The organism is Kribbella alba, from assembly GCF_039529635.1.
Taxonomy (GTDB): domain Bacteria; phylum Actinomycetota; class Actinomycetes; order Propionibacteriales; family Kribbellaceae; genus Kribbella; species Kribbella alba.
Map to the genome: position 1 here is coordinate 112,028 of NZ_BAAANE010000011.1, position 50,014 is coordinate 162,041.

A 50,014-nucleotide genomic window follows, 5' to 3' on the forward strand; every position below is an offset into this window, starting at 1 on the left:
CCTCGGCGCTGCCACGAGCGGACCGGGGACCGCACGGATGTCGCGGCGGCCGATCTCGGTGTCCCGCAGGGCAGGTTCGACGATGCGCTGCTCGACGAAGGTCGGATCCACCGCGGGACCGAGCCGCCCCTCGACCACGAGGGTGGTCGGGTTGGTCAGGGTGCCACCGGTGACCGCGGCGTCCAAGGTGGTGGTGTCGGCGACGACGGTGCCGGCGAACTTGAGCGAGACCACGTCACCGGCGCGGATGTCCGGCGTCACCTGCAGGCCGCCGCCCGCGCCCCAGCAGATACCGCCCGGGTGGTTGACCTCGATCGCCGGGTTGCCCGCCGCGATCGAGGCGGCCGAGGCGGTCGTACCGATGGCCGAACCGACCAGGCCGACGGCCGGACGCCGGACCTCGATGGTGATCTGTTCACCGGCGTGCTCGGCGAAGCCGTCGATCGAGATGAAGTCGCGGTCGGGAAAGATGGTGATGTTGTCCGGAAACGCCGGTACGGCGGCGTTGGCGACCTCGGCTGTGAATGGCCCGATCAATGCGATGCCGGCAACCAGCATGCCGGCGACGACGACCCGCCCCCTCCGCCCGGTGATTCCGAGCGCGGTCTTCCTCATGTCGTTCCCCCCTGATGAATGCCCCGCCGGCAGACGACGAGCAGCCGGCAAGGAAAGGTGTCTCAAGGGTGGCGGGACCGCGCGGCCATCGGCAGCCGCGCCTTGCGTGCACGCCCCGCACCCAATTTGTGGGGATTCACCTGTTTGAAGCGTGCTGACTGTGGGCGAGGTGACCCCAGGCCGACCAGATCGCCGGATCCTGGAACGTCCGCGCCAGCGGCCGCATCGTGCCCGGTACGTCGGACCGCAACCCCTCGCTCAGTGGCGTGTTGGCGACCAACTCCTTGACGGCGGCGAAGCTCGTAGACGGCGGCAAAGCTCGTAAGGTCGGAGTTGTCATCGACCCGATGGATTCGAGGAGTGCTGTCATGGATGGGATCGACCCCAGCGCGGTACCCAGCGGACCGGGTTGCGCCGACTGCGAGTCAGCCAACCCGCCCGGCTGGTGGTTCCACCTCCGCCGCTGCGCCCAATGCGGCCACATCGGCTGCTGCGACTCCTCCCCGGAACAGCACGCCTCCGCTCACGCGGCCACCTTCGGCCACCCCATCATCCGCAGCTATGAGCCGGGCGAAGAATGGTTCTGGAGCTACCCCGAAGAGGCGATGTACGACGGCGGCCCGCCCCTCGCCGATCCCCAGCACCACCCCCTGGAGCAGCCCGTCCCCGGCCCCGACGGCCGAGTCCCACCCGACTGGCCCGACCACCTCAACCGCTGAGCCGGCGAAGGCCGTCCCAGCGCTCATCACGCCAGGCGGAAATCCCGCTGGTGTCTAATGACCGACGTGACAGTGCGGCAGAGACGGCTTGGCGGCATCGGGCGGATCGTCCGCGTTGCGGTGGCGCTGGCCGGCCTCGCGTTGCTGGTGAACGGGTCGGTGCGGGCCACCGATGACGTCTGGCCGTTCGGCCCGATGTCGCAGTACGCCGGCTCGGTGGCCGCCGACGCCTCGATCACCTCCATCCGGATCAGCGCGCGAACCGACGCCGGCACCACTGTCGACGTACCGCTCGAGATCGGGGGCGCCGGCATCGCCCGGGCCGAGATCGAGGCGCGGACCGGGGAGATCGCCGCGGATCCGTCCAAGCTGCAGGCGGTTGCGGACGGCTGGGCGAAGAAGCACCCGGACAAGCCGCAGTACCTGAAGCTGGAACTGATCCGCGACACCACCAAGCTCGTCCGTGGGCGCGTTCACGGCCCGCCGACGTCCGAGGTACTGGCGACCTGGCAGGTCCGCCGATGAGCCGCGCGCAGGGCCTCGCTGTTCGGGCGGCCGGCTGGTTCACTCCGCCGATCGCGCTGGCCCGGATCGCCTGGCTCCGCACGATCCTCTACCTGTTCGTCATCCTCGACATGCACGCCTTCGTGCGCGACACCCGCCTGAAGGGTGAGCACCCCGGGCTGTACCAACCGCTGTTCCTCGCCCGCCTCTTCGACCTGCCGAAGCCGTCGGTGGCGAACACGACAGCCTTGTACTTCGTACTGATCGTGGCCTGTCTGGTGGCTGCCTCCAACAGGTTGCCGCGGATCGCCGGTTGGGTGGTCGCTCCGGCGTTCACCTGGTGGGTGTTGATCGGGATGAGCGACGGCAAGGTGGACCACGACCACCTTGCTCTCGTCGTCGCGCTCTGGGTCCTTCCGACGGTCGCGCCCAACAAGGCCCGCGTGCGCTCGCCGTACGCGGACCAGACGCAGTCGGAGGCGGCCGGCTGGGCGATCCGGTGTATCCAGATCGCGGTGATCGCGACGTACTTCCTCTCGGCGATCGCCAAGCTGCGAGGTGCGGGCTGGACCCTGGCTTGGCCGAACAGCGCGATCCTGACCTGGGCGATCGTGCGGCGGCCGAACCCGGTCGGGCTGTGGCTGCTGGAGCACCCGTGGATGCTGCACGTCATGCAGTGGGTCGGGATCATCGGGGAGTTCCTCTCGCCGGCGGTCCTGTGGTTGCGCGGTCGCTGGCAGTTGCTCGGGGCGCTTTTCTTCCTCGGGTTCCACTTGGCGAACACGGTGATCCTGGGCATCCACTTCCTGCCGACGGTGATCTGCTGGCTCGCCTTCGCCCCGCTGGAGCGGATCGTTCCCTGGTGGCGGGAGCGGCGGGTTCGACAGTCAGGCGATTCGAACCGGCTGTCGCGCGTCCGCGACGGGTGAGGCAGGCCGCGCCGCGGTAGGCCAGACGCTCACGACGAGTGGTAAGGCGACCGCGAGAGCTATGCCCGGGATGATGATGCCGGAGTCGTTGACCACAAGTCCGACGACCGCGGTCAGCAGGCAGGCTGCGAGGCAGGATCGCAAGACCGGCTCCGCGGCGTAGGCGGTGATGAGCCCGGTGACACCCAGCCGCTGCGGCCAGGCGACGGCGACTGTCGTGGCGATGAGCAGTCCAAGCACCAGCAGACCAAGCGCTGGGCGTTGGGCGAAGACCTGCAGGTTGGCGTCGAGCTTGCGGCGAAGGATGGTGCCGATGCCCCCGTCGAGCGCCTGCTGGACGAACCTGCCGAGATGTGAACGGCTCGCGGGTGGCCGGGCCCAGTCAAGACCGGCGATCGTGCCGCCGGCAGCGAGCGCCGCGACGGCCACCAGCACGGCCCTGCGCAGTGTCACCCGGAGGCCCCCGACACCGGCGGTCAGCAAGGCGAAGCCTGGGATCAGGGCGAGTACTCCGCCGAAGTCGGCCCCGAAGGACGGCCAGCCGTCGACCGCGACTGCTACGACGCCGATCATCGCAACAGTCACAGCGGCGGCGCGGCGACGGCCCTGCCTGATCAGAGTGGTTGCCGCCCAGGCTGCGGCGACCAGGGCAGTCACTGCGAAGGCGGCGAACGCCACGTTGCCGAGTCCGTAGAAGCGGCCGGCATCCAGTGGCGACAGGCCCCACAGACTGGACAGCTGCAGCCGTGACCCGGTGACCACGTCCACCGCGAGCACCGACGCTGTTATCGCGGCAAGGAACCCGACAGGCCCGAACGTCTGCCGCCGCCATGGCCCGGTGACAGCCAGCCCGCCGATGAGAACCGCCCAGCCAAGCAACGCGGCCCACAGCACGCCGCCGGGGTGCTGCGAGCGCCACCAGGGCACGACGTTGGCCAGGAACGAGGAGACCGGTAGTGCCGCGAAGAACAAGACGAGCCACTTCGCCGCACTGGTCACCCTGATCCATCGCCGATGGCGTTGCGTCGAGCGGCGAGCGAGAATGAGCAGCCCGCAGGCGATCACCTCGCCGAGCGCCAGGAGCCAGTAGAACTGGGTGACATTGGCATCGATCGTCTGCGCAGCGATGTCGTAGTCGCGCAGTCGCCGCACGGCCTCAGCTTTGTCTGCCGGGCGGCCGGGAACGCTTCGCAGTACGGAGCCCACCGCCCGGGGCGGCGCGTTGCTGCCGAGCGCAGCGAGGATGGTCGGAGTCAGGTCGGTGAGCTGGACCAGGCCGTCGTGACGTGTGGAGCTCGCCGTGAGCCAACCGCCGCGGTAGCTGTCACCGCGAGCCAGCACCATCCGGAGTTGCGGGACGGCCGAACTGTCGGAGAGCCCGGCGACCAGCAGTTGCGCCTGGGGCGCCGCCGTCTCCACCCGGCCGATCGCGGCATCGGCCTGGCGTACCGCGTTCGAACGATCGGCACCGAACTGCGGGGGCAGGGAGCCGAGGTCGATCACGGTGAGGGGACACGCGGCGAGGTCTGCCCCTGCCAGCGTCGCGGCGTAGCGCTGAACATGGCCGCCCTGATCGGCCAGGGCGATGGCGCCGCCCGGACCGACCGCGCTCGTGCAACCGCGTTGGGCCGCGGCGCCTGCCAACAGACCGAGCTGCGGATCGTAGGAAAACTGCGCGTTGTAGGCGCCGAGCCCGTTCCAGCCGGGCACGTCAGCGCCGCCGCCGGCCCGTTGTGGCTTGGGGATAGGTGCGCACCCGCCCGATCCGGGCCGGGGCAACGTGGCCCGGACGCCCGTGTTGACCGTCAGCCAGCCATCGGCCGGACAGGTGGACAGCTGCACGGTACGGACTGACAGAGCCGCGGCCGAGGCATGGTCAAACAGCCGCCACAGGTTCGGCGTCGCGCTCGCCGAGAGATCCGCCCAGGACAGTCCCCCGACCCCAGCGACGACCACCTGTCCACCCGCGGTCGCCGCCGCGTGCTCGAACCCGGGCGGCGGGCCGCTGGGTGCGGCATTCGCGGGCGACGCCACCGCGAACACACCGATCAGCGTGCCGAGCCCCAGCGCCACGACCCGCGTCCAGTGGCGCGCGCGAGAAGACATACCTATGCACGGCACTTACTGATGGTGGCACCGAAGCCAAGCAACACCCGCATCACTCTCAGCACTCTCTAAGCCGACGGGGAGGACCCGCCCTAGTCCCGCCTAGTCCAGGGAGACGGTGGACCACGCGGGGCCTAGGGCGGCTGAGTTTGCGGGGAGCTCATGCATTGCCAGTACGAGCACTGCGTCGGGCAGCCGACGGCGTACGGCGACCAGTACGTCGCTCGCAGTGCTGGTGTCGAGGCCCGTCGTCGGTTCGTCGATGAGCAGCACGTCGGGTCGTGTGGCGAGGGCGCGGGCGATGTGGAGACGGCGCTGCTCGCCGCCCGACAGAGCACGTCCATCGACACCGACCTTGGTGTTCGGCTCGATTCCGCTGCGGTCCAGCAACATGCTGGTCAGCAGCTCTTCGATCTCGTCGTCGCTTGCCGTGGCGTTGGCCAGACGAACGTTGGAGCCGACTGTTCCGGTGAACAGGTAGTCATCCGCCAGTACGGCGGTCACCACCCGCGGTCTGGGCTGGATCGCAGGCCGCCGGAGCTCTGTCGCGAGTGCGTCGAGGAGCGTGGTCTTGCCGCTCCCGGAGGCGCCGGTCACGATCAGCGTCCGGCCCGCCGCGACGGCGAAAGCGAGCCGGCGTGCGTTCCGCGTTGGCGCGTCGGGCAGCCAGTAGGACGGCACGGTCAGCAGGTTGCCGTCATAGCTCGCCCGCAGGACGGGGGCGCGGCTGGGTCGGCGGTCCTCGTCACCGGCGACGGAAGTCAGACGTTCACCAGCCTGATCGGCAAGGGCCCACGCTTCGGCGGCGGCGCCGAGGCGTTCGGCGTTGATCATCACGCCGGCCACGAGCAGAGCGAGGAGGACGAGCGTCGAGACTGGTGCGCCCCGTGCCCCGACCAGTACGACCGTGATCAGCAAGGCGACGCCAGTCATGGCGCGGGCGGCGCCCTGCGTGCGGGCACTCGTCAGCGCGTGTTCGAAGCGGTGACCTTCAAAGGTGGCAAGGCGTCGGAGCGTGCGATGCGCGAGTTGGTCTGCGGCGCCCAGTGACGCCAGCTCGGGCCAGGCCTCGACTGCGGTGACGAGCTCGGTGCGCAGGAAGCTGCGGGTACGACTCCCGTCGTCCACGCTGTGCGCCGTGAAGATCGCCAGCGCGGCACAGACAACGGCGGCAACCGCCAGGACCATCGCCACCAAGGGATAGCCCACGAGCACGATCGCCACGCAACCGCCTGCGGTCATCGCCACGGCCACGATCGTGGGTGCTGTAGCGCGGATGAGCGACATGCCTGAGGTGTCGGCGTCGGCCATCACGCGATCCAAGGACTGACCGGACCAGGTCCCGTGATGACTGGGGTCGGCAGCGGCGCGATCGTAGAACCTAAGTCGAGCAGCGCTGATCCGCTGCAGGGCTGCCGAGTGCAGGGCCACCCGGTTGGCGTAGTTCGTCGCGATCCTGCCCACTGCGAAGGCTCGCACGCCGCCGCTGGGCGCGAGGTAGGAGAAGACGCTGTACGCGCTGGCTCCCGCGATAGCCGAGCTGGCGATGAACCATGCCGAGAGCCCAACGAGCCCGACCGAGCAGCTCTCGGCAAGGACCGCAAGGATCAGCCCGGTGACCGACACGAGGGTGTTGCCCTGTCCGCTCCGGGTCTCCTGCCTCGCGATCGGATTCATGCCGGGATCGCTCTCCGGGTGGCCCGGATGGTCCCGCCGGCGATGTTGAGCACGGTATCGGCCGAGCGGGCGAGCGCCGCCGAGTGAGTCGCCACGACGACCGTCCGGCCTTGCGTGGCCTGGTGGAGCGCGTCGATCACCCGCGCCTCGGCGTCGGGATCGAGGTGGGCGGTCGGCTCATCGAGAACCCAGAGCTCGGTATCGCTCAGGAAGGCACGGGCGATGGCGATGCGACGACCCTCACCCGTCGACAGACCGGTGCCGCCTTCACCCAGTTGTGTGTCCAGTCCTTCGGGCAGGCGTGCTACGACATCGGCCAGCCCTGCCGCGGCGACCGCGCGCTCGACCTCGGCCTGGCCGGCAGTCGGTCGTCCGATGCGAATGTTGTCGCTGATGGACGCGGGCAGAAGCACCGTCTGCTGGCCGATCCAGCTACAACCACCGAGGTGCGGCGGTGTCCGCCCCGTGGCGGTGATCCACTGCACGGTTCCCTTGGTCGGTTCACGCGCGCCGGCGATCAGCGACAGCAGGGTCGTCTTGCCTACGCCGGATGGCCCCGCGATCGCTGTCCAGCTGCCGGGCTCGATCGTCATGGCGATGCCGTTGACTACCGGTTCCTCCGAGTCGCGGAAGCAGTAGGTCACGTCCTCGAGGACAACCGCCACAGGTCCGGCAAGCTGCGGCGCTGAGCGTTCGCCGACGCCCTGCGCCGCCTCAGCCTCGGAGAGGAGCGCGACGATCGTCGGCACGGCCGCCAGCGCTCGCTCCCTCGTGTGATACGCCGCCGCCATCGCGCGAAAAGGCTGGAAGTACATGGGACACAGCAGGAGCGCCAGCAGCCCGCTGGACAGCGTCATAGCCGGCGCGGCGCCCAGCCGGACATACCCGAGGAGCGACAGGCCGATGTAGGTGGCGTTGACCGCGATCGAGAAGGTGATGACGACGTCCATCACGGAACCGGACAGGAACGCTCGCCGTACGGTCGCCATGGTGGTCGCGTTCAGCCGGCCCGCCGCGCCGGCGAGCTCGTCGCGGCGGGGCTCCAGGGCGCCGATGCTCTGCAGCGTGCGCAGCCCGCGGAAGCTGTCGAGCACAACAGCTCCGAGCCGGTTGCTGGTGGCCAGCCCTTCGTCAGCACCTTCCTTGGCGAGCACTCCGGCGAGGCGCAGGTTCAGGGGGATCAGCAAGCTCGAGACAAGCAGGATCACCGCGGCCGGCCACTGCACCGCCGCGGTGACGAGGAAGATCACGACCATCGACACAGGAGCGGACAGACGCTGAGGAACCGCCTGGGCGTGGTGGTCGGCAATGTCGTCGGTCAACTCGATGGTCGCCAGTGCCGCCTGTGCGGCGTCTAGTTCACCGCGCCGCTCACGCGAGGGCAGTAGCCCGGCCACCAGGCGGTGCCGGATGGCGCGGGCGATCCGTTGCCGGCCGATCGCCTGAAATCGTGCTGCGCCCCACGTCGCCATGCCTGCGAGGAAACCGCCGCCGAACAGGACACCCAGCTCGACCAGGGTGGGTTGCGCCCGGCGTACCAGCACACCTTGAGCGATCCACGCCAGCGCTGACCACTGGACCACGGTGAACATCGTCTCGAACACCTGGCAGGTGGCGGCGATCCGCAGCGGCGTACGCCCAGGCACAGCCGCAGTCGCGAGCCAGCTGCGGCGATGCTCGGACAGCGTCGCGGCGTCACCCTGCTCAGCCATCGGCGTCGTCTCTGCGTTCGTCGATGAACCAGGCAACGGCGCCGGTCGTGGCGATGAGAATCACGCCGATGATGGTCAGCAGATAGGTGTGATACTTCGGGTAGCCGGCGAACACGCCCTGCGAGACGAAGAAGCAGATCGCGCCGCCGATGACACCCAGAAGGATCTGCACCACTCGGGTGATGAGTCGGCGGGCTACGACGAGGGGCCGCCGTACGAGCTGGGGTTCGGTACTCATGGTTGGCTCCCTGGCAAGGCGTCGGACACGTCAAGGTCGTGGGGGGCGATGGACAGCTTGCCCTTGAAGGTGTGGTGGGCGAACCAGTTGTAATAGAGGACCAACGGCATGTTCAGGCCGATCCCGACCGCCAGAAACACCAGCGTGCTTTCCGGAGCCGCTGTGTCGGCGAGCGTCAGCGCGGGCGGAGCCAGCACGGGGTAACGAGCCACGACCAGCGCGATGACCAGCGCCACCGTGGTGGTCACCAGCCCGGCGATCGGCAGAGCGTCGTACCGAGGAGAGTCGGAGCGGAACGCCGCCAGGGTCACCACCGCGCCGGCTGCCGCGAAGATCAGCAACCCGGCAAAGGCGATCGCGCGTCCAGGGCTATGAAGGTTCAGGGGCGCTGCGGTGCCGTTGACGGCGGCGAGACACGCCACGGCGAGGATCGATGCGAGTACTGCGCTGACCGTGCCGCGGCGGCCCGCGCTCGCCCGCAGTTCCCCGGTCGCCTTCCACTTGGTGTACGCGTAACCCAGCGCCAGATAGCCGCACGTGATCGCCGCGGCGGTCAGTACGGCGTACCAGCTGAGGGCTCCGAACGGCGAACCGGAGAACGCGCGGTTGACGACGGTGAGCTTCTCCGTGAGGGTGCCGACGACAACGCCTTGTGCCAGCGCGGCCGCCAGCGAGGCGATGCCGAACAGTCGCTCCCAGTGGGATTCGGTCTCTGCCTGGGATGCCATCTCGACGCTGACCCCGCGGACGATCAACGAGAACAGCATGATGATCAATGGGAGGTAAGCCTGGGGAAGCATGGTGCCGAAGGCCAACGGAAAGCCGGCCCAGAGACTCACCGCCAGCAGGACCAGCCAGGTCTCGTTGCCGTCCCACGCCACGGCCACCAGCTCGAGCAGCTCGCGTCGAGACCTTGCGTCACGCTCGAACAGGGTGGCGATGCCGATGCCCAGGTCATAGCCGTCGAGCACGACGTACATCACCAGGCAAAGCACAGCAAGGAGGAACCAGACGGTCGACATCAGCTCACCGCCGTCTCGGCGAGCAGGACGCGATCGCGCTCGGCGGCCAGGGGGCGATCGCGCTCGGGCCCGATCCGTACAGCACGAACGATGTAGGCGATATAGGCGACGAACATCGACAGGTACAGCAGCGAGAAGCCCAGCACGGAGAACAAGATCTCGCCAGGCGCCAGCTGCGAGACCGCGGCAGAGGTCCGGAGCAGACCGAAGACGACCCAAGGCTGGCGGCCACTCTCCGCGAGGACCCATCCGCCCAGAATGGCGATGATGCCCGCCGGTGTCGTCCACAGCAGGTACCGATGGAATCGTCTCGAGGTCCAGAGCTTGCGCCGGAAGCGCAGGATCGTCGCGTAGAAGACCGTCCCGAACATCCACAGTGCCGCGAAGAACATGGCCCGGAATCCCCAGAAGACCGGTGCCATCGGTGGCTGGTCCGCTGTGGGCGTCAGGTCCAGCGGGGGGTTGGCCGTCTTGCAGCTCAGGTCCCCGTAGAACGCGCTGCCCACGCACGGGATGGACAGCTCCGCGATGTTGCGCTTCGCCTGCTGGTCGGGGATCGCGAAGACCACCCAGCCTGTGTTCGGCTTGCTCCAGTTGCCCTCGGCCGCCTCCGCCTTGGACAGCTGCGACCCGAACAGGTGTTCGGCGACTTGGTCGCCCATGAAGACCTGGAGCGGGAGCAGGATCGCCGCGACGCCCAGCGCGATGGACACCGATCGACGAGCGAACGCCAACTCTCTTCGCTTGACCAGGTAGTAGGCCCCGATGCCGGCGACGAAGAAGCTGGCGGAGATCAAGACCCCGAGCACCATGTGCGGCCACCGCCACACGAACGACGGGTTGAAGATGACGTCGACCCAGTTCGCCGGCGCGAACTGCCCGCCACGCATCGCGTAGCCGGCCGGCGTCTGCATCCACGAGTTGGCGGCGATGATCCAGGTCGAGGACAGGATCGTCCCGATCGAGACCATCACCGTCGCGGCGAACATGGTGCCTTGCCTGACCCGGCCATCACCGTAGAGCAGGACGCCGATGAACCCTGCCTCCACCGAGAAGGCGGTGACGACCTCCATCCCGATGATCGGGGCGATGATAGGGCCGGTCTGCGCCGCGTAGACACCCCAGTTGAGCCCCATCTCGAAGGTGATCACGATGCCCGCGACCACCCCGATCGCGAACCCGACCGCGAAGATCCGGCGCCAGAACCGGAACATCTGCAGATAGACCGGCTTTCCTGTCTTCCAGTGCAGGCCGTAGAGGACGCAGAGGAAGATCGACAGCCCGACGGTGATCGACGGGAACGTCATGTGGAACATGATCGTGATGGCGAACTGCCACCTCGACAGATCAAGCAGGCTCACGGCGCCTCCCTCCCCTTCTCGCATCCGTTGTCGAACAACGATCTCGGGCGGGGGCAGTCGTGTCGTCACGGCCAGCGGCCACATCACCTACCGGCTAGCGGGCATTGCGCAACGATGACCGGTAACCTGTCGGTCGCTTACCGGTCAACAGCGGAGGATGAAAGATTCCTCCAGCTCGACCAGGGTGAGGGCATGACTCTTTCCGCTCGCCCATCCCGGGGCACCGCCGTCGCCGCCACTGTGCTGGCCGCCGTGGCGACCCTGAGCATCCTTCCGACCGGAAGCGCGCTGGCCGACGGCGCCGGGCTTCCGCTCGGCGACCAGAACCTCGCCGAGACACGCAGTACCCAGACTCTTGCCAAGGGCGTCACCCTGACGCACATCGTCCGCGGCACCGACCCGGCGCCGGCGGACCAGATCAACACCACGACCCGTGGGCCCTGGAGCGTCAACGTGCTGACGATCGACCCGGCCAAGTCCAAGGGGCGCCTCGAGGCGACCTACGGGGCCGATCTCGCCAAGGTCGAGAAGACCAGTGATCTCGTCCGGACCTCGGGCGCCCTGGCCGGCGTCAACGCGTCCTTCTTCACCTTCACAGCCAGCGCCCAGTACCCCGGCGACGCGGTGGGCCTGGGCATCTTCGACGGCAAACTGCTGAGCGAGCCGCTGACCGACCCGGCCGAGGCGAACCTCGTGGTCGATGCCAACAGCAACAAGGTCGCGATGGGCCACCTGAGCTGGTCCGGCAGCGTCCAGAACCGGCGGACCGGCGCCGAACTGCCGCTCGAGTTCATCAACCACCCGCCGGTGATCCCGGCCTCCTGCGCCACCCTCACCGACCAGACCACCTGCACCGAATCTGGTGACGTCGTCCTCTTCAGCCCCGAGTTCGCGGCCGCCACACCTTCCGGTCCTGGTGCCGAAGCCGTGCTCGACCGGCACGGCTGCGTCGTACGGACCTCAACGACCCGGGGCACGAGCCTCACCACCGGCCAGACCTCGCTGCAGGCCACCGGCAAGGAAACGGTGGCACTGCTGAACGTGGCCGCTCATGGCTGCCTGAAGCGCGACACAACCCTGTCGAACGGGGACGGCGCCAAGGTTCCGCTGCGCCCGGGCCTCTTCGGTGTGACCGGCCGCTACCGGCTCACCGCGGGCGGAAAGGTCGTCGTCCCGGCCGGCACCGGCAGCTTCTTCGACCGCAACCCCCGCACGATCGCCGGCACGACCCGTGACGGCAAGATCGTGCTCGCGACCATCGACGGCCGCCAGACCACCAGCGTCGGCACGACGATGAACGAAACCGCCGCAGTCGCCAACGCCCTCGGCCTGTACGACGCCATCAACCTCGACGGCGGCGGCTCCACCGCCATGGCCGTTGCCGGCGGCACCCTCGTCAACCACCCCAGCGGCCCCGAACGAGCAGTAGGTGACGCCCTCATCTTCGTCGAAGACCACCACTGACCTCGAGAAGCGGGTGGCGGCGAGTTGATGAGGCTCGCCGCCACCCTTGCCGGGTTGCTCAGCAGCAGCCGCTTCCGCAGTCGCAGCAGCAGGCTGCGGAGGAAGCGCTCACGGTGAGGAGAGGTCCGGAGGCCGGAGCTCCCGCAGCCGCCACAGGTGCGGCGGCCGGGAGCGGTGCGGCGGCAGGCAGAGGTGCGGCGGCCGGCGAACCTCCCTTGGCCGTAGTCGTGCTTCTGACCGTGTCCTCGACGACGCGGACGATCACGGACTTCGACGGGATGTTGCGATAGTCCCGCAGCGACAACATGTACATCCCCGGCGGGAGAATCCCCCGGTTGGCTTCGATCTTGAGGGTTTTCTGGTTCCAGTTCGCCGTAGCGGTCACCGGCACATCGACCGAGCGCTGGTTCGGATCCGACGAGTGGGTGGTAGACGTCAGCCGCTGGAGGCTGGCACCTGTCACCGAAGCCGGCCCACTGAAGGTCACCGGCACGGTGGCGCCGAGCTTCAGCGTCGTCGCGACATTCGTGATCGCTGGGCGGGCGGGTGACCCGGGCTGCATATACCAGGGCTTGTAGACCTCGAACCGTGTCTCCACGGATCCTTCCATCGCAGTCGTGCCCAGGGTGATCACCGATCCGTCGGGCAGCAACAGACACGAGCTGTGATACATCCGAGGCACCGTGGGGCTGGCCACCTGCTCCCAGGCCGTCGCGCCGGCGGGGAGCCGGGCTGCCTGCAGGCGGGGGTTCTTGTTGTGGTCGGCGCCGCCGGCAACGAAGGCGGACTTGTCGGGCAGCACTGTCGCGCAACTGTGCATCGCCGCGAATCCCACGTAAGGGCCGTTGGTGAACTTGAGCGAGGCCGCGTTCATGTCGACGGTCGCCGTGGTTCCGGTGGTACCGGTTCCGCATCCACCGCCGATCACCATGAACTTCTGCGCCTGGGCCGGATACAGCAAGAGCGTGTTCGCCTGGTCCCGGCAGTCCGGATAGAGCAGGCCAGGGATCGGATACCAGGCGTTGTTCGTCCAGTTCCAGCAGCCAGGCGATGCGCCTGCCTTTCCGCCCATGTTGGTGCCGGAGTAGCACAGTGTGCCGTTCTTCCTCAGCACCATCCCGGCGTACAGGGGAAAGATCCTGGTGCCTGGGAGCTTCGTCCACTGGCCGGTGGCCGAGTTGAACATCTCGTTGGTCGAGGTCACCTTGCCTGCGTCGTCCAACCCACTGACGACGATGGGATTGCCAACGGCGTTGACCGGTCCGTTCGGGTACCAGCGGGCAACGTTCATGAGGCCCATCGGGGTGAACGTCTCGGTGACGTCGTCGAACGCGAAGGCCTCGCGAATGCCGGTGTAGTAGAGCTCGCTGTTCGCGTAGTGGCCAGTGCCGCCGAAGAACAGCACCCGACCGTCAGGAAGGTGCGAGTGCCCGGAACAGAACAGGTCGACGTTGGCCGGCATCGGGATCTCCCGCGGACACGTCCCCGGCGTGGTGGGATCCCACAGCCAGGTCTTGAAGACCTTCTGCTCGAAGTTGGCCCTGCTGTAGCCGGATCCGGCCGTCATCAGCACTTTGCCGGACTTCGTCACGCTGGCATGGATCGGATTCACCTTGTAGTTGTCGACCGTGCAGTCGGCGACTACAGACCAGGAGCCGGCCGTCGCGGCCGCTGCTGCCGAGAGTTTCCGCGGCGCGTAGACCGGCTGCTTCTCGGCGGCGGTATAAACGTGATCGGGCGAATACGCACCGTTAGGGTCGGTCAGCATCCGGCTAATACATTTACCAAGATCTGCAGCAGGCACCGTGTTGCAGGTAATGCCTTGAGCAGAGCTGGCTGAGGACGCATTGAGCACTGCGACGACGAGCGCGGTGACAACAACGAGGGCGGTCAACCACACACGGTCACGTCGTCGTAGCCGCCGCTTCACAACGAGCCCAGCATCTTTAGCCCGCCCGCGGGCAGGCAGGCAGACAGAGCGGTGTTCATTCGGAAAAGCCCCTAGCCTCACTGGCAGCGCGCCTCACTACGCAACTGCTCCACATCTGAATCGCGGCTGGCGGCAGAGTGTTACAACTTTTCGCCAGGGAATGTTTGTGAGCGACGCATCACTATTGTGCAAACGCTTGTAACACTCGAGGTCGCCGCGCGATAAGCCAGCGGGCGCGGGACAGTCGCGCCCGAGACGACTCTCTGGGAGTTCCCTTGCGCACGTTCCTGCGGTCCGTAGCCCTGTCCGCGGCCGTTGCCGTCGGCCTCGCCACGACCCTGCCCGCCACGGCCGGTGGCGCGGCCGCGGCCGCCGTTCCGTCGGTGCCCTCGGAAGTCAAGGTGGTGGGTACGTTCACCGGGGTGGACGTCACCTGGAGCCCACCGGCAGACGCGACCACCTCGAACGACGTGACGGGGTACGTCATCCATCGGGTCCTCGACGGCGTCGAGACCACCTTTCCGTGGACGTACCCGGCCACGAGTTCCGGGTTCGCCTGGCAGGATCCGGACCGGATCCCCGGTGCGACGTACGCCGTGGCCGCGGTGAACGCCGACGGCGAGGGCGCCGCCAGTACGCCGGTCGCTCCCGCGCCGACCCGCGAGGTGATCGGACTCGCGCACACGATCCGCCCTGCCAACAGCCCCACCAAGACCTTCCTCGGCCAGGTCGGGGAGCCGAACGGCAGTCAGGTCGTGCCGCTGGCTGCCGACGGACCCACCTCGAGCGTCGGCAGCGAGTTCGCCCCCTCGCCCGACGGCCGCGAGATCGCCTTCTCCGTGGGCCAGGCGGCGCTGTGGCGGATCCGGATCGACATTCCCCGGGCAGAGCCAGTGAAGCTCCTCGACGGGTCGACCGGCATCGTCCGGATGGCCTGGTCACCGGACGGGACGCGGATCGCCGTCGAGCGGCTCCAGCCGGACAGCCGGTCCTGTATCGAGATCATCCCCGCCGCCGGCGGAACGCCGGTCCAGGTCGGCTGCAACATCGCCTACCCGACCTGGCTACCGGACAACCAGACGCTGGTCGTGAAGGAGCAGTTCCAGGGCAAGCTGGAACGGATCCAGGCCAAGGCGAACGGCGCAGTCCTCAGCAGCTTCGCGGGCACCGATGCGGCGGTCCGCCCGACGGTCTCGCCCGACGGCCGGTGGATCGCGTATGTCGACAGCAACGCGCCCGCGGTGATTCCGATCGCCGGTGGGACACCGCGGCTGGGTGAAACCAGCACACAGCTCGTCGCCTCGCTGACCTGGTCGGCCGACGGCACGAAGCTGCTACTCAATCGGTACGTCCGCTTCGGCGGCAACACCCTGAACGTGCTGCCCGTCGGCGCGGACGGACAGCCCGGTGCGGGCACCCTGGTGTTCAGCCGGCCCTGGGACGAGACGATGGGGACGGCCGCCTGGCTCGGCCCGCAGGTCTGGATCAAGCCGACCGCGACGATCGTCGGCCCGACCCTCAGCATTCCGTTCGACACGACCGGCATGGCGAGTCCGGTGATCACCTGTCAGCTCGACGGTGGCCCCGCGACCCCGTGCACCTCGCCGTACCAGAAGGCCGGAGTGAGCGCGGGGACGCATGTCGTCCAGGTCCGGGCCGTCGAGCCCGGCGGCCGGGCGACCGTCGCCACGCGGCATCTGACTGTCGACGCCACTGCGCCGAGCGTGCAGATCACCAGCCCGGCCTTCGACGTCACCAAGGCCGCGACCGCGACGATCGGCTACAAGGCGACAGATTCCAGCGGGGTCGGCACTTACGACGTCCGCTACCGGACCGCCACCTACCTGGCGAACTTCGGCTCCTACGTGACCGCCGCGACCGCCACCAAGGCCACGTCGATCACTCTGAATGTTGCGGCAGGCAACGAGTACTGCGTGTCGGTGCGGGCGCGGGACGTCTTCGGCACAGTGTCCGGGTGGACCGCCGAGCGCTGCTTCTCGCGACCGCTGGACGACCGCGCCATGACAGCAGTAGGCAAATGGAGCCGGGCGGCCAACGGGGTCTACTACTTGGGCACGGTGACGAGTTCGAACGTCACCGGCGTGTCCCTGACCCGTACCGTCCAGGCGAAGCGGTTGTTCCTGATCGCCACCAAGTGCGGCAACTGCGGAACCCTGCAGGTCTACTACGGCGGTAAGTCTGTGGGGACCGTGAACCTCAACAAGGCGACCACGGAGTACCAGGCCATCATCCCGCTGCCCACACCGGCTACGTTCTTGTCCGGCACGGTTCAGTTGACCGTCCGGAGCCCCTACTTGTCGCACCAGATCGACGGGCTCGCAGTACGCCGTACCTGAGGTCGCCTCGGTGAGGGGTCAGTTGATTCTTTGACTGGCCTCTCGCCAGCGGACGCCCGAACTACCGTCCACCGGCTGTGCTCGCGTTGAGTCGGGCGCCGGCGTCAACTAGTTCGCGGCGTCGAAGGCCTCTCGGATGTCGTTGGGAATGCGGCCGCGATCGTTGACCTGGAAGCCGTTGGCGCGGGCCCATTCCTTGATGGTTCTGACATCCGCTCCGACCTGGGTACGCGTGACGCGAACCCCGCGACGCGTCCTGACCGCCCGGCCGGCCTCGATGTACGGCGCGAGGACCTTGCGGAGAGCGGTGCCGTGCTTACTCGTCAGATCGATCTCATAGGTCTTGCCGTCCAGAGCGAACGTGACCGTCTCACCCTTGCCGGCCGGGATGTTGGTGCCGTCCAGGTCGTCGGTGAGATAGACCTGCGTGCGCTGCGCCATGTGCCTCGGCCTCCTACTGACGACGGTTGTTGCCCTCAGCATGCACTAGATTCGGCTCAAGGTGGTTCACCACACCGACGTGGCCTCTCGGGGTCTCGTCAGCAGCGAGCGGGCCGGTCGACCCCGCGGCGTCCGTGAGCATGGTTAGGTGAGGGCTTGGCTGAGCCGGTGGGAGGCGCTGCCGGTTTCGATCAGGTTGCCGCTGAAGGTACGCCGCCATTGATCAGCACCCGACTCGGTGGCGCGCAGCGGTCACGAAGTGGTGACCTTGAACACCAAACAGGGACCGCGGACACGAAATAACGTGTTCAAGGCCCCGACTACCTGTCCCAGGTCCCCACTCTTGGTCAGGGCCGCACCACACCCAGCCCTCCACGGCCCCCCTGCCGAAAGGCATCACCACGAACTACGGCTGTCCGGCCTAGCGATCGACGAAGTCGGTCAGGTACTCGATGAACGACTCCTTGAATTGAAAAAGCGATCCGCGGTTGGAGTCCGGGAAGAGGATCAGCTCGGCGTCTGGCAGGTTCTGCTGGAGGATGTACGAGTTGACGGTGGCGACGACGATGTCGTTGTTGCCATTGACTACCAGGGTCGGCTGATGGATTTCCTAGAGATAGTCGAAGCTGCCTCGCGCGGCCGTTCCCCACTCGGGCGCGGCCGCGAGGTGGGCGCCGACCGTGGCGTCAGAGACGGGGATGTCTCAATCCTCGGGGGTGCCATGGCGGGTCTCTTTCGGCTGGCCCCCGCGGGCCGCGGCAGCGGGTCCGTCCAGGGTGGGGTTGGGTAGCGGCGCCCAGTGCACGGGTCCGGCCCGCAGGTCGGGGGTTAGTGGTGGCGAAGCGACGCGCGGTCGTGGCGTGGCCACGTCCGGCCTGATGGTCTGTTCGCGGCGGGTGCGGTCATAGGTGGCGCGCTGGATGGGATCGCGCAAGGTGGCGTGGGCGGTGAGGAGGTCCTGCAAGCGCTGGTCGGTGTCGGGATCGGGCGCTGCTGGTGGGCGGGTGTCGGGATGGAGTTGGCGAATCAGGCGACGGAAGGCGAGGTCGAGGTCGTCGTCGGAGGCTTCGGCGGTGACACCGAGGACGAGGTACGGGTCGGGGACGGCTGCCGCGGTCATGGCAGTCGTCCGTTCGGGGCGTCGGGGTCGATGATGTGGATGCGGTGGGCGGCTCCGGGCACGGTTTTGGGGGCGTGGATGGTGAGGACGCCGTGGGTCAGGGTCGCGGTGACCTTGTCGCCCAGCACCGGCGCGGGAAGATCGATTGTGTGGTGGAGCGGTCCAGGGTGACGGGCGCGCTGGTGAAGCACTCCGGTGTGCTCGCGGGACGGGAGCTGGCCGTGCACGGTGAGTGCGCGGTGGTTCCATTCGAGGTACACGTCGCGTTCGGTGGCGCCGGGCAGATCGATGTCGATCACGAACTCTTCATCGGTTTCCTCGATGTCGACCGCCGGTGCCGTCCACGCTGCTGTTGTGGGGTTGGTGGTGAGGTGGTGCATGAGCTGGTTCATCCGGCGGTGGATGTCATCGAGGTGGGCGAACGGGTCGGTGGGCAGCCACCGCACAGCTACCGGTCGTTGAGTGGCTCGATCGGTCATCGCGCTCACCTCCACTGAAAGCAGTCACGCCGGCCCGATGGGGCTGGACCGGGGTGATGCGGCGGCCCGCGGTGGTGTCGTCCTGGAAGGACTGGCGGCGGAGAGTAATCGCCGCGGGTCGAGGGTGTGTGCGGCGGGCGGCCGCATCACCGGGTCATGGTTCTCGTCGTCAGGTGATCTGCTCACCCCCTCTCAGACCCTTCGTACAGACAGGGACAGGGAAAGAGCCTGTTGTTCAGGGTCGTCGTCATTACGCCCAGAGCCGGAGGACCACGTTCCCGGGTCTGCGGCCGCTGGCTGACCACCGCCGTGACGAGCGGTGTCCCGGGGCAGCCGGGCAACCTGTCGGGTGGCTGCCGCGACCAGCCGCCGGCGGGTGGGCTGTCCTTGCGGCGGGGTGGTTTCGACGGCGCGTCCCAGCAGGCGGCGATCAGGGCGTCGAACTCAGCCCGCACCCAATCGTCATCGCCGAGGATGAGGTCGGCGAAGACCTCGGCCACGTCGAGTGTCTGCTGCTCGTTGGCAGTCATCGATCTCACCCCATCGACAACGTGTCCCCGCCGGGCGGCTTTCGGCGCTCCCGGTCAGGCGTCGATCTGCTTGCGGTCGCCGTCGGTGTCCGCGATCGCGATCTTGCGCGGCTTGGCCTGTTCGGCGACCGGGATCTTCAGTGTCAGCACGCCAGCCTCGTAGCTGGCTTCGATGTGGTCGGCGTCCAGAGTGTCGCCCAGGAATAGTTGCCGGGAGAACACCCCCAGCGGACGTTCGGCGACCTGCATCTCAACTCCGTCACCGAGCTCCAGCGGGCGCCGCTCGGCCTTCACCGTGAGCACGTTGCGCTCCACGTCCAGATCGATCGCGTCGGGGGAGATCCCGGGCAGGTCGAACGCCACGACGTACTGGTCGCCTTGACGGTAGGCGTCCATCGGGCTCGGCCGCGACCACGTTCCCGGGGTCTGGCTGCTGAACAACTGCTGGGTGATCCGGTCCAGTTCACGGAAGGGGTCGGTGCGCATCAACATCGTCTTTCCACCTCCTGAAGGGATCAATCTTGTGGTGTCAATACGCACTCCCGTTCTAACATGTCAGCGGATCGCTGACAAGTGGTCTTTGTCAGCGGATCGCTGACATTCTGGATTGATGTTGAAGGAGGTGACCAGTGACTGCCACTGACACGACCGGTAGTCCATGGACCCCGGCATCTGCCGCCGTCGCGGCCGTGGAAGAAGCCGTCCGCCAGATCGCCCGGGAACCAGACGACGACCCCAGCCAGCCGGAACCATCGTCGGACCCTGCCGGTTCGGCGGACCTGCTTGCGGCACTGGCCCGGCTGCGGGCAGTCCAGGACCGGCTCGCGGCGTGGGAGCCGCTACTGATCGGCGCAGCCAGGAGCCGTGGCGCCAGCTGGGCCGCGATCGCCCCCGCGCTGGGTGTCGCGAGCCGACAGGCCGCCGAGAGTCGCTATCTACGGCTCAACTCCCACGCCGCAGACCCAAGCGGAATGACCGGTGAACAGCGAGTCCAGGCAGCCCGCGCCCGGCGGGCCGGCGACCGGGCCGTAGCCCGATGGGCGCACAGCAACGCAGCCACCCTGCGCCGGCTAGCCGCGCAGGTCACCGCACTGGATGACCTGGACGAAGCGACCCAGACGAGCGTAGACAGGATTCATCACGCGCTCGGCGACGAGGACTCCACGACGCTGCTCGCACCGCTGGCAGAAGCCGGGCCGAAGCTCGAGGAAAGCAACCCTGTCCTAGCGGGGCAGATCGCCGGCATCAACACCACCACAGACCAGTTGCGGCGCAATCAGGCCACCAACACCCGCTGACCCACCACGGTCACTGCACGGCAGCAACCTCGGACCATGCGAGCGGTTCCCAGCCCGTGGCGCCGGGGGGAAGGCATCCGGGGCCGGGAATCGCCTGCTGCGACTCCCTCGAGAGGGGCAGGCCAGAGCCGCGCCCATCTGTACCCAGCGGGCCGGCGCGCGTTGTCGGTGGCCGCTGGTAGATCTGGTGTCCGCCGTCCAGCGAGCCAAAGGGGGCTGTGATGCAGAAGCGACCGCGCGTGGTGGTCAGCATGGGAGCCAGTGTCGACGGGAAGGTCGCTCTCACCCGAGACGCGCTCCTGATGCACCAACCAAGTTCGTTTCTGTGGGAATCGATGACGCCGCCCGCCGCCGATCCGGTGCCGATCGACATCATCGAGGTGCTCAGACAGCAGTACGGCTGCAACGCGATCCTGGAGGGCAGCGGCAGCCTGGTCGCCGAGGACGAGACTCCGGAACAACTGCCCACCTATGACGGTGACACCGCCGGGCTCTACCAGCATTTCCTCCCACCGGACATCACAGGACAACCTTCTCCGCCGCACATGTGGTTCACCGTCGTCGACAGCCGCGGACGAGTGCGCTGGACCGAGAAACATCCGAACTGGGACGCGCTGGTCCTGGTCGCGCGGTCGACCCCGGCCGACTATCTCGGCTATCTCCGCCGGGAAGGCATCTGTTATCTCGTCGTCGGGGAGGAGCGCGTCGACCTGGCGCGAGGGATCGCCGCGCTGGGCACCGAACTCGGCATCCGTTGCGTGCTGTCGACCGCGGGCGGCGGCCTCAACGGTGCGATGTTGCGGGCAGGCCTGATCGACGAACTCCACCTGACACTGGCTCCTGCCCTCATCGGCGGACTCGGCACACCGTCGGTGATGGACGGGCCACCGCTCGCCGTAGGCGAGGCTCCGACCCGATTGCAGTTGCTCTCGGTACACACCGACACCGGCGGCTCCGTTCGCCTGCACTACGCCGTCGTTCGTCACCGGCAAGTCGCCTAGCGATGTCGTCGTGCCGGATCGTCGTTAGCGGCGGCAAGACGCGGCCCGGTGAGCCCGCCAAGATTTCGAGACAATTGAGTCCGACCACCGGTTTCAACCCGCTGGCCCGAGGGTAGGTTTGGGCGGCGGGAGAAAGACGGAAGACTGGAAAAGACTCGGGGTCTGGACTGGGAGGGAACCCTTGTCAACGCAGTACCCGTCGGCTCGAGCTGCCGACAACCGGGAGCACATGGTGCCCACTGATGGGCCGTCCGTTTCCCTCGAGGAGCTGCCTTTCCGAGCCGGATAGCGAAGCCCGATGGATGCATACGCCCTGCAACAAAGCTGGGACCAGGTCTCGAAACACGGAGAACAGGTACCGCTGTACTTCTACTCGCACCTCTTCGTGTCCCATCCCGAGGTGCGGTCGATGTTCCCACTCTCCATGTCGAACCAGCGGGACAAGTTCGTCGGTGCACTCGGCAGGATCGTCAGCCACGCCGATCAGATCGAGAAGGACGCGGCCTTCCTCCAACACCTCGGCCGCGACCACCGCAAGTACGCCGTCGTCGCGGAGCACTACAACGCGGTCGGCGCCTCACTGTGCGCAACCCTGATGCACTTCCTGGGGTCCGAGTGGGACGAGGAACTCGCCGCGGACTGGACCGCGGCCTATCAGGTGGTCGCGCGGATCATGGTCGAGGCGGCGGAGACGTCCTCGGAGTCCAGCCCTGACTGGTGGGACGCCGACGTGGTCTCTGCCGAGCGGCGGACCATGGACCTCACCCTTCTCACGGTCCGCCCCAGGCGCGCGTTCCAGTTCCTCCCCGGCCAGTCGGTGTCTCTGGAGATCCCGCAACGCCCCCGGCTGTGGCGGTACTTCAGCCCGGCCAACGCCCCGCGTCCGGACGGCTCCATTGATCTGCATGTGCAACAGATCGACGGTGGCCAGGTGAGCCCGACGATGGTGCGGGCTTTGAAGGCCGGCGACATCGTGAAGCTGGGGGCGCCGGTCGGCGAGCGGCTGACCCGGCGGGAAGGCGACGCGAGGGAGTTGCTGTTGGTCGCCGGGGGAACCGGTCTCGCTCCGCTCCTCGCCGTCCTCGAACAGATCGACCACGAGTGGCAGCGGTCGGGCACCGGACCTGGTGTCCATCTGCTCCACGGCGTACGGATGCCCTGGCACCTGTACGACCGCCCGCGGTTGCGAGACCTGGCCCAGAAACGGCCATGGTTCGACTACACGGAGGTCGTGTCCGACGACCCGTCCTATCCCGGGACGCGCGGGAAGGTGGGCACGGTCGCAGCCCGCCAGTTGCTGTACGGGCGCACGGCGATGGTGTGCGGCGGCCCACGGATGGTCGCGCACACGCTGGAGCAATTGGCCGCCGCCGGCATGCACCCCGAGCACATCAAGTACGAGCACTTCTACTACGCAGCCGCGGGCGAGCACACCGTCGGGCCGGCGCTACCAGGTCAGGAGACAACAACTGATGATCAACAACCACCGCCACGACTCTCCGCATCAGACACCCCAGTCGATCCGGAACGAGACGTTCCAGCGGCGGATGCGTGGCCTCGACGCGGGCAAGGTCTACGGGTACCTCGGTCTGCTGGCTGATCAGGTGCAGGCCACGGAGAGGGAACTCAGGGAGAGCCGGGCCAAGAACGAACGTCTCCAGACCGAGCTCCAGCGCGGGCGGGCGGAGCTGCAGCGCGTGCAGGCGGAGCTGGACCACTACGAGCAGGCAGGCGACCGCGTGAACGAACAGGTCGTCCAAATGTTCAGCCAAGCACAGCTCGTGGTCGAGGAGATGGTCCAGGACGTCAGCCGGGACGCCCGCGAGCGCATCGGCCAGGCGCGCGCACACGAGCGCAGGATTGTCGCGGAGGCAATGGACACGGCTGGGCAGCAGGTTCGTTCGTACGCACAGACGGCCCAGGCGCAGATGCAGTCGATCGTGAACTCGTTCGCCACCGAGGTCGAGCACCTCGGGAGCACGAGTCTGTCCGGCGGGTCGGATTTCGCGGCGCCCCACCAGAACGACCCCTTGTTCGACAACTCCAGGGACTGGCAGACCCGTTTCCAGAACGGGAACGGTCCGGGATCTCCGGGCTCGGACTGATCGGTGCGAACTCTTCTGAGACCCGTCCGGACACACGCGGACAGGGCGGGAGCCCTCTCGGCCGTCGGCGCATCGTGTTGTCCAGGCACCACATGAGCGATTCACAGCCGACCTGCCCTACCCGGAGCGTCCCGGCGTACCAACCAGCGACACAGCATCGCCGGATGGTGATTCTCCCGCTCGCAGTCGTCGGACTTGCCGTGCCCGGTACCGCCGTCGGCGCGGTCGAACTTGGTTGGAACGTGCCGACCAGCCGCCCTGCAGTCGTCGTACTGAGCCTGGCAATCCTCTTCCTGGTCGTTCGGGTCTGTGCCCGCCAGCTCGTCGCGGTCCACGCCGGAGAACAGCTGCTCCAGGTCGGCGACAGGCCGTGGCGCAAGTCCCCACGGGCCGGCCGGCGGGCGTCATCAGGTCCCGGGCGGGTCCGGGCGAGGCCCGACCACCCGGTGAAGCCGCCCGACCAGCCGGTGAGCCGGCCCGATTCCGAACCAAGTGCCGGGAGCGCCGACCTCGAGATGGTTCGGGCCGCGGCCAAGGAGTTCCTCGAGCTCTTTCATGCCGAGAACCCCCGTGCCGGGCGGATAGGGCCGCGGATCGCCGCGGTGATGCGCGAGATCGACCTGACCGGGACCTACTGGCACACTGCTGAGGAGCTGAGTTTCGGCGCCCGCGTCGCCTGGCGCAACAACGCACGGTGCATCGGACGGCTGTATTGGCGCAGCCTGCAGGTGCGCGATCTGAGGACTGTCTCCGCCGCCGGCGACGTCGCCCGGCACTGCTTCGACCATCTGCGAGTGGCCCACAACGGCGGGAAGATCCGGCCGATGATCAGCGTGTTCGCTCCCGAGACTCCGACCAGGCCAGCCCCGAGGATCTGGAACGAGCAACTGATCCGGTACGCCGGGTACGACCAGCCGGACGGGCGTGTCCTCGGGGACCCCCGCTACCGGGCTTTCACCAGCGAACTCATCCAGCGCGGGTGGCGGCCGCCCGAACTCCCGGGAGCCTTCGACGTGCTCCCACTCGTCGTGGAGACCATCGAGGAGGGACCGCGGATCTTCCAGCTCCCCGCACAAGCGGTACACGAGGTCCCACTCGAGCACCCCGAGCTGGCCTGGTTCGCCGACTTGGGCCTGCGGTGGCACGCGGTCCCGGTGATCAGCAACAGCCGGCTGGTCATCGGCGGTGTCTCCTATCCGGCGGCACCCTTCAACGGTTGGTACATGGGCACGGAGATCGGGGCCCGCAACTTGGGCGACAGCGATCGCTACGCCCTGGTCCCCGAAGTTGCGGAGCGGATGGGGCTCGACACCTCGGACGAGGCAACCCTGTGGCGAGACCGGGCCCTGGTCGAGATCAACCGTGCGGTACTCCACTCGTTCGGTGTGAACGGCGTGAGCATCACCGACCATCACACCGAGTCCCGCAGGTTCCTCATCCACCTGGAACGAGAGGAGCGAGCAGGCCGCCGCTGCCCTGCCGATTGGAGCTGGATCGTGCCGCCGATGTCCGGCTCGCAGACCCCGGTCTTCCACCGCTACTACGACGCCGAGAACCTAGTTCCGAACTTCTTCGCCGACGACGATGCCGCATGCCGGGCGCTCCAGGGCGGTCCCCCCGCCTTCCGCTGAAACACCGAGAGGGGGCCTGGAACGACAAGGTGACCTGGTCCCCGCTTAGGGCGCCCGCATGTACTCCCCCGAGGCTGCGCGCGTGGGCCGATCTACATCGTGGCTCGACAAGCTCGCGAATGGCGAGCGCGATCTTCTGCGCTCGCCGACGTCGGAGCGTGTGACTCATGCGCTCATCGTGACGTCAGAGGTAAGCGGCGGGATCGCTTGCCGCTGGATCGGCGTCGGCTCTTCATACCCCAATGAGGACATGAGCATTCGTGGGCGAGGCGCGGAAGCTAGACGGTACTGCGGGCCCTCGCGGCCAAGGTGAGTCGGGAAGTCAGCAGCAGAGCAGCACTGATCAGCACCAGGTTCTTGACCACGAACTCGCCGTCCGCGGTGAGCAGCAGAGGATTCCCGTGCTGCATCGTGAGGCGCGGCGCCATGATGAAGGTCAAGAAGGTCCCAGACAGGTGCGCTGACAGGATCAGGAGCACTGCTCGTTGCGCCCGGCCGAGCAGCAGCGCCATACCGAGGACAGCCTCCAGCCCTCCGAGCACGGGGACGACGACGTGCGGATCGGCCCATGGCAGTGTCGCGCTGACCAGGTCCGCGACGGGCGAGCTACCGAGGATCTTCAGCACGCCGAACCAGATGAAGACGAGAGTGAGCGACAACCGCATCGCCACGGGAGCCGCGCGGTCGATCAGGTCGAACACCGTCGTGAGCCGCAACCGCGCTGTGGACCAGAGGTACGCCGCCATCGAGTGCGGGACATCGTCAGGCCTGGGTATCACCGATCGCAACAACTCTGCGTCTGGCGACCCTGCGCGAGGCAGTCGGCTCAACATGCGGGCATGGTCGGATCGGTCGTTCATGGTTTCCCCCAATGGCACGTGGTGGAACCGAGACCTTGAGCAGGCCCTCCCCCGATTCCCCTTGTTCTTCAGGCTACGAGCGCCGACGACGACTGTCACACGCCCAATTTGAGTGGCCGCAGAAGCGCGCACGCCGTCATGGTCCCGGCATCCTCAGCCTCGCTTGGCACCGTGCGCTAGCCCCCTGAATTTGGTATGTGAACCCCCCAATTGGCAGGTGCCGCGCGGGCGCCTCAGGCCTGATCCTGACTGGATAGGCGATGTATTGCCCGCGTGGTGGGGACCAACAGGGAGCGGGCGCGCCGACCAGGGGGAAGTGAACTTCATCATGTCTGACGAATCTGCCGACAACGGCGGCATGTCCCGACGCGCCATCTTGAGGCTGGGAGCGGTGGGACTCGCCGCAGCAGGCTTGGAGGCCGGGCGAACCCTCGTAGTACCGGCGTTGGCGCAGCGCGGTCTGCTCAGCCCCAACGGGGTCTTCGAAGGCGCGTCGATCGCGTTTGCCGACAAGATCTACATCGAGGCCTTTCCGACCAGCCCGCTGATCGTCTCGCCCTTCAGTGACGAACTGCAGATCCCGAAGGCGATGGCACCCGAGCCGTACGCCGAGTACACCGGGTGGTCGCAGCCGCCGGGTCCGGGCTACGACCAGCAGAACTCGTTGCGCAACGACCGGCACCAGATCTGGCCGACCCAGCTCGGCTATCAGGACCCGATCGTCTACAAGATCGACGTCTTGCTGCGGACCCATTCGTTCACCTCGTCGCAGGTGTTGCCGATCGACGCGGCGGGGCAGCCGACCGTGTCCTTCGACGCATCCGGCCACTCCTATCCCGCCGGCACCCAACGCACGCTGCCGCCGAGCACGATCTACGGATTCAACGGGACGTTCCCGGGGCCGCGGATCAACGCGGAGTACGGCAAGCCGGTGATCGTGCGGTTCGTGAACCGGCTCGACGAGAACCCGCTCGGCCTGGACCGGCAGGACTTCGGCTCGCCTGACTGGTCGTTCCTGACGCACCTGCACAACGGCCACACTGCACCGGAGAGTGACGGCAACCCGCACTACTCGATGAGATACGGGCCGAAGCGCCACGGCTATCTGCCGGGCATGTGGGTGGACAACCTGTACCTGAACTGGCCCGCGGGCGGTGACGACCGAGAGAAGCAGACCTTCTTCTGGTTCCACGACCACCGGATGGATCACACCGGCTCGAACGTCTACAAGGGCATGGTCGGGATCTACCCGATCTACGACCCGAAGAACGGCCTGGACATGGGCGACGAGCGGCGCGGCTACCGGCTGCCCGGCGTACGGACCGACAACCCGGACGGGAGCTTCGACGTCGACTACGACATCCCGCTGGTGTTGTCGGACTTCCGGCTCGACGACGGGGTCACGGTCCACAAGGACATTCATGACACGCAGGGCGACTTCCCGGACGCCAAGAACCCGGCCAAGCATCCGGAGTGGTGGGGCAAGACCTTCTTCAAGCACTTCCCCAACCACGGCTTCGTGGGCGACATCTTCGCGGTGAACGGCACCGCCTTCCCCGTCCTGGAGGTGAAGCGGCGCAAGTACCGCCTGCGGTTCCTCGACGCCTCGGTCTCCCGGGTCTATGAGCTCAAGCTGATGAGCTCGACGCAGGGCCCGAAATCGGCGGTCGAGCTCGGCCTGACCGGTACCGAGCTTCAAGGTCAGTACCGCATCCCCGACGGGCAGCAATGCATGCAGTTCCTCGAGATCGCAGCCGACGGCGGACTCGTCCCGCTGCCTTTCAAGCGGGACTCCTTCGAGCTGTGGCCCGCCAAGCGGCGGGAGATGATCGTGGACTTCACCCGCTACCAGGACGGCACGCCGACGACCAAGGGCGACGTGATCTACCTGACCAACGTGATGAGGATGCCCGACGGGCGGATGTGGGCGAACTCGTCGCGCTTCCTGCCCGACCCGCAGTACATGGTGCCGATGCTCAAGATCGTGATCGGCGACAACGCACCCGACGACAGCCAGATCCCGACCGCGCTTCGGGGCCTTCCGCCGCTGCCGGGCAACTGGCGGAACCTGATGGACAACCGGCTGGTCTTCGAGGTCAATCGCGGCAGCGTCGGCGGTGAAACCGAGTGGCTCATCAACGGCAAGCCCTTCGATCCCGCCGCCGTGGCGACGAGCCTGAAGAACCCGGCGGGCAAGTCGCCGCTGGCCCAGCAGAAGAAGGGCAGCTTCAACCTGTGGGAGATCCGCAACGGCGGCGGTGGTTGGGTCCACCCGTTCCACCTGCACATGGAGGAGCACCGCACCGTCATGCGCAACGGCAAGGACGTGACGGGTGGATCGACCGGGCATCCCGACGACGTGTCCAGGGAAGACCTGGTCGCCCTGGACCCGAGTGAGTCGGTGATCGTCTACCGAGGATTCCGCGACTTCGTCGGTCCGTACGTGGCGCACTGCCACAACCTGGCGCACGAGGACCACGCGATGATGTTCGGCTGGGAGATCACGCCGTGAGGTACTTCGCTGCCTTCCCGGGTCGGCGTGCGGTGCCCTGGCTGACCGTGGCGGCACTGGCCATCACGATGGCCTACGCCGACGGGTTCTTGATGACCGCCTTGCAGGGCGCGGTCGGCGCGATCCAGCGGACCCGGGAGCCGGTGGTCAGCTGGCTACGTGACTCGACGATCATGCTGCCGGTCTTCTTTGTCGCCGTACTGCGCGCGCTCGCGGTCGCGCACCGCCGCTACGGCCCGGTACTGCGCAAAGCACGGACGGTGCTCGCTGCGGCGCTGCTGATCGTGGTCGCCGGCAGCGTGGTCGGCATCGCAGAGATCGTTGCGAGCTCGACCTACGACTACTACTTGCAGTCCAAGCAGTTGGAGCGGACCGACTCGACACACTCCCACCAATCCGGCGCAGCGAACGTCAGTGATCACTCCGACTGCGCCGCGACCTGCCAGGCATTGCGCTCGACACTCGCGGTCGACGAACGCGGGGTGGAGTACGGCAGCGCGGCCGTCCTCCTCACCAACCTCGTACTGGTCAGCGGAGTCGTGGCGCTGCGCGGCGGCCGCCTGGACTCCGCAGCAGCCCGGAGACAGGGCCCGTTGTCAGTAGCCGCCGCTACCCCCTCCACCGCCGCCGCCGCCGTTGAAGATCAGTACGACAATGACCACAACTACGACGGCAACCAACACGGCAACTAGCCAGGTTCTGCCCTTCATCTCCATCACTTCCTTCGGTACCCGACACCTGCCAGCGTGTACCTCGCCTGGTCCGCACGCCCAATCGGCCCGTGTCGCCGGATCACTGCGCGCGCGAACGCGACCGGTCGCGTTCGCGCGCGCGAGTGCGGGTTGACGGGCGCCTCTCCGTCGTACCCCGCGAATTGGGTGTTTCGACTCAGTTAATCCTCGGCTAGTTCGGGTGCGCTGTCCTCAGGGAGCGTGACTGTTGCACAACTCCGCACGGCAACGGCGCGGGGGGGGAACCGATTGCTCACTCTGGGGAGAGTGCCTAATGAGAAGACTGAGGACATTCGTCGCGTTGTTCGTCAGCGCGGCGCTAACAGTGGTGGCCGGGAGCAGTGCCCTGGCCGCCACACGCGTCACCGTCAGGAACGTCGGCGGCTTGGTCGCCGCCGGCCCGGTCAACACCGAGAACGGCTTCCCGGCCTGGTACGAGGACAAGACCGGGCTCCGCCTGGAGCCCTGTCTGGACGGAGACAACCCGCTGTGCGGCTTCCTGCCCGGGGACATCCCGGACGAGACGCGTCCGATCTCGTTCCCTGACAACTTTCCCGCGGAGTTCTTCTACCAGCTGGTCAGTTCGACCCTGGACCTGCCAGGCGGTGGCCGGGCCGTCCTCACCCTCGGGCTCGAGGGGGCCTTCGCCAACAACGACCCGGTGCCGGGTGATCAGGTCGTCTTCGCCCGCACCCGCGTCGTTGTCCGGGGTGCTCCCGCCGGCCAGACCATGACCTTCAAGCATCCCTTCGGGGAACTGACGATCGACACGGACGCAAGCGGTTCCGGCAAGCTGGTGGAGGACATCTCACCATCGATCGGCAACTTCACCGTCGCACTGAGAGGCAACTTCGGCCCGTTCCTCAAGTGGGATCCAGCCGTGGCTCCGGCCGCACCCCAGGGCTATCTTGGTGACCCGGGGCAGGAGCACGCGGTGGTCGGGAGCCCCTTGAACTACAACAACTTCTCCGTGACGGGCGGAGGTATCAACGTCGCGACCAATCAGTTCACCGTTCACGGAAAGATCTCCACCAACCACGGCGTACGCGCTGACAACGCTGCGGTGAACGGCGACATGCTGGACGTCTTCGCCAGCAGCGGTGGCTCGCAACTGGAGGTCGTCGGCGCGGGGAGCACCTTCTCAACGACCCCGATGCTGAATGACCAGGGCTCGAACCGCTTCTACGCGCGGATCAAGCTGGACGGCGTCGCGCCCGACACCGTGACGGTCCGCAACCTGTCCGACAAGCCGGTGAGCACCAGCGTCGTCGACGTCCAGAAGCCGACCGGCATCACCATCACCAAGGCGTACTACGACGGCGCGGAGCTCACCGTCGCAGCAGACGTATCCGGGCCGTCGTCCTACCCGCTCGACGTCGTGGGCGTGGGCACCTTGCCGTCCGCCGACCCGGTCTCGTTCCCCATCAGCGCACCTCCTGCAAATGTGACGGTCAAGTCGGCCGCAGGTGCCACCTCGGCCGCGGTCGCTGTGACTGGAGGAGGGCCTTCACCTCTTGGCCAGCCGCCCGTGACGCCCGGTCCCGACACGCCCCCCGTCGTAGTCGGCGGCGACCCTGCAGCTGGTCCGGTCGCGACTGCGACCGCGGCGCAGACCACCCTCATACGCGGCGCCAGCACCACCTTGGACGGCAGTGCCTCCACTTACGCGGTGAGCTACAAGTGGACCCAGGTCGGCGGTACGCCGGTGACCATCACCGGTGACACCACCGCCAAGCCGACCGTCACCGCGCCCTACTTCGCCAAGACCACGGATACCGCACCCGCCGCGGCGGTAGCCCCCACCGGCCCTTCGCAGATCCAGCTTGTCGTCACGGGTTCGGACGGGACACAGAGCGCCCCGACGAGCATCGAGCTGACCGTCCAGAACGATGCGGTGACCATCGCCGCAGGAGCAAGACACCGGCTCAACACCGAGCTACGCATCGACGGCACGTCTCTGATCGGTGGCGCTGCCGGCGTGCGAACGCCCCCGACCTCGGTCGTGCTGTACGACGTCACTCCCGGTCGAGCGGTCACGAAACTCGGAACGGCACAGGTCGACACCCTCGGCAACTGGACCCTGCGCCAAAAGCCCGGCCCGACCCGCCAGGTGACCAGCGTCCTCGTCCAGTCCACCCGCGGCGGCACAGCAAGCGCCCCGCTCGCCACCCGTTAGCCCACGCACCACGCACCGAGGGGCTCGCGCCAGCCAGGCGCGAGGCCCCTCGGTCCGCGTCTAGCCGCGATCCTGCTCAAGCCTTCAGGCCGGCTAGGACGATGTCGAGGTACGGACGGATGGTCTTGCCGGTCCTTTGATCCTTCGGCAGGGCACCGATGAGGGTGAGTACCTGGAGCGCGGTGACGTCCGTCCGGATCACACCGTCGCGCTGGGCACGCTCGAACAATTCCGCGAAGCTCTCCTTCATCGGCGCGCATGCCGCGGCCACCGGTGATTCGTTGTCGGCCAGACCGTCAGCCACCCGTGCGCTCATGCCGCGGTACTTCGCCGCGATGCCGTCGTAGAGGCGCAGCCATTGGGTCAGGCTCTGCAATGGGTCGGTGCCCTCGAGCAGTTCACGCGCTCGTGCGTCCAAGTGGTCGACGCGGTCGCGCATGATCGCGACGAACAGGTGCTCCCGGGTGGGGAAGTGCCGGTACAAGGTCGCGCGGCCGACACCTGCCTCCTGGGCGACATCGTCGAAGGGCGCGTCGGTGCCGGCTTTGGCGAACACTGTCTCGCCCGCCGCCAGCAGGGCGTCGTAGTTGCGCTGGGCGTCAACGCGCAGTGGCTTTGCCGTCGTCGTGGCCATGAACCCAGCATAGTTGATAAGTGGACACTGCGTCCGTATGGTTGGCGGCAAACCGGACACACTGTCCACATATCTGGAGTGGTGAGCATGATCTGGCACGTCGGCCTGGCAGTTCCCGACCTCGAGCAGGGCCTGACCGAGATGGGACAACTCTTCGACCTCACCTGGCGACCACTGGTGACCCGGTCGATGACAATCAAGGACGAGCACGGGCAGTCGTACGACGTCGACTGCCAGGTGACGTTCTCGCTCGGCGGTCCTTTCGCCGTCGAGGTGTGGCAGGGCATCCCGGGAACCCCGCTCGCGGTGCCGGAGACGGGCTGGCTGCACCACCTCGGCTACTGGGTCGAGGACCACGCCGCCGAGAAGGATCGGCTCGGTGCACTGGGCTATCCGCCCATGCTGGCGTCGGATCCGACGTTGCTGATCAGTCGCGGACCGGGCAACCTCCGCGTCGAGCCGTGTGACCTGCAGCGCGACCAGCCGTACCTGTACGACCTCTACCCACCGGACTCGCAGTACGTCGGCGACCCGGTGCTGCGATCGGCGACCGCCACGGCCAAGAGGAGCCACTCGTGAACATCGCCATCATCGGTACCGGCAACGTCGGAGGCGCCCTCACCCGACGGCTCGCGGCGCTCGGGCACCAGCTCCGCATTGCGAACTCTCGCGGTCCGGAGACGCTGACCGATCTGGCTGCGGAGACCGGTGCGCGCGCAGTTGCGCTCGCCGAGGTGGCCAACGGCGCCGACGTCCTCATCGTCGCGGTTCCGCAGCGGGCGAAGCTCGACTTCCCGGCCGGCGTCTTCGACGCTTTGCCGCAGAGCGCCGCGGTGGTGGACACCGGGAACTATGTGCCAGGGCTTCGCGACGCCGAGATCGAGCAGCTCGAGCAGGGTGAGCTCGAGAGCCGTTGGACGGAGAAGCAGTTCGGCCGGCACGTGGTGAAGGCCTTCAACAACATCACCGCGGCTCGGCTGCTGAGCGCAGGCAAACCCGCGGGTGCGCCCGGCCGGATCGCCCTGCCTGTGGCGGGTGACGACGCCACGGTGAAAGCCAGAGTGATTCAACTGGTCGACCAGTTGGGCTTCGACGCCATCGACGCCGGCGGTCTCGACGAGTCCTGGCGGCAGCAGCCGGGGACGCCGGTCTACACCACTGATCTCGACGCCGCTGCTGCCCGGATAGCCCTCGCCGAGGCGAGCACCGAGCAGACCGTCCAGTGGCGAGCACGCCTCACGGGAAGCCGTCCATGAGCGCGGCACAGCAGAGGAATGGGTCCGCAGCCGCGCACACCGCGGGGACGCTGCACGGCGCCGTCGCTGTCGTCACCGGCAGCAGCAGAGGGGTCGGCAAAGGGATCGCCGTCGAGCTGGGGCGCCGCGGTGCGACCGTCTACGTGACGGGCCGGACCGCAGCAGCCGGCTCGCACGCCCTCCCGGGCACGATCCATCAGACCGCCGAGGAGATCACGGCGGCAGGGGGACGAGGAATCGCGGTCGCCTGCGACCACTCGGACGACCAGCAGGTGGCTGACCTCTTCGCGCAGGTGGCGACCGAGCAGGGGCACCTCGACCTCTTGGTCAACAACGCCTCGATCGTTTCTCCGGACGCCTTGCAGCCGCCTCCGTTCTGGACGAAGAGCCTAGGTGCGGCCGATCAGATCACCGTCGGTCTCCGATCCGCCTACGTGGCGACCCACCTGGCCGCACCGTTGCTGCTGCGCAGCGAGCGGGCACTCGTCGTGAACATCTCGTACTACGGTGCCGTGTCGTACCACCTCGATCCCGCCTACGGCGCCACGAAGGCGGGCCTGGACAAGATGGCCTGGGATATGGCTCAGGACTTCCGGGAGTACGGTGTCGCCGTCGTCTCGGTCTGGCCCGGACCGACCAGGACCGAGCGTGCGGAGCTGATAAAACCTGACCTGCCGGATGGCCAAGACCGGGCGAGGACGTCAGAGACGCCGACCTTCACCGGCCGCGTTGTGGCGGCGCTGTACGAGGACCCGGACCTCATCCTGCGAACGGGAGAGGTGGTCATCGGGGCGGAAGCGGCCCTGCAATACGGCTTCCGTGACGTGAACGGCAAGCAGCCGCCGAGCCGGCGCGAGCAGCTCGGCTCACCTCGCGACTACGGGCCCAGACACTGAACCCGCGAAGCGAACGCCTTTGCAGGTAGGGCACTTCTCTGCGTCAGGGATGGAAGCCGACGATGGTCCCCCACTGGTAGGCCATGGCCGGTCAGGTCGCCATTGGTCGATTAGTTGGCGTTGCGTACGCGGCTATGAACATGTCCAGCAATCCATCGACCGCGTTCTCGTCGATAGGGCGGTTTGACAGCAGGCTGCGGTAGTACAAAGTGCCGCACGGCACCTCAGCGGCGAATTCCAGGTTCGCTTCCGCGGCCAGTTCACCGGTGCGCTGGGCGCGCGCAGCGCACCGGCGCCGTGGCATGGTAGATCGCCACCCACGCACCCGAGCTCGCGTCACATCACATCCGCAAGGAGACATCTGCCATGAGCAGCACCAACAAGCACGAGGGATTCACGGCCGAGGAGCGGGCCGCGATGAAGGACCACGCCCAGGATCTCAAGACAGCCGCGCGCCGCGGCTCGCGTGCGGCCAAGGCGGCGGAGGCGGAGCAGGAAGTGCTCACCAAGATCGCTGAGATGCAGGGCTCGGACCGGATCATGGCCGAGCGCGTCCATGCCGTCATCACAACCAGCGCCCCGGTCCTAGCGCCGAAGCTCTGGTACGGGATGCCCGCCTACGCGCTGAACGGCAAGATCGTCTGCTTCTTCCAGAGCGCGGAGAAGTTCAAGGCGCGCTACGCGACGCTCGGCTTCAGCGACCAGGCGAAGCTGGACGAGGGCACCATGTGGGCGGCCGGTTTCGCCCTGACCGAAGTGACGGCCGAGGTCGAGGCCCGGATCGGCGCGCTCGTGAAGCAGGCGGTGAGCTGAGGCGCGCACCCACGCGCGCCGAGGGCGACAACCGCCGATCGTCTTCGATCCAGGGTTATACCTTGACGAGCGTGCCCATCGCTGGCCGCGCGTCGCGTCATGCACACCTGACCAGGTATGACGGCAAAGTTCAACCGCGCCGCGCGACCTTGTCAGCTTCCGCGTGAAGGCTTCGTAGTTCAACTTGTGACTGCGCGCCGTCTGAACCCGAAGGGCGAGCGCGGCGTCACTGAAACCGCGGTGCTCTGGCCCGGTAGCCTGTCGAGGATGGCCCTCGATCCCGCACTGCTCAACTGGTTGGTCGACTCCGACCCAGCCCTGCGCTGGCAGGTCGAGCGCGACCTTGTGGGCGCACCGCGCGAGGTGTGGGGCGCGACCCGGGCCCGCATCGCGACAGAGGGTTTCGGTGCGCGACTGCTCGCGCTGCAGGATCCCGACGGCCAATGGGCGGGCGGCTCGTACTTCCCGAAGGACTTTGATTTCCACGGCCCCGAGGCGGCCGAGGGTGGGGGCCAGCCGTGGACCGCAACGACCTGGACGCTCAACTCGCTCCGCGACTGGGGTCTCGATGCCGCCGTGCTTGCCGGCACGGCCGACCTGCTCGCCATGAACAGCCGCTGGGAGTACGACGATCTGCCGTACTGGGGCGGTGAGGTCGACTGCTGCATCAACGCATACACGCTTGCCAATGGCGCGTGGCTTGGGGCGGATGTCTCGGGAATCGCCCAATGGTTCCTCGACCACCGCATGGCCGACGGCGGCTGGAACTGCGAGTGGGTCGAGGGCTCGACGCGCTCCTCGTTCCATTCCACCCTCAACTCCCTCAAGGGAATGTTGTACTACGAAGCTGCGACCGGGGGCAGCGACGCGCTGCGCGCGGCCAGGCAAGGCGGTGAGGAGTACCTGCTCGAGCGTCGACTGCTACGCACCTTGTCCACGACCGAACTCGTCGGGCCGTGGGCAACACAGTTCGCGTACCCGTTCCGCTGGTCCTACAGCGTGCTCAAGGCTGCGGACTACTTCCGGGCAGCGGCGCTGCACGACGGCACCGCGCCCGATCCCCGGCTGGTCGACGCGATCGAGGTGATCCGTGCCGCGCGCAGCTCCGACGGCACTTGGCTCCAGGACCGCCGCTACCCCGGGCGGGTGTGGTTCGAGGTCGACGTGCCGCCTGGCGAGCCGTCCAAGTGGCTCACGTTCTACGGCACCCGTGTGCTCGCGTGGTGGGACGCGACGATCACATAGCCCGCGATCGTGACGTCGTACGGTCGCTGCGACCAGGGCCGACCCCAACCACACCGGCCGCCCCAGAGTTGAGCGCTTCTGGAGCACCTGCCCTGGTCGAAGAGCCGACGAGGGGACTCGCGCCCCCAACAACCGCTGTCTCAGCACTCTCTGGGCGTTGCTACTCGTTGATGCTCAGATCCCCTGCTGTACTGGGGTTCTGTCCTCACAGAGCAAGCGACCGCTTGCACCGTTGGGCGTCATTTCACGTTGAAAGCCATGGCGAAACCATGGGAACGGCACCCGCCTAGGCGGTCCGGCTGCCTTCCGACTCCGCTCCTCCCGTGGCTATTCTGGCTCGGACCAGGAGTGGCGAGGGCGACCTCAGCGGACCCAGAGAGCCGAGCGGTTCTTCGGCACGCTGAAGTACGAACTTCTTTCCGAGCCGCAGGTTGACACCTGACGTCGGCGGCAACCCCCTCGCCGTCAACCTGTTCTGCCTTACCTACAACGATCTGCGACCCCACCAGGCCCTCGACGAACGCACCCACGCGCGGCTTACCTCGCCGTCGAACACTGCGATTACCGTATGGCCTTTGGCGGACCCGCTACCTGACCGGGAGGTCCTGACATGACCAGTAAGTTCACCGACCTTGCGATCGACTGTGCCGATCCCAACGCTCTCGCCCGGTTCTGGTGCTCGGTCCTCGACTACGAGGTGCAAGACGAAGACCACGGAATTGTCACAATCGGCTCCCCTATGGTGCCTGAAGGCAAGAACCACCTCGGCCCAGTGCCGCCGACGTTGACATTCGCGCACGTGCCCGAGGGCAAGACCGTCAAGAACAGGCTCCACCTCGACGTCAACCCAACCGACAGAGAGCAAGACGAAGAGGTCAACCGCCTGCTCGACCTAGGTGCTCGACACGCCGACGTCGGCCAAGGCGATGAGAGCTGGGTCGTACTGGCCGACCCAGAGGGGAACGAGTTCTGCGTCCTTGCGGGCCGCCGCCCCTGATCGCGGGCCGACCACCGCGCCGGACCTACTTCCGGTCGCCTACGCTCAGGCGAACACGATGAGGAGCCCCTCCAAAGAGGCAGAATCCGACCCGAGCAAGATCAAAGTCTGCCAAGTTCTTCTTGACTCATGACAGCTCACGGACGGCAACAAGCGGTACCCAAGACCCCGGCCGCCGGACCCTCTGAAGCGTCACTGCTGGGTCCTTGGCGACCACCGGGGGCAGCGTGGGCAATGGGTCGGCCTGATCTTGGAGTGCACGAAGATCAACTCCGAAGACTGGATCGCTCCGGTGATCTACCTCCGCAACCCAAGCGGAGCGAGGACAACCGCGACGCTTCTGGATGAAGCGGGGCAAACGGCACGGCCGCAGCTGACCCGGATCTTTCGTGACTCCGTCGTGCGCCGCGGCGACGGCTTGGCGGCCGAGGTTCGGGGGTTGATTGTTGCAGTTGGGTAGGACGGGACCCGAGTGTCGTCTCGGGTGGGCGCGGTTCCACGGGCCGGGTTCGTCGGGTCGCTGTGACGGGGATGGCGTCGTCAGCCGGGTGCGGTGAGGGCGCGGAGCCGGGTGAGCCCGGCGTGCAGCAGGGTGGTCCAGGCGCCGTTGCGGGCGAGGTGCGCGGTGGTGCGGCGGCCGGTCCGGGCGAGCCTGGCTGCGGTCGAGAACAGCCGTAGTCGTAGGCGTTTGGGTTCCCACCGGCGCGCCTGGTGGTTGGTGCCGTCGGCATCGGTGAACGCGAGTAGCTGCATCCAGGTGGTCGGTTCGCAGGCCAGGGTGACGATGGCGCACCAGATCTGGTTTTGGGTGAAGTCGTGCAGCGGCAGGTTCCTGAGTCCGGTGTCCTTGGCGGTTCGGATCCGGTCTTCGGCGCGGGCTCGGCGGCGGTGTCGCAGCTCGAGGTCGGCGAGCTGGCCGCGGGCGGTGTTGGTGGCGAACGCGGTGATCCGGTGCCCGTCAACGTCGGTGATCCGCAGCTGGGCGCCGGGGTGGGGGCGTTCCTTGCGCACGATCACCCGCATGCCGGTCGGCCAGGTCGACAGGTTGAGTAGTCCGGTGACGTCGGCGACCCAGGCGCCGTCGCGGACCCGGCCGTCGGCATCGTAGGCCGGTGCCCACACCTGATCGGGGATCAACTCGAGCTTGCCGGCGAAGTCGTCGGGCAGGGTGAACCCGACCGAGTACGACAGTCGCTGGCCGACGATCCAGTCGAGGAACTCGTGGGTGCAGCCGGCCGCGTCGGTACGGATCAGGACCCGGCGCCCGGGCCTGGTCCCGGGCCGATGGCCGGGGAGTTGTTTGAGCGCGTCGCGGACCACGGTGATGTGGTCGGCGGCGGTGTTCGAGCCGGCGTTCCCGGGTCGCAACATGACCGCCAACGGCTCGCCCGACCCGTCGGGTCCGTGGTCGACGAACGCGCACAACGGATGAAATCCATAGCCCCGCTTGAACGTCGGCGCCGCGCCCTGCTTGTCCGAATGCGCACCCACCAAGGTGGCGTCGGTATCGATGATCAGCGGGTCGTCGGCATCGCAGTCGGCGTCCGGCGCGTGCTGGCCGGCCAGCGCCCACACCCGCGCCCGGGCCGCGGCACGCGACGGCTTGAGGAATCCTGCGCCCTTGGCATGGAGGCCACCACACTGGCCAGATCCGTACGATCGATGCGGGGCACCAGCTATCTCCACGACCTCGGCAAGCATCTCTCTCCGTACCAGGACGTCAACGTCGTCAGCTCCCTGTTCGAAGGCATGATCGAGATCGGGATCTCACCCGGTGACTAGGTCAGTCAGTACCGAACGCGAGAACGTGTAGCAGGCCGACAAGAGATGCCGCGCCGATGATCTGGCCGGCGTCGATGCGTTCGCGGATCGAGTCCAGAGCGACCCAGTCGATGCGTTCCGCTTCGTTGATGTCTTCCGGTTCACCGATGTAGTCGGCGCCGTCCGAAACGAATAGCAGGTTCTCGGCGTCTGTCGTACCCACGGAGGGTTGGAGCGAGACGAGCGGCTTCACGTTCCTCGGACGCCAGCCGGTCTCCTCCTCGACCTCCCGCGCGGCAGTGACAGCTGGATCTTCATCGGGATCGACGTATCCGCCGGGCAGTTCCCACACCCAGCGGTCGACGATGAAGCGGTGCCGCCACAGCATCAGTACGTTCTCTTGCTTGTCATCGAGCACGATCATCATCGCGGCCTTGGGCATCCGCAGGACGTACTGCTCAAACTGCACACCACCTGGCAACTCCACTGATGCGATGCTCAACTGCAGCCGACGGGTGTCGTCGATTAGGCGCTCGCCGTGGATCTTCCACAGTGTGGGTTCTGTACCACCATCAGCCGTCACGCCACGACAGTACCCAACGCATCTCGTCCTTCCTGCTCACTATCCAGAGTCGCTTTTGCGACGCCCTCCACAAGCGAGCGAGCCTGCGAGACAGCGGGCCAAGGTGGCTCTGGATCGTCGTGTCCAGGCGGTAGAGATCAGGTCGGACGAGTGGGCTCATCGACGCTGGACTGAGCACATTGACAGGTTGCGAGCGCCTCGCGCAGCGCCGCGTGGGTTTGCCGTAGGTCGGTGATTTGGGCCTCCAGTCGATCGACCTCCGCGCGCATTGCGTCGAGGCGCTGCTGGCCGCCGGCGTCGCACGCCGACGGGGTGGTTTTGCGGCATCGCCAATGGCGCAGGCGGCACAGATCTGTGCAGAACCGTTGGTCGGATCTGCCAGCAATGAAGGTTGAAGCACAGTGCTCACACACTCGTCCTCGCGCGTCCAGGATGGCAAGATACTTGCTCGAGGAGTTGTCCATATTGGCTCAACGGTTGGCGGACGATGCGTTCGAATAGCCGTTGCGTTCAGCCGAAACGCCTTAACTGCAAGAAGTGTGGCGGTGATCAGCCTTGTCGGGTGGGGCTGCGGTTCAGTTAGTTGCCGTCGCCACCCACGCGATGCATTGAGTACGCTCAGGCTCGGATCAACGAGTCGGCGGGCACCTGAACTGCTCGACATCCTTGATCTTGGTCCTGGATTTCGGATCACGGCTGTTGATGAGTCGGGCGTAGCCCGATTGGCCTGGCCCGTTTTGACGGACATCCGAGATCAGGAGCTTGTGCTCCGGAACGATGTTCATTATGGAGTCCATGGGCAAGAAGACCGCGGCCTCGTCGTTCGTTCACTGCTGAGTTCAAGGCCGAGATTGTCGAGCTGTGTCAGCGCGGTGATCGGTCGGTGGGGCAGGTTGCGAAGGATTTCGACCTGACCGAGACCGCGGTCCGGGAGTGGCTGAAGCAGGCCGAACGCGACGCCGGCACCGGCACCGACGGGCTGACCACGAGCGAGAAGGACGAGCTCGCGCAGCTGCGGCGGGACAACCGCCGGCTGCGGGAGGACGTCGAGATCCTCAACCGGGCAACGGCCTTCTTCGCGAAGGAGACCCGGTGAACTGTTATCCGTTCATCGAGGCGGAGAAGGCGGGCAACCACAATGTCGCCAGGGCGCAGCACGGATCGCCCCGCGCGGACTGTCCCTCAGTCCCCGAGCTCGTCCATTGCCACATGCTGCGCAAGACCAAGGCCATGGATCTCTACCAGCAGGGCATCCCCTTGCCGATCATCATGAGGCTCCTCGGCCACGAGAACGCCTCCACCACCGCGGCGTTCTACGCCTTCGCCACCCTCGACATGATGCGCGAGGCCGTCAACGCCGCCACGCCAGCGATCAACGACTCACCCACCAGCGACTTACCGAGCATCAGCTCCAAGCCCTCCACGCCTCCGATAGCACGGGTCGTTAAGCCGAGGAATCAGCCAGCGAACCCCACCAGCACAGACGCGCGTGGTGATCGGCGGCCGGCATAGTCACTGTTATCTGCTTTCGTGAGATATATCTGTTCTGCCCGAGAACTTGCATACGTCATGAGAGTGAGCCATTCTCATGAGAACTGAATTGGAGGGCTACCTATGTCTGTGAAGGCGCCTCGGGTACTGACCATCTCGTTCGAGCTGCGGGTTCCGAGAGGACTCCCGGTGAACATCCGTACTGGCCGGGTGGAAAACGCCATCAGCCGAATCGTCGGTGCTGTTCAGGGGCTGGTGCCGACCGTGTTCCCGTGGGCAGACCAGGTGATCGTGCGGTACGACTGGTCGTACCGCTGGTGGGAAGACACGGAGAAGATCACCCTGCCCGTAACCGCGGAGAACACCGTCCCCGCCGAGGTACTGGCCGAGTTGGAAGAAGCCAACTAGGTCATCGCTCGCGCTGCCCGCGCCTAGAGACCTAACGACGCTTGGTTACCGAGCGCTCGACTCATGCAGGGGCAGACTGTGCGCTTGGACTGGACACGTGAGGGCCTTGAGGAGGCGGGCTTCGACGGCTTCGTACGGTTTGCCGACCTCACGTTGCCCCAGGTGCCCGCTGGGCCGGGCGTGTACGTCGTTGTGCGAGAGAACGAAGCGCCTCCGGCGTTCCTGGCAGTCAGTCCTGCTGGACGATTCAAGGGCAAGGATCCGGCCGTGGGAACTACCGAGCTCGAGGCTGTTTGGGTGGACGGCGCGCGAATCGTCTACATCGGCAAGCGGGTGCTAACGCCTCTGGTCGCCGAGGGCTAAAAGAGGCTGGAGGAGTACCGTCGGCACGGAGCGGGTGAGCCAGCGGGCCATCGCGGCGGCCGGTACATCTGGCAACTCTGTGACAGGGACGAACTACTAATTGCTTGGATCGAGACGCCGATCTCCGAGGCCGAGGACCTGGAATCTGAGCTGATCGCCCGATTCGTAGCCGATTACGGCGCGCGCCCGTTCGCTAACCGCAAGGCAGGCCGGAATCGTGATCGCTGAACGCCTGCCCGCGCGTCATCCTCGACCGGCCGGCGCGGCGCGCCCTACGGTGTGGGCGTGACCTCCGAGCTCCCGTCCCATGACTCGAACACCAGGCTGGCCGCGCTTCTTCGAGCCGGACTGGCCCGGGCCGACACCGAGGGACGGGCACGGGTCCCGGTGAAACTGTTTTCGCCTGTAGAGCAGGACGAATTGCAGACGCTGCTGCACGCATATCTGTGGGATACCGCCGCCCCCCACGACGACGACTGGCATCGCTCGCCGGGCAACATCATGACCTTGTGGGCGGAGTTGCTCGAGATCGGACCCAGCACCCGCCACCGACTCATCCCACTGCGCACCGAGCTGGTCAAGGCCCTGACGGACCGCGGCCTGGCCTATCGCACCCACCCGCGATCCGTGCCCGTACTGGTGCGCGAATACAGCGGCGGCCTCCCTGCCCCCGTGCACCCAGGAGACCCACGAGAAGCCTCGTCCACAATCGCGGTCGGCTCGTGGGGAGCCGGATTCGGTGATCCTGCAACGAACCGCGAGGTGGAACTGGCTGCCGAAGCGGTGGTCACTCGCCATTACGAGCGACGCGGTTGGACCGTCACCCGCGTCGCGCACCTCAACTGTGGATGGGACCTGACCGCGAGCCGGGGCGAGACGGAGAGGCACCTCGAGGTAAAGGGCGTATCCAGCTCCATGCCCTCCATACTCCTCACCCGAAACGAACTACGTGCGGCCGAGCGGAACAGCACCTGGTTGCTCGCGATTGTCACAACGGCACTGACCAGTCCGAAGTTGCAGGAGTTCTCTCGAAATGCGGTGATGTCGGCTGCAGACCCAATTGTGTTCCGCGTCAACCTCATCTCCGGGTGATTCCAGCGGGAGAGATGCCGGACCCAACCACGGCGCCAGAGGTCTGCGCGGCGCGACCATCTGTGCTGGGCCCCTACAGTCGCGGCATGCACACCCGCTGGTTCGAGCGCCCGGAGGGCGACGCGCTGGTCCTGCACAAGACCCCGCGTCTGGCCTGCTGGAAGACCCGACGCAAGCCGCCGCATGCGTTGAGCACGGAGGAGCGGGAGCAGTGGTTCGAGCTGTTAAGTCAGGACGTGCGAGCTGTACGCGCCGACCTGGTCGACCTCTGTAACTTCACGCTGGCTACCGGTGAGCGGATCGGGGAGACGCTCGCGATTCGTTGGGCGGACGTGTCGCGCGACACCTGCGAGGTGAACTGCTCGCATCAGATCCAGCGCCGGAAGGGTCATGGCCTGGTCCGCGTTCGGGTGAAGTCAGAGGCCGGTGACCGTGTTTTGCTCCTGCGGAGTGGGCGGTCGACATGCTGCGCACCCGATGGCGGCATGGGGACTGCTGGCGGAGGCCTATCGGTGTGCGCACACGGTCGGCATCGCGACGGGCTACCCCGATCTGTCGTTGATCGCCTTGGGGCGGATGGACTGGGCTGCCCAACGGTCGGGTGATCGAGCCCCAGGTTTGCGGGCCGCCCGTGAATACCTGCGGGTGACCGCCTACCTCCGCAAGCACGACTACGACACCTGCTGGGTCTTGAATGCTGCAGGACGGTCACATCTCGAGGGCACAGACTCCCGTACTCCGGGCACGCTGATCGCTGCGGGCCAGTTGAACCTAGGCGCAGCGGTGCTCGCCGCCCGCACCGGCGATCCGAGCGCGGCGAAGGAGTACCTGGACGAGGCTCGGTACTACGCGCGGCAAACGGGTGACGACCTGGAGGGGTTCTGGTTCGCCTTCGGTCCGACGAATGTGGTTGTGCACCGGGTCATGACGTTGATTGAGCTCGGCGATTACGCCCACGCCATCCGTTTCGGGGAGACGATTGAGTTCCCGCCGGGCTGGCTGCCGACACGTATCGGGCACCACCACTTCGACATGGCACGCGCCTACCAGCGTATGAAGCTGCCCGATGAATCCCTGCGGCATCTACAACTTGCTCGCCAAGCCGCACCCGGGCAGGCTCGCCGTCACCCCACGGTGAGGGCCGTGGTTGCCGACCTGCTGCAGACCGAACGACGTCCCTCAGAGGCGCTCACCCGGTACGCGGGCTGGATCGGTCTCTAAAGCCTTACCTGGCAAGTTTCACAAACTGTGCAAGTCAGCCCTGCTGTGTCTAGCCAGCATTGATCACGTAGCGCACCGATGCGACTACCGGAGTCCCCACTGGGTCTCCGCCACCGATCCAACGGGTGAATCAATGGCTACCGGCTTCTGGGTTCTCATGCTCATCACGCTCGTGCTGTACATCGCCATCATCGGCGACATCCACCGTGACCTGCAGGACGCCTGATGGACACCCTCACGGAGAAACCACGGCGGCGCGTCTGCGTCTGGTTTGGCGAGCACAAGATCGTGGAGCACGTCTCCGAGCCGGCGTTCGCGGCTCCGTCCGAGGCGACCATGCGCCGTCGCTTTGCCTCCTGTTTGGCTCGCACCGGCGTACCCGCGGACCAGTTGGAACAGCGCTCCGGGCCTCAGCAGCCGCAAGGCTGCCTCGGGCGTGGCTGGCGTGCCGTCGCAGATTTCACCACTGCAACGAACCAAGAACTTCGTTCGGATACATCAATGAGCACTTCATGATGGGCGACTCGGAACTCGCGGCTATGCGCCGAAGGATTGTCGAGTGTTCTCAGGCCGATGGCGGCGAGCTGGCAGCCATCTATATCGAGCGTGTTGAGACGAGTCCGTTCGCCTGGCGAGCGCTTCTCGAGAAGTTGGCTGACAGTTCTGGCCTGAACGTAGTGATCGTGCCCGGCCTGCACCACCTCGCAAGCATCGGCCACCCAGCCGATGTGCGAAACATCCTGCTGGGGTTCGGCGCCGACGTGCTCGTGGCCGCTCAAGGCGACCGCGTTGGCCGAGCGGCAACACAAGCGAAACCACCGCCGATGTCCTGACCTAAGCCCGGTGGGCAGGCGTATCGATCCCTGCATCTGCGCCTGCCCGCCGTTCCAATCGCTGCATCTGGTTCGCAGCGCAGTGAGCATTGCCCATGAAGGAGCATCCGTGGAGTCGATCCAGCAACATAGGCCCGGTGCGCACCCAAACCGTGAGCTCCCCGCTCAACGAACTAGCAACAACTTGCCCCTCGACGCGTTTGGCAGCGGCGACGGCACGAGCGCGGGCACGGCTCTATCAATCGCAATCAGCGGGCCTGACAACGTCGGGAAGACCACGCAGATCCGAATACTTGCTCGCCGGATTGGCCGGGAAGCCCACCTCGCGGGCCAGCTGGACCACTACGACTCGCGGTGGCCGGCTATCAGGAATGGCGGGATGGCCGACTGGTGGTTCCACACGGCCTCGATGGAGGAGGTGGCCGATGTGCTTGCCAGTTCGTACCTCGAGCGCTCCCGCGCGAGGCTGTCTGCGACTACCTGGCTCGTGGATCGGGGTATGCCGATGTTGGAAGCGTCTGTGGCGGCGACGGTCGCGGTCCGTGAAGGCATCGGTCATTGCCAGGCTGCGGATCGCGCACGCCAACTTCTGAAGCCGTTCAGCCACGACATTGCGCGGGCGGAAGCATCCGAGTTCGGAGTCGTACTCCTACAGGACGATGACCCGATTGTCGGCGTGGCGCGGAGCTTGGAGCGTGAACCGGCGGTCACCGAGACCTACGTGGCGTATCAGCAGTACCTGCATGACCAGTTGCATCGACTTGTTGACGAACGCCGGTTCGCGGTCAGGATCGTCGCCGGTGGTCGCTCGATCTTGGCCGTCCAGAATGATCTGCGACGCCACCTTCGAACGGTCCATACTGCGGTGCCCGAAGCGGCGCTCGCCAGGATTCAGGTGCTGGCGCTTGGCGGTATGTCCGAGAGCGGGAAGAGCACGGTTGGCGAGTATCTGCGTACCTCTCACAGCCATGCTCGACTGAAGATCGGCTACCTCATTGAGGAAGCGGCCAGTCGGTGTGGCATCGACCAGCCCTATCGAGCTGACGCCGCCGTTCGTGCTGAGCTGCTTGTCGACAGTCTCGACCGATACTGCGCGGCACATCATTTCCTCTGCGCAGCGTCCGTCGAGTCCCTGCACGACTACGACTCCACCAGGGAGCTCCGCAAGCTCCTTGGTAGTCAGCTCTCCGTCCTGTATGTCGAAACCTCGGCTGCTGTGCGCGCCATCCGGGGGACTGCCGGGCCGGCCGACGTGACGGAGCGCGATGCGGTGAAGCAGGAGCGTGGGGCTTCTGCGATCGTCCGCATCGCGGATGAGGTCATCGATAACAACGGAACCCGCCTTGAGTTGGAGCGCACGATCGACCGCCTCGTCCTGACGAGCAGATGGCCCACCGTTACGCCGACGGCAGCACCTGTCGAGAAGCTCAATCTGCCCGCTCACCTGGCGTCCTACCTCTCAACCCTCGTCAATCGGCTCACCGGTGTGTCGCCTGTCATCGACCTGCTCGCCGTCACCGGTAGTGGGGCGCGTGGCAAGTATCAGCAGGGATGGAGCGATCTGGACGTGCTCGTCATCGCCGACCAGGACTGCATCCCCCATCTGCGCGCCATTGTGGACGAGTTGGCGAGTGAGCTCGGCGGTGTAAAGCTCGGACTCACGATCGTGACGTTGGCGGAGTGCCAGGCCGGCGCGGTCACGTCTCGGCTGCTCTACGTGCTGAGATTGATCGGAACGGGCACAGTCATACCGCTCTGGCGTAGGCCCGACCTCGCGCTACCAGTGCCTGACGCTGATATGGATGTGGATGCAAGCGTCCGGGACGGAATCCAAGCGGCGGTCGAGCTTCGCAGGCAGCTGCTCCGGCCGGTGCCTGAGGTGCGAGATCTGTACAAAGTGACAGCCCTTCTGGCCAAGATCATGCTTCGGTTCGAAGGTGTTGAATGCCCATCTGACGACGAGGCACTCACTGTATTTCTGCTGCGGAGACATGCCGAACAACACGGTGGACTACTCAAAGATGCCCGCATGAGGTTGAAGCAGACGCAGCGGTTGGCTGCGTTCGTCCTGGACCAGTGGCTGTTCACTCTCGTCCCAGCAGGAGACGCGGCGTGAGGCCGCGTGGAGGCGGCTTCCGTAAGATCCTCTCCGCAGCCGAGGCAGACGCCGAATCGGCAGGCTGGCGGGAGGTTTCCAAGCATGTTGCTGCCCCAGCGTTGCTGAGACGCTCGTCGACAGGCGACCGGCACACGTTGATCTACGAGGACGTCTTCGCCGAAGGGCGCTGCGACCTGCTCCTCGGTGACGTGATCGCTCTCGCCGACCGCGATCCGACAGTTGTGCCCCGTGTGGAGAACCTCGTTGACGGAATCTGCCGTGATCTTTGTCGAGTCGCCAAGCGCACCGGACGTGTGGCGCGATTGGCCGACTGCGTTCCGAACCTCTACCAGGACCGCATCCGCCCGGGTGGCCGGATTGACGCGTGGTATGCCTATCAGGATGTGCCGATCGCGATCCCTAACGCACCGAAGGTGTCCCTGGCCGCTCTGTCAAAGTACGACCTGATGGTGAACGGCGTTCCGCGCAGCCTGGACATCGGACGGCTCGTTCTCGAGGTGAGACGGGTGCTCAACCCCGACAGCCGTCGGATGACAGCCCTGACTCAGGGAGATCCGACGGAGCCCAATGTCGCGGAGCCGTTGTGCTGGCTCGACTTTGGATGCGCGGGCCGCAACACGCTCGCGGGAGAGATTGCGAACCTCCTCTGGTACCTGCTCGCGATGGGCGGATGGCTCGTTCCGACTTATCAGCCCGAGGTCTACGCCCGAACACTGCGTCTGGGCCTCGAACCATACGTCGTGCCGCGACTTCAGCACGTCGATGTGTCCGAGCGGCACCGCAAAATCGACGTTCGTTACTCATGGCGCGTTGGCGCTGGTCGCCATGCTGCGGTGACGCGGCTCCTGCATTGGCTGCGATCTGACCTCGCCGAGGTCGCCGACCAGCCTCCGGCCCACCTCATGGGACAGATCAGAGTCTTCATGGCGATGCGCATACTCGGCGTTATCCCTGCGCATCAGTTACACGCGCATGACCTCATCCTGGTGCTGGCGAAGCTTGCTGAGAGCCAGGACGCCGACACGTCCCTTGACGGCTTCGCTCGCCTGGATGTGGTCGAGCCAGATCGCGCGGCCCGACACCACGAGCCAGCTGATCTCTCGTCAGGTCATATCCCCGCAGTAACCTTCGCAGAGCAACGTCGGCGGAGTGAGTCAGGAAGCGCCCAGCATTCGAGAAAGGTCTCGCGATGATCGATCGAGTTCGGGCCATCCTCGTCACCCCCGCAGACACCATCCTGCTCATCAGGCGTGTCAGGCCAGGGATACCGCCCTACTGGGTCTTCCCAGGCGGCGGTGTCGAACCGACCGACGAGACTTTCGAGGCGGCCCTGCACCGTGAGATTCATGAAGAGCTGGCCGGCCGCGCGAAGGTCGTGAAGACGTTCCACGTCATAGAACGGGATGGCGAACGAGAGCACTTCTATCTCGCCACGATCGAGGACTGGTCATTCGACGACCGGAACGGACCCGAATTCAGCGAGACTGGGCGGGGGGAGTACTACCTCGACGAGGTTCCCCTCACGGTTGAGGCGATTGCCGACCTCAACCTGAAGCCTGCCGAAGCGGCCGCCGTACTTCGCGATGCCATTGTCAAGAACGAGGTTTCTGCGAAGCAGGGATGAGACTGGAAGACCTCCTCATCATCGGCGGCAGGCAGATTGGCGAGTTCTGTCGAGGACTCCGTGTACTCCAGCTGCGATGGCCACAAGGAAGAACCCTCGCTGACCGATTGAGCTGGCTGTCGCAAAGACGCGCGACCGTCGACAGGGGGACGTACTTCCCTGCTTGTTCACCCAGCGTCGACAAGACTCGTGCCACATCGGCCGGCTCGAAGGCACTGGTGTAAAACAGTTGCATCCCAAGGCCCCTCCTCAGCCAGCCGCACCAGGTCGGCGTCCGTTGTTCGATCACCAGCGATGTGCTGGACGCCGACCGGTCTCTTCCTCGACTTCGTGGGCTGCGGTTGCGGCCGGGTCTTCGTCAGGGTCGACGTAGCCGCCGGGGAGTTCCCAAACCCAGCGGTTGATGATGAAGCGGTGTCGCCACATCATCAGGACGTTCTCTCTCGCGCGCCGTCGAGGGCGACTCGACGGGACTTGACCGAGCGATCGCCGAGCACACGCGGGTAGAAGACCCCGCCAAGCGGTCAGTAAGGGGTCAGTTCGATGCTCCATGAGCATTCACCAACAAGCATATGCCCTGGTCAGAGAGCCGACGAGGGGACTCGAACCCCTAACCACCGCTTTCTCCGCACTCGCCGCGCGTTACTACCCATTGGTGCTCAGATCCCTTACAGCATTGGGACTCTGGCCCGGGAGGTCACTCGACCTCCTCTACTGTTTGGCGTTGTTTCGCGTTCAAAAGCATGGGGCCGACGGTCTGGATCGATCCGTAGCGGCGAGGTTTAAGTTCGCCCACCCCCATCCGCTCGCGTTCGTGCTAGTTCATTGGAGCGTCCTGCTCCGACTGCCGCACCTTCGCGGACCGCTGCGGATCCGGGCGAACTGCAACTACGCCTGCAACTACAGACCCCCAGCGCGGAGGCGGTCCGGCGGTCTTCCGACACGCTTCCTCCCGCGGCTTCAGCTCGGGCTAGGGCTCAGGAGGGTGACCACACCGGACCTAGGTCTGAGTCTGCCAGCACCTGGTCCGATGTGGACGCGGTGTCCACAGGGCGCTCCTGGGTGACACGTATGTGTCAACTGATATGTAGGGACCTCTTGTCAATAGGCAGGTTGAGGCGCCCGTCCCGGAGTGTGTTCGGGGTGGGCGCCTCGTGGCT

Annotated in this window: 48 protein-coding genes and 1 pseudogene (1 of these 49 only partly in view); 29 read left to right on the forward strand and 20 right to left on the reverse strand. The window is 66.6% G+C overall.

The features are described 5' to 3' along the window. Positions 1-615 carry the start of a fibronectin type III domain-containing protein gene (locus ABD210_RS29190; RefSeq protein ID WP_344115796.1) on the reverse strand. It extends 1,374 nt beyond the left edge of the window, so only the first 615 of its 1,989 coding nucleotides appear in the window; the start codon lies at positions 613-615; its stop codon lies off the left edge, out of view. Positions 616-751: 136 nt separating this feature from the next. Next, positions 752-955, reverse strand: coding sequence for a hypothetical protein (locus ABD210_RS29195; RefSeq protein WP_344115798.1), 204 nt, complete (start codon positions 953-955; stop codon positions 752-754). Between the two features lie 28 nt (positions 956-983). Between ABD210_RS29195 and ABD210_RS29200 the strand changes: the two genes are divergently transcribed. From ABD210_RS29200 to ABD210_RS29210, 3 genes are all read left to right on the forward strand, one after another. Continuing rightward, entirely contained in the window at positions 984-1,334 is a 351-nt protein-coding gene (locus ABD210_RS29200; protein WP_344115800.1) for a UBP-type zinc finger domain-containing protein, read from the forward strand. Between the two features lie 66 nt (positions 1,335-1,400). Then, positions 1,401-1,859: a hypothetical protein gene (locus ABD210_RS29205; protein WP_344115801.1), complete on the forward strand. Its 459-nt coding sequence runs from the start codon at positions 1,401-1,403 to the stop codon at positions 1,857-1,859. Beyond that, positions 1,856-2,767 (forward strand): HTTM domain-containing protein, encoded by a 912-nt coding sequence (locus ABD210_RS29210; RefSeq protein WP_344115803.1) that lies wholly within the window; start codon positions 1,856-1,858, stop codon positions 2,765-2,767. The genes ABD210_RS29205 and ABD210_RS29210 overlap by 4 nt, the downstream gene beginning before the upstream one ends. Here ABD210_RS29210 and ABD210_RS29215 read toward each other — a convergent pair. The 6 genes from ABD210_RS29215 to ABD210_RS29240 all read right to left on the reverse strand — a co-directional run bounded on the left by ABD210_RS29215 (position 2,726) and on the right by ABD210_RS29240 (position 10,883). Further along, a complete protein-coding gene (locus ABD210_RS29215; protein WP_344115804.1) occupies positions 2,726-4,873 on the reverse strand; it encodes a hypothetical protein in 2,148 nt (715 codons plus the stop codon). The genes ABD210_RS29210 and ABD210_RS29215 overlap by 42 nt on opposite strands. 102 nt (positions 4,874-4,975) lie before the next feature. After that, positions 4,976-6,550, reverse strand: a complete 1,575-nt coding sequence (locus tag ABD210_RS29220; RefSeq protein ID WP_344115806.1) for an ATP-binding cassette domain-containing protein — start codon at positions 6,548-6,550, stop codon at positions 4,976-4,978. Beyond that, the gene (locus ABD210_RS29225) at positions 6,547-8,262 is read right to left on the reverse strand and encodes an ABC transporter ATP-binding protein/permease (RefSeq protein ID WP_344115808.1); all 1,716 of its coding nucleotides are present in this window, start codon (positions 8,260-8,262) and stop codon (positions 6,547-6,549) included. Before ABD210_RS29225 ends, ABD210_RS29220 begins: the two co-directional genes overlap by 4 nt. Further along, positions 8,255-8,500, reverse strand: a complete 246-nt coding sequence (locus tag ABD210_RS29230) for a hypothetical protein (RefSeq protein ID WP_344115809.1) — start codon at positions 8,498-8,500, stop codon at positions 8,255-8,257. Before ABD210_RS29230 ends, ABD210_RS29225 begins: the two co-directional genes overlap by 8 nt. Beyond that, complete coding sequence (locus ABD210_RS29235; RefSeq protein ID WP_344115811.1) at positions 8,497-9,522, reverse strand: cytochrome d ubiquinol oxidase subunit II; 1,026 nt, start codon at positions 9,520-9,522, stop codon at positions 8,497-8,499. The genes ABD210_RS29230 and ABD210_RS29235 overlap by 4 nt, the downstream gene beginning before the upstream one ends. Continuing rightward, a complete protein-coding gene (locus tag ABD210_RS29240; protein WP_344115813.1) occupies positions 9,522-10,883 on the reverse strand; it encodes a cytochrome ubiquinol oxidase subunit I in 1,362 nt (453 codons plus the stop codon). Before ABD210_RS29240 ends, ABD210_RS29235 begins: the two co-directional genes overlap by 1 nt. 192 nt (positions 10,884-11,075) lie before the next feature. Between ABD210_RS29240 and ABD210_RS29245 the strand changes: the two genes are divergently transcribed. Then, the gene (locus ABD210_RS29245) at positions 11,076-12,347 is read left to right on the forward strand and encodes a phosphodiester glycosidase family protein (RefSeq protein ID WP_344115814.1); all 1,272 of its coding nucleotides are present in this window, start codon (positions 11,076-11,078) and stop codon (positions 12,345-12,347) included. A 58-nt stretch (positions 12,348-12,405) separates the two neighbouring features. Here ABD210_RS29245 and ABD210_RS29250 read toward each other — a convergent pair whose 3' ends face one another. After that, entirely contained in the window at positions 12,406-14,115 is a 1,710-nt protein-coding gene (locus tag ABD210_RS29250) for a galactose oxidase early set domain-containing protein (RefSeq protein WP_344115816.1), read from the reverse strand. A gap of 437 nt (positions 14,116-14,552) precedes the next feature. Between ABD210_RS29250 and ABD210_RS29255 the strand changes: the two genes are divergently transcribed. Next, the gene (locus tag ABD210_RS29255; RefSeq protein ID WP_344115818.1) at positions 14,553-16,634 is read left to right on the forward strand and encodes a hypothetical protein; all 2,082 of its coding nucleotides are present in this window, start codon (positions 14,553-14,555) and stop codon (positions 16,632-16,634) included. A 108-nt stretch (positions 16,635-16,742) separates the two neighbouring features. Here the strand turns inward: ABD210_RS29255 and ABD210_RS29260 are convergent, their stop codons facing one another. From ABD210_RS29260 to ABD210_RS29280, 5 genes are all read right to left on the reverse strand, one after another. Further along, entirely contained in the window at positions 16,743-17,075 is a 333-nt protein-coding gene (locus tag ABD210_RS29260; RefSeq protein ID WP_344115820.1) for a histone-like nucleoid-structuring protein Lsr2, read from the reverse strand. 703 nt (positions 17,076-17,778) lie between these two features. Next, positions 17,779-18,195 (reverse strand): J domain-containing protein, encoded by a 417-nt coding sequence (locus tag ABD210_RS29265; RefSeq protein ID WP_344115822.1) that lies wholly within the window; start codon positions 18,193-18,195, stop codon positions 17,779-17,781. Next, positions 18,192-18,674, reverse strand: a complete 483-nt coding sequence (locus ABD210_RS29270) for an Hsp20/alpha crystallin family protein (RefSeq protein WP_344115824.1) — start codon at positions 18,672-18,674, stop codon at positions 18,192-18,194. The genes ABD210_RS29265 and ABD210_RS29270 overlap by 4 nt, the downstream gene beginning before the upstream one ends. A gap of 182 nt (positions 18,675-18,856) precedes the next feature. Next, entirely contained in the window at positions 18,857-19,204 is a 348-nt protein-coding gene (locus tag ABD210_RS29275) for a hypothetical protein (protein WP_344115826.1), read from the reverse strand. 54 nt (positions 19,205-19,258) lie between these two features. After that, positions 19,259-19,696, reverse strand: coding sequence for an Hsp20/alpha crystallin family protein (locus tag ABD210_RS29280; RefSeq protein WP_344115828.1), 438 nt, complete (start codon positions 19,694-19,696; stop codon positions 19,259-19,261). Between the two features lie 137 nt (positions 19,697-19,833). On the opposite strand from ABD210_RS29280, the gene ABD210_RS29285 reads away from it, so the two are divergent. The 5 genes from ABD210_RS29285 (at position 19,834) to ABD210_RS29305 (ending at position 25,239) form a co-directional block, all read left to right on the forward strand. Continuing rightward, a complete protein-coding gene (locus ABD210_RS29285) occupies positions 19,834-20,502 on the forward strand; it encodes a hypothetical protein (RefSeq protein WP_344115830.1) in 669 nt (222 codons plus the stop codon). A 221-nt stretch (positions 20,503-20,723) separates the two neighbouring features. Beyond that, positions 20,724-21,503, forward strand: coding sequence for a RibD family protein (locus ABD210_RS29290; RefSeq protein ID WP_344115831.1), 780 nt, complete (start codon positions 20,724-20,726; stop codon positions 21,501-21,503). 298 nt (positions 21,504-21,801) lie between these two features. Next, the gene (locus ABD210_RS29295) at positions 21,802-23,103 is read left to right on the forward strand and encodes a globin domain-containing protein (RefSeq protein WP_344115833.1); all 1,302 of its coding nucleotides are present in this window, start codon (positions 21,802-21,804) and stop codon (positions 23,101-23,103) included. Further along, the gene (locus ABD210_RS29300; RefSeq protein WP_344115835.1) at positions 23,051-23,608 is read left to right on the forward strand and encodes a DivIVA domain-containing protein; all 558 of its coding nucleotides are present in this window, start codon (positions 23,051-23,053) and stop codon (positions 23,606-23,608) included. The genes ABD210_RS29295 and ABD210_RS29300 overlap by 53 nt, the downstream gene beginning before the upstream one ends. A 164-nt stretch (positions 23,609-23,772) precedes the next feature. Beyond that, positions 23,773-25,239: a nitric oxide synthase oxygenase gene (locus ABD210_RS29305; RefSeq protein WP_344115836.1), complete on the forward strand. Its 1,467-nt coding sequence runs from the start codon at positions 23,773-23,775 to the stop codon at positions 25,237-25,239. A 278-nt stretch (positions 25,240-25,517) separates the two neighbouring features. Here the strand turns inward: ABD210_RS29305 and ABD210_RS29310 are convergent, their stop codons facing one another. Further along, positions 25,518-26,018, reverse strand: a complete 501-nt coding sequence (locus ABD210_RS29310; protein WP_344115838.1) for a hypothetical protein — start codon at positions 26,016-26,018, stop codon at positions 25,518-25,520. A 409-nt stretch (positions 26,019-26,427) separates the two neighbouring features. Here ABD210_RS29310 and ABD210_RS29315 point away from each other — a divergent pair, with 409 nt between their 5' ends. From ABD210_RS29315 to ABD210_RS29325, 3 genes are all read left to right on the forward strand, one after another. After that, a complete protein-coding gene (locus ABD210_RS29315; protein WP_344115840.1) occupies positions 26,428-28,611 on the forward strand; it encodes a multicopper oxidase family protein in 2,184 nt (727 codons plus the stop codon). Continuing rightward, positions 28,608-29,303, forward strand: a complete 696-nt coding sequence (locus ABD210_RS29320; RefSeq protein ID WP_344115842.1) for a hypothetical protein — start codon at positions 28,608-28,610, stop codon at positions 29,301-29,303. The genes ABD210_RS29315 and ABD210_RS29320 overlap by 4 nt, the downstream gene beginning before the upstream one ends. Before the next feature lie 313 nt (positions 29,304-29,616). Further along, positions 29,617-31,518 carry a hypothetical protein gene (locus tag ABD210_RS29325; protein ID WP_344115843.1) on the forward strand — a complete coding sequence of 634 codons (1,902 nt, stop codon included), beginning with the start codon at positions 29,617-29,619 and terminating at the stop codon, positions 31,516-31,518. Positions 31,519-31,594: 76 nt separating this feature from the next. Here the strand turns inward: ABD210_RS29325 and ABD210_RS29330 are convergent, their stop codons facing one another. Beyond that, a complete protein-coding gene (locus ABD210_RS29330; RefSeq protein WP_344115845.1) occupies positions 31,595-32,152 on the reverse strand; it encodes a TetR/AcrR family transcriptional regulator in 558 nt (185 codons plus the stop codon). Positions 32,153-32,239: 87 nt separating this feature from the next. Here ABD210_RS29330 and ABD210_RS29335 point away from each other — a divergent pair, with 87 nt between their 5' ends. The 3 genes from ABD210_RS29335 to ABD210_RS29345 are packed head-to-tail and all read left to right on the forward strand — an operon-like array spanning position 32,240 to position 34,304. Beyond that, positions 32,240-32,731, forward strand: coding sequence for a VOC family protein (locus ABD210_RS29335; protein ID WP_344115847.1), 492 nt, complete (start codon positions 32,240-32,242; stop codon positions 32,729-32,731). Next, positions 32,728-33,408, forward strand: coding sequence for an NADPH-dependent F420 reductase (locus ABD210_RS29340; protein ID WP_344115849.1), 681 nt, complete (start codon positions 32,728-32,730; stop codon positions 33,406-33,408). The genes ABD210_RS29335 and ABD210_RS29340 overlap by 4 nt, the downstream gene beginning before the upstream one ends. After that, on the forward strand, positions 33,405-34,304 hold the full coding sequence (locus ABD210_RS29345; RefSeq protein ID WP_344115851.1) for an SDR family NAD(P)-dependent oxidoreductase: 900 nt from the start codon (positions 33,405-33,407) through the stop codon (positions 34,302-34,304). Before ABD210_RS29340 ends, ABD210_RS29345 begins: the two co-directional genes overlap by 4 nt. Before the next feature lie 91 nt (positions 34,305-34,395). Here the strand turns inward: ABD210_RS29345 and ABD210_RS32570 are convergent, their stop codons facing one another. Next, positions 34,396-34,665, reverse strand: coding sequence for a TetR-like C-terminal domain-containing protein (locus tag ABD210_RS32570; protein WP_425552760.1), 270 nt, complete (start codon positions 34,663-34,665; stop codon positions 34,396-34,398). Between the two features lie 5 nt (positions 34,666-34,670). Here ABD210_RS32570 and ABD210_RS29350 point away from each other — a divergent pair, with 5 nt between their 5' ends. The 3 genes from ABD210_RS29350 (at position 34,671) to ABD210_RS29360 (ending at position 37,359) form a co-directional block, all read left to right on the forward strand. Beyond that, positions 34,671-35,117, forward strand: a complete 447-nt coding sequence (locus ABD210_RS29350) for an iron chaperone (RefSeq protein ID WP_344115853.1) — start codon at positions 34,671-34,673, stop codon at positions 35,115-35,117. A gap of 267 nt (positions 35,118-35,384) precedes the next feature. Next, positions 35,385-36,362 carry a squalene cyclase gene (locus ABD210_RS29355; RefSeq protein WP_344115855.1) on the forward strand — a complete coding sequence of 326 codons (978 nt, stop codon included), beginning with the start codon at positions 35,385-35,387 and terminating at the stop codon, positions 36,360-36,362. 610 nt (positions 36,363-36,972) lie between these two features. Further along, positions 36,973-37,359 (forward strand): VOC family protein, encoded by a 387-nt coding sequence (locus ABD210_RS29360; RefSeq protein ID WP_344115857.1) that lies wholly within the window; start codon positions 36,973-36,975, stop codon positions 37,357-37,359. Between the two features lie 540 nt (positions 37,360-37,899). Here ABD210_RS29360 and ABD210_RS29365 read toward each other — a convergent pair. Together ABD210_RS29365 and ABD210_RS29370 are read right to left on the reverse strand one after the other, a co-directional pair. After that, positions 37,900-38,958, reverse strand: a pseudogene (locus tag ABD210_RS29365) (IS1380 family transposase); the annotation flags it as partial. Between the two features lie 184 nt (positions 38,959-39,142). Beyond that, positions 39,143-39,703: an NUDIX hydrolase gene (locus tag ABD210_RS29370; RefSeq protein ID WP_344115859.1), complete on the reverse strand. Its 561-nt coding sequence runs from the start codon at positions 39,701-39,703 to the stop codon at positions 39,143-39,145. A gap of 727 nt (positions 39,704-40,430) precedes the next feature. Between ABD210_RS29370 and ABD210_RS29375 the strand changes: the two genes are divergently transcribed. The 10 genes from ABD210_RS29375 (at position 40,431) to ABD210_RS29420 (ending at position 48,854) form a co-directional block, all read left to right on the forward strand. Continuing rightward, positions 40,431-40,799, forward strand: coding sequence for a transposase (locus tag ABD210_RS29375; protein WP_344115888.1), 369 nt, complete (start codon positions 40,431-40,433; stop codon positions 40,797-40,799). After that, entirely contained in the window at positions 40,796-41,215 is a 420-nt protein-coding gene (locus tag ABD210_RS29380) for a tyrosine-type recombinase/integrase (RefSeq protein WP_344115861.1), read from the forward strand. The genes ABD210_RS29375 and ABD210_RS29380 overlap by 4 nt, the downstream gene beginning before the upstream one ends. 102 nt (positions 41,216-41,317) lie before the next feature. Further along, positions 41,318-41,602 (forward strand): hypothetical protein, encoded by a 285-nt coding sequence (locus ABD210_RS29385; RefSeq protein ID WP_344115863.1) that lies wholly within the window; start codon positions 41,318-41,320, stop codon positions 41,600-41,602. Between the two features lie 84 nt (positions 41,603-41,686). After that, a complete protein-coding gene (locus ABD210_RS29390; RefSeq protein ID WP_344115864.1) occupies positions 41,687-41,965 on the forward strand; it encodes a hypothetical protein in 279 nt (92 codons plus the stop codon). 387 nt (positions 41,966-42,352) lie between these two features. Next, a complete protein-coding gene (locus ABD210_RS29395; protein WP_344115866.1) occupies positions 42,353-43,057 on the forward strand; it encodes a protein NO VEIN domain-containing protein in 705 nt (234 codons plus the stop codon). Between the two features lie 477 nt (positions 43,058-43,534). Next, positions 43,535-44,278, forward strand: a complete 744-nt coding sequence (locus ABD210_RS29400; RefSeq protein WP_344115868.1) for a hypothetical protein — start codon at positions 43,535-43,537, stop codon at positions 44,276-44,278. Between the two features lie 512 nt (positions 44,279-44,790). Then, positions 44,791-45,111, forward strand: a complete 321-nt coding sequence (locus ABD210_RS29405) for a hypothetical protein (RefSeq protein WP_344115870.1) — start codon at positions 44,791-44,793, stop codon at positions 45,109-45,111. A 109-nt stretch (positions 45,112-45,220) separates the two neighbouring features. After that, positions 45,221-47,227, forward strand: a complete 2,007-nt coding sequence (locus ABD210_RS29410; RefSeq protein ID WP_344115872.1) for a nucleotidyltransferase domain-containing protein — start codon at positions 45,221-45,223, stop codon at positions 47,225-47,227. Next, the gene (locus ABD210_RS29415; protein ID WP_344115874.1) at positions 47,224-48,423 is read left to right on the forward strand and encodes a hypothetical protein; all 1,200 of its coding nucleotides are present in this window, start codon (positions 47,224-47,226) and stop codon (positions 48,421-48,423) included. Before ABD210_RS29410 ends, ABD210_RS29415 begins: the two co-directional genes overlap by 4 nt. After that, positions 48,420-48,854 (forward strand): NUDIX hydrolase, encoded by a 435-nt coding sequence (locus ABD210_RS29420; protein ID WP_344115876.1) that lies wholly within the window; start codon positions 48,420-48,422, stop codon positions 48,852-48,854. Before ABD210_RS29415 ends, ABD210_RS29420 begins: the two co-directional genes overlap by 4 nt. Before the next feature lie 285 nt (positions 48,855-49,139). Here the strand turns inward: ABD210_RS29420 and ABD210_RS29425 are convergent, their stop codons facing one another. Further along, complete coding sequence (locus tag ABD210_RS29425) at positions 49,140-49,412, reverse strand: NUDIX domain-containing protein (RefSeq protein ID WP_344115878.1); 273 nt, start codon at positions 49,410-49,412, stop codon at positions 49,140-49,142. Positions 49,413-50,014 lie beyond the last annotated feature (602 nt).

Coding starts and splice junctions, on each gene's coding strand:
- ABD210_RS29195 (WP_344115798.1), bottom strand. CDS start 955: ATGACAACTCCGACCTTACGAGCTTTGCCGCCGTCTACGAGCTTCGCC.
- ABD210_RS29200 (WP_344115800.1), top strand. CDS start 984: ATGGATGGGATCGACCCCAGCGCGGTACCCAGCGGACCGGGTTGCGCC.
- ABD210_RS29210 (WP_344115803.1), top strand. CDS start 1,856: ATGAGCCGCGCGCAGGGCCTCGCTGTTCGGGCGGCCGGCTGGTTCACT.
- ABD210_RS29215 (WP_344115804.1), bottom strand. CDS start 4,873: ATGTCTTCTCGCGCGCGCCACTGGACGCGGGTCGTGGCGCTGGGGCTC.
- ABD210_RS29220 (WP_344115806.1), bottom strand. CDS start 6,550: ATGAATCCGATCGCGAGGCAGGAGACCCGGAGCGGACAGGGCAACACC.
- ABD210_RS29225 (WP_344115808.1), bottom strand. CDS start 8,262: ATGGCTGAGCAGGGTGACGCCGCGACGCTGTCCGAGCATCGCCGCAGC.
- ABD210_RS29230 (WP_344115809.1), bottom strand. CDS start 8,500: ATGAGTACCGAACCCCAGCTCGTACGGCGGCCCCTCGTCGTAGCCCGC.
- ABD210_RS29235 (WP_344115811.1), bottom strand. CDS start 9,522: ATGTCGACCGTCTGGTTCCTCCTTGCTGTGCTTTGCCTGGTGATGTAC.
- ABD210_RS29245 (WP_344115814.1), top strand. CDS start 11,076: ATGACTCTTTCCGCTCGCCCATCCCGGGGCACCGCCGTCGCCGCCACT.
- ABD210_RS29250 (WP_344115816.1), bottom strand. CDS start 14,115: ATGCTGACCGACCCTAACGGTGCGTATTCGCCCGATCACGTTTATACC.
- ABD210_RS29260 (WP_344115820.1), bottom strand. CDS start 17,075: ATGGCGCAGCGCACGCAGGTCTATCTCACCGACGACCTGGACGGCACC.
- ABD210_RS29265 (WP_344115822.1), bottom strand. CDS start 18,195: ATGACCGCGGCAGCCGTCCCCGACCCGTACCTCGTCCTCGGTGTCACC.
- ABD210_RS29270 (WP_344115824.1), bottom strand. CDS start 18,674: ATGACCGATCGAGCCACTCAACGACCGGTAGCTGTGCGGTGGCTGCCC.
- ABD210_RS29275 (WP_344115826.1), bottom strand. CDS start 19,204: ATGACTGCCAACGAGCAGCAGACACTCGACGTGGCCGAGGTCTTCGCC.
- ABD210_RS29280 (WP_344115828.1), bottom strand. CDS start 19,696: ATGTTGATGCGCACCGACCCCTTCCGTGAACTGGACCGGATCACCCAG.
- ABD210_RS29290 (WP_344115831.1), top strand. CDS start 20,724: ATGCAGAAGCGACCGCGCGTGGTGGTCAGCATGGGAGCCAGTGTCGAC.
- ABD210_RS29295 (WP_344115833.1), top strand. CDS start 21,802: ATGGATGCATACGCCCTGCAACAAAGCTGGGACCAGGTCTCGAAACAC.
- ABD210_RS29300 (WP_344115835.1), top strand. CDS start 23,051: ATGCGTGGCCTCGACGCGGGCAAGGTCTACGGGTACCTCGGTCTGCTG.
- ABD210_RS29305 (WP_344115836.1), top strand. CDS start 23,773: ATGGTGATTCTCCCGCTCGCAGTCGTCGGACTTGCCGTGCCCGGTACC.
- ABD210_RS29315 (WP_344115840.1), top strand. CDS start 26,428: ATGTCTGACGAATCTGCCGACAACGGCGGCATGTCCCGACGCGCCATC.
- ABD210_RS29325 (WP_344115843.1), top strand. CDS start 29,617: ATGAGAAGACTGAGGACATTCGTCGCGTTGTTCGTCAGCGCGGCGCTA.
- ABD210_RS29330 (WP_344115845.1), bottom strand. CDS start 32,152: ATGGCCACGACGACGGCAAAGCCACTGCGCGTTGACGCCCAGCGCAAC.
- ABD210_RS29335 (WP_344115847.1), top strand. CDS start 32,240: ATGATCTGGCACGTCGGCCTGGCAGTTCCCGACCTCGAGCAGGGCCTG.
- ABD210_RS29345 (WP_344115851.1), top strand. CDS start 33,405: ATGAGCGCGGCACAGCAGAGGAATGGGTCCGCAGCCGCGCACACCGCG.
- ABD210_RS32570 (WP_425552760.1), bottom strand. CDS start 34,665: ATGTCTCCTTGCGGATGTGATGTGACGCGAGCTCGGGTGCGTGGGTGG.
- ABD210_RS29350 (WP_344115853.1), top strand. CDS start 34,671: ATGAGCAGCACCAACAAGCACGAGGGATTCACGGCCGAGGAGCGGGCC.
- ABD210_RS29355 (WP_344115855.1), top strand. CDS start 35,385: ATGGCCCTCGATCCCGCACTGCTCAACTGGTTGGTCGACTCCGACCCA.
- ABD210_RS29360 (WP_344115857.1), top strand. CDS start 36,973: ATGACCAGTAAGTTCACCGACCTTGCGATCGACTGTGCCGATCCCAAC.
- ABD210_RS29385 (WP_344115863.1), top strand. CDS start 41,318: ATGTCTGTGAAGGCGCCTCGGGTACTGACCATCTCGTTCGAGCTGCGG.
- ABD210_RS29400 (WP_344115868.1), top strand. CDS start 43,535: ATGGCGGCATGGGGACTGCTGGCGGAGGCCTATCGGTGTGCGCACACG.
- ABD210_RS29405 (WP_344115870.1), top strand. CDS start 44,791: ATGATGGGCGACTCGGAACTCGCGGCTATGCGCCGAAGGATTGTCGAG.
- ABD210_RS29420 (WP_344115876.1), top strand. CDS start 48,420: ATGATCGATCGAGTTCGGGCCATCCTCGTCACCCCCGCAGACACCATC.
- ABD210_RS29425 (WP_344115878.1), bottom strand. CDS start 49,412: ATGCTCATGGAGCATCGAACTGACCCCTTACTGACCGCTTGGCGGGGT.